The organism is Nocardia sp. NPDC055053, assembly GCF_053608285.1.
Genome location: NZ_JBSGVD010000025.1, coordinates 1 through 57,671 on the forward strand (window position 1 = coordinate 1; position 57,671 = coordinate 57,671).

A 57,671-nucleotide genomic window follows, 5' to 3' on the forward strand; every position below is an offset into this window, starting at 1 on the left:
GCCGTTGCGTAGGCGACGAAGGAGCAAGCAACGGTGCCTGACCGGCGGGACACAAGGGGCCGCGACTCGAGCGCGCCAGCGCTCCATAGACACTGTTTCCATGCGACGCAGGCAGCAGCCGCCGCTGCCCAAGCGGCACGGCCTAGATCCAGCCCGGCTCCGGCTCCCGGAGGACGGGCACTGGCCGACGGTGCGTGACCATCTCGTCGAGCGGCTGCCGCGGGTCGATCCGGCGCGCATCGACGAGATGTTGCGGGCGGGCGAGATCGTCGATCTGGTGGGGCCGCTGGCGCCGGACGCGCCGTTCGTGCCGGGCGGGGCGGTGTGGTTCCACCGGGACCTGCCGGTCGAGCAGGAGGTGCCGTTCGAGATCGGGATCGTCCATCGCGACGACGACATCCTGGTCGTCGACAAACCGCACTTCCTGGCGACGATCCCGCGTGGCCGGCACATTCTGCAGACGGCCCTGGTGCGCCTTCGCCGTGAACTCGACCTGCCGGATCTGATCCCGGCGCATCGACTGGACCGGGTGACCGCGGGGCTGGTGCTGTTCGTGGTGAACCCGGCCGCGCGCGGGGCCTATCAGACGATGTTCCATCGCCGGACCGTGCGCAAGGAGTACGAGGCCGTCGCGCCCTTCGATCCGGCGCTGGAGCTGCCGCGGACCGTGCGCAGCCGGATCATCAAGGAGAAGCAGGTGCTCGCCGCGCAGGAGGTGGACGGCGAGCCCAATGCCGAGACCGAGGTGGAACTCGTCGAGCACCGCGACGGACTCGGCCGCTACCGGCTGCGGCCGCACACCGGCCGGACCCATCAGCTGCGCCTGCATATGAACAGCCTCGGCGTGCCGATTCTCGGTGACGATTTCTATCCGGCGATTACCGACAAATCCGTCGACGATTACACCCGGCCGTTGCAACTGCTGGCCGCCTCGCTGGAATTCACCGACCCGATCAGCGGGCAGCCGCGGCGATTCGAGACGCGGCGCGGTCTGCAGGCGTGGACAGATCTGTCCGGATGGTCCGGATCGGCTGTCGAGTAGCTCACAGCGCGATGATCTTGATCGGTGTTCCGCGGGGCCGGTCGGCGTGGGTTTCCGGCGGAATCGGCCGTTGACCTGCACGCACCGGACCGTTTCCATTCCGTAATGCTTCCGTACACTCGGTCGGGTGCCCGAACCCACCACTGTCGCCGATCCCCGGCCCAAGCTGCACGCCTATGTCGATATCGCCGTGGTCGTTCTCGTGCTGGCCGGAACCAATCTGATCGCGCATTTCACCACCGCGTGGGCCAATATCGTCATCGTGCCGGTCGCGGCGTTCACGCTGCTGGCGCTCATGCGTAAGCGCGGCCTCGGCTGGGCCGAACTCGGGCTCTCCCCACGGCACTGGCGACGCGGAACGGTCTACGCGCTCGGCGCGGTCGGGATCGTGCTCACCGCCGTCGCGATCGGCGCGATCCTGCCGATCACCCGGCCCTTCTTCCTCGCCGACCGCTACGCCACGATCTCCGGCGCGCTGATCGCGTCGATGATCGTCATCCCGCTACAGACCGTGATCCCCGAAGAACTCGCCTTCCGTGGCGTCCTGCACGGCACCCTCGACCGGGTGCTCGGCGTCCGCGGGCTCTTCGCGGCCGGGTCCCTGCTGTTCGGTTTCTGGCACATCGCGTCCTCGCTCGGCCTGACCAGCGGCAACAAGGGCCTGTCCGGCATCGTCGGCGGCGGACTCGTCGGCCAGATCATCGGCATCACCCTCGCCGTCGCCGCGACCGCCGTCGCGGGCGTCGTCTTCACCTGGCTGCGCCGACGCAGCGGCAGCCTGCTCGCCCCGATCGCCCTGCACTGGTCGCTCAACGGCGCGGGCGCACTCGCCGCGGCCATCGTCTGGCACACGGCGCTGCGCTGAGTCAGCGGTCGTCCGCCAGGGCCGGGTCGGTGGCGCGAACGGCGGCGAAGACGCCGGCGCAGACCGAGACCAGGTCGTCGGGGTGGGTGGTGCGGCCGTCCATCAGCCAGTCGACGAGTAGGTGGTTGACGCCGCCGACGATGGTGACGCAGGTCAGGCGGCTGCGTTCGGGGAGCGGCTCGGCGCGGGCGGTGGCCCACAGGCCCGCCACCAGTTCGGCGTAGTCGCGGAGCTCGCCGTGTCTACGCTGCTCCATGCGTGCGGAGACGCCGACCACCTCGATCAGCACCACCCGGGCGCGGCGCGGGTCTTCGGTGAGATAGGCGATGAACGCGGCCAGGCCCGCGGTGATCACGTCGTCGAGGTCGGAGCCCGCCGTGCGCAGTGCGGCCAGGGTGCGGTCGCGCAGACCCGCGGTCGTCTCGTCGTAGAGAGCGGCCAGGCACGCCTCACGGTCGCGGAACGATTCGTAGAAATAGCGTTCGGTGAGGCCGGCGATACCGCACAGCTGTTTCACCGAGCCCGCAGCGTAGCCCTGGGTGCCGAACAGTTCGAGCGCCGCGTCCAGCAGGGCGGTACGGCGGTGGTGGATTCGCTCAGCGGGGGTACGTCCCGAGTACCGCCGACCCGCCGGGCGATCGGCGGACTGATCTGTCATCGAAGTCTGTCCTTCTGTGTGACTGCGTGGAATACTAGGCCACGATTTCTGACATGACGACATGTCAGAAGATGCATTCTCGCTGGACCGAAAGGCTTTGCCGATGAAACGCACCCATGCCGGACTGGTCGTCGCGGTGACCGGCGGCGCCGCGGGCATCGGGCGCGAGATCGCCCGGCAGTTCGCCGTCGCGGGTGCTCGCGTCTGCATCGGCGATCTGTCCGGCACGACGGCGCGCACGACGGCGATGGAGCTGCCCGGCACCGTGCACGGCTGCGAACTCGATGTCACCGACGAGCGGTCGTTCCACGATTTCCTCGCCACGACCGAGGCATTACTCGGGCCGATCGATGTGCTCGTCAACAATGCGGGCGTGATGTGGGTCGGCGCGTTCGACACCGAACCCGATACCGCGACGGCCCGGATGATCGCGGTGAATCTGCACGGGGTGATCCGTGGGGTGCGGCTGACCGCGCCGGGGATGCGCACGCGTGGGCGCGGGCATATCGTCACCATCGCGTCCGCGGCGTCGCGGCTCTCCCCTCCCGGTGAATCCACCTATGCGGCAACCAAACACGGCGTGCTCGGTTATCTGACCGGTGTGCGGGAAGAACTTCGGGGCACCGGTGTCGAACTCTCGGTGATCATGCCTGGTGTTGTCGATACCGAGCTAGCTGCCGGAACGGCTACGGGCGCTGCGAAACTCCTGCAACCCGCCGATGTCGCGCGGGCGGTGCTCGCCGTGGTCGAACGGCCGCGCTTCGAGGTGTCCATTCCCGGCTATGTCGGCCCGCTGACTCATCTCGCCGGGCTGCTGCCGCAACGGCTCCGCGATATCGTGCTGCGCCGCGCCGTACCCGACCAGGTCGCCGCGGTCGCCGGATCCTCCGTGCGCGGGAAGTACGAGAAGCGCACCCTGTCCTGATTCCACCCCGAAGGCCCGCTTGTCGTTGACCGCGGCGCGGACGGCGTTTACGCTCTCTGGCAATCACACATATGTTCGATAGTCCATATGTTCGAGTGACCGGAAGGCGCCAGATGTCCGACGATCGGTCGATGGAGGATGCCGTCAGCTCGCCGAACACCGAGATCACGGCACTCGCACAGCAGGTCGCGACCGCGCGCGGCAAGCTCCCGCTCCAGCACGATACGGCGCTCTACGACGCACTCTCCGACTCCGAGATCCGGGCCGAACGGGAATTGGCCGAATGGATTCGCGCGCAACGGCGCAAACAGCGGCGCCGCGCCGTCGCCGACGAACTCGCCGCCGAACAGCGTGACCGGCGCACCGGCAGGCTGATCCGCCGGACCGACGAAGCCGACGCGCGCTGGCATCGCAAGGCATTGGCCGCGCGGCGGCGGGTGTCGAGCGCCGATGCGCGGCTCGCCCAGCTGTACCGGCGGGCGGAATGGTCCTCGCGGGCGCTGATCGGTGTTGTCGTCCTCGGCATGGTGTGGGCCGGTGTCAATGTGCAGCACAATCTCGTGCCCAGTGGTGACATGAGTGATCCGCTGTACTGGCTCAGCTTCGGCATCGAGGCGATGATCTCGATCCCGATCATCACCATCATGGTCGCCGCCACCACCGCCGCGCGGTGGGGACGCGAGCTCGAGCGTGGCAAGGTCCTGGTGTTCGAGCTGGCCTTGCTCGGTACCACCGTGGCGTTGAACGCAGGCCCGCACCTGGCCGCCGGGTCCTTCGGTCGCGCGGCCGAATACTCGATCGCGCCGGTGATGGTGGGTGTGGTGATCTGGCTGCATGCGTGGGTGTCGGCGCGGTATGCGCTGTTGATCGAGAGTGCTTCGGTGGAATTGCCGGGGGACACGAGCTACTCGCCTGTCGAGCGGGTTGTGTCGGAGGCGCGGGCTTCGGTCACGGGGCTTGCCGGAGCCGAGATCGAAGCTGTTCGGCGTGTCAGCACTGACAGCATTGCGGGAGTGGGCGGATCGTCGGCCGTGCCGCCGTCCGCCGCGACTCTGGGGACCACCGCCACGCAGGCCGCAGCCCCGGAGCAGTCTGTGGTGCCGACCGCCGACCTCGAACAGCCTATGGCGGTGCCGACGCACGTGCTGGCACCTTCGGCTACCGACTCCGAGTCGCGGACCGTTTCCCCAGAACCCCTTGCAGCGCAGGTCAGCTCACCGTCCTCCCAGCCGGAGACCGCGACCGGACGGAGCCAGCCCACCCACGGCAGCCGCCGCCCGTCCGCCGACAAGCCGACCGCGCCCGGCACCCTGGAGCTGATCCACAAGGCCGCCGCCGATCACCGTCGCAATGGTTTCGACCATTCGCGCACCAACGGTGCCACCTCGACCTTGCGGCGAATACCGGTCACCGCCGCCGCGCAGACCACTGCCGGCGACCCCACCGGTACCGACCCGGTTCCCGAGGCGACGGCGCACGCCGGCACCGTCGCCCGTGACCGCAACGGCGACACCGCGGCACCCACCGATTCGGTAGTGGTGCACAACGATCCACACCCCCCGGCCGACGAGCCCGAACAGCTCACCCTCACCGCCGAACTCGAGCCCGCCCCCGAGCAGTTGCCGCCCGCCGGTGCGGCACCGGCCCCGAAACAGCAGCTCCTGGACCTCGAGCCGATACCTGCCGCGAAGCAGCACCTCCCGAACCTCCGGTCGGCACCTGCCGAGAAGCAGCGGGACCCGGGCCCTGAGCCGACACCCGCGGAGAAGCAGCAGCTCACCAACCCCGAGTCTGCGTCCGTCGCGAAGCAGCAGCTCACAATCCCTGAGTCGGTGTCCGCTCCGAAACAGCAGCTCACTCAGCCCGAGCCGACGGCTAACCCGAAGAAGCAGCTCACGAAGGTCGGGGCGGCCAGCGCCGAGGACATGGGTCCCGCGAGCGAGCAGGTGCCGGTGGAGTCCCCCGAACCGATCGAACCGGACCTCGACGACGAAGACGACCTCGCCGACGACACCTACGATTTCGACGACGACACCGAGGTCCGCGCATTGGCCCGCCAGATCGCCCACCGCAGTCCCCTGCGCCTGACCCTCGATCAGATCGAGGAAATCCTCGAACTCACCGACCAGTCCTGGTCGGCCCGCAGCATCGGCGCCGAGGTCGGCGTGTCCGGCAGCACCGTCACCAACATCGTCGAATTCGCCCGCAAGATCCGCCAGCCGTACGCGTTCACCGGCTGACCACCGACCGCGCCCCGGCCCCGGCTCGATCGGGGCCGGGGACGCCTCAACCCACCGACGGATCGGCGACCGCTTTCCTCGTCGACCGCATGCCCACCAGGACAGCGAGCCCGACGCCCGCCGCGATACCGAAGACACCAGCGACTCCGAAACCAGCTCGCGCACCACCGATCTCGATCATCGATCCGCCCAGCACACTGCCGAAGGCGCCGCCCAGTGTCATCGACGCGCCATGCCAGCCGATCGCCTCGCCGCGACCGCCCTCGGGAACGATCCGGCTCAGCTGGTCGATTGCCGCGGTCAACGCGGGAGCACAGAGCAATCCGGCGACGAATCCGGTGATGCCGAGCGTCAACGGCCCACCGGCGATCGCCATCGGCACCGTCACCACGCCGAGCGCGACCAGCAAGACATCGGCCGGAATCGGGCGTCGCAGCGCACCGTAGACCAGACCGCCGAGCAGCGAGCCCAGCCCCCACACCGCCAGGATCACGCCGAGCCAGCGTTCGGCGCCGAAACCGCGCACCGCCGACACGAAGGTGAGTTCAGAGGCCGACACCACGCACACCGCCGCCGCCGCGATCCCGCACAGGGCAACGAAATCGACGCGGAACCAGGTGCGCCGGGCCACCGGTCCGGCGCCGCCCGCTGCCTCCCCGGAGCGCAGCTCGGGGTTCCACACCCACAGCACAATCCCGGCCAGCACCATGCACATCTGATTGCCGAACAGCGCCGCCGTCGTCGACCAGTGCAGCGCGGCGGCCACCCCGAGCACCGGCCCGATCATGAACGCCGCTTCGACCGATACCGCTTCCAACGCGAGCGCGGGCTGCCGCTGCTTGTCCGTCGTCGCGGCGATGATCGCCAGCCGCACCACACTGAACACCGGAACGTCGTAGAGCCCCGCGATTGCCGCGAGCACCAGCAGCGGCAGATACCTGACGAACGGCGCCACCGACCAGCACACGACCCCGAGCACGATCGCGGGCGCGATGGTCGCCCGCAACCCGAACCGATCCACCAGCCGCCCCCGCCACGGCCCACTCGCCGCGACACACACGGTCACCACCATCGCGAGCATCCCCGCCTGCAGGAACGACCCGTGCAACGTCTCCACGACATGCACCGCGAGCAGCACCGCCCCGGCGAAGTGCGGAATCCGCACCAACGCCCCGAGCAACACGATATTGCGCACCGCCCCGATCGACAGCACGTCTCGATAGGCCCGCATCGTCGAAGCGTGACAGCCCACCGACGCAGCCCGCCACCGAATTTCCCTCGCACGATGTGCCCGGCGCTATCACTATGAACAGATACGACGAAGGCCCGCTTCCCAACGGGAAACGGGCCTTCGTGCAACGATCTCGATGGATCGAGGAGGGACCTTACTTGGCCTTCTCCAGGACCTCGACCAGACGCCAGCGCTTGGTGGCCGACAGCGGACGGGTCTCCATCAGCTGAACGCGGTCGCCGACGCCGGCGATCTCGTTCTCGTCATGCGCCTTCACCTTGGAGGTGGTGCGAATGATCTTGCCGTAGAGCTTGTGCCGGTGACGGTCTTCCAGCTCGACGACGATCGTCTTGTTCATCTTGTCCGAGACGACGTAGCCGCTGCGTACCTTGCGGCTGTTGCGCTCTTCCTGGTTCTCGCTCATGCCGCATCTCCCTTGCCAGCGGGTGCCGTGGCCAGGCCGAGCTCGCGCTCACGCATGACCGTGTAGATCCGCGCGATCTCATGACGGACGACGCGCAGACGTCGGTTGTTGTCGAGCTGACCCGTCGCCATCTGGAAGCGCAGGTTGAAGAGCTCTTCCTTGCTCTCGCGCAGTTTGGCCACGAGCTCTTCTTCGTTGAGCTCGCGGAGCTCTGCGGCCGGTGTTCCGGTAGCCATCAGAACTGCTCCTCCCTGGTCACGATCCTGCACTTCATCGGGAGCTTGTGCATCGCGCGGCGCAGGGCCTCGCGAGCGATCTCCTCGTTCGGGTAAGACATCTCGAACATGACCCGACCGGGCTTCACGTTCGCGACCCACCACTCCGGCGAACCCTTACCGGAACCCATGCGGGTCTCGGCAGGCTTCTTGGTGAGCGGGCGGTCGGGGTAGATGTTGATCCAGATCTTGCCGCCACGCTTGATGTGGCGGGTCATCGCGATACGCGCCGACTCGATCTGACGGTTGGTGACGTAGGCGGGCTCGAGAGCCTGGATGCCGTACTCACCGAACGCCACCGCGGTGCCGCCCTTGGACATGCCGGAGCGACTCGGGTGGTGCTGCTTGCGGTGCTTGACCCTACGGGGCATCAGCATGCGTCAGCCCTCCTGACTCTCTGCCGGAGCCTCCGCCACTGCAGTGGCGGCACGCCCGACCTCGGTGCTGGTCGCGGTGGTGCCGGTGGCGCCGGACCGACGAGGGCGGCTCGGACGCTCGCGACGCGGGCGCTCCGGAGCAGCAGCGGCAGCGGTCAGCTCACGACGACCACCGACGATGTCACCCTTGTAGATCCAGACCTTCACGCCGATGCGACCGAAGGTGGTCTTGGCCTCGTAGAGGCCGTAGTCGATGTCCGCGCGCAGCGTGTGCAGCGGGACGCGACCCTCACGGTAGAACTCCGAGCGCGACATTTCGGCGCCACCGAGGCGGCCCGAGCACTGCACGCGGATGCCCTTGACGTTCGGCGAACGCATGGCCGACTGGATGGCCTTACGCATCGCGCGACGGAACGCCACACGGTTGGACAGCTGCTCGGCGACACCCTGAGCAACCAGCTGCGCATCCGACTCGGGGTTCTTGACCTCGAGGATGTTCAGCTGAACCTGCTTCTTGGTGAGCTTCTCCAGCTCGGCGCGGATGCGGTCGGCCTCCGCGCCACGGCGACCGATCACGATGCCGGGACGCGCGGTGTGGATATCCACACGGACGCGATCACGGGTGCGCTCGATCTCGACCTTCGAGATGCCTGCCCGCTCCATGCCGGTGGCGAGGAGCTTGCGGATCTGAACGTCTTCCTTCACGTATTCCGCGTACTGCTTGTCCGCGTACCAACGCGACTTCCAGTCGGTGGTGATACCGAGGCGGAAGCCATGGGGGTTGATTTTCTGTCCCATTTACTTTGCCCCTCCCTTCCGGCGGCTACGAGTGGCGCCGGCGGTGGGCACGCTCTCGACCTCGATGGTGATGTGGCTCGTGCGCTTGCGAATCCGGAACGCGCGGCCCTGGGCCCGCGGCTGGAAACGCTTCATGGTGGCACCCTCGTCGACGAAAGCCGTCGAGATGACCAGGGTGGCCGGGTTGAGGCCGAGGTTGTTCTCGGCGTTCGCCGCGGCGCTGGCCACGACCTTGGCAACCGGCTCGCTCGCGGCCTGCGGCGCGAACTTCAGGATCGCCAGGGCGTCCTCGACACGCTTGCCGCGGACCAGGTCCACGACGCGACGCGCCTTCATCGGGGTGACCCGCACGTGCTTAGCGGTAGCGCGGGCAGTCGGGTTCTGAACCGTTTCGGTGTTGGTTTCAGTCATCGCCGCTTGCTCTTCCGGTCGTCCTTGACGTGGCTCTTGAACGTCCTGGTCGGCGCGAACTCACCGAGCTTGTGGCCGACCATGTTGTCCGACACGAACACCGGGACATGCTTGCGACCGTCGTGGACGGCGAAAGTGTGGCCGATGAAATCGGGGATGATGGTCGAGCGACGCGACCAGGTCTTGATGACCTGCTTCGTGCCCTTTTCGTTCTGCACGTCCACCTTCGCGAGGAGGTGGTCGTCGACGAACGGGCCCTTCTTGAGGCTGCGTGGCATTTCTTACCTCCTCCTTAGCGCTTCTTGCCGGTCTTGCGGCGGCGAACGATGAGCTTGTCACTCGGGCGGTTGGGCTTGCGGGTGCGGCCCTCAGGCTGACCCCACGGGGAGACCGGGTGGCGACCACCGGAGGTCTTACCCTCACCACCACCGTGCGGGTGGTCGACCGGGTTCATGACGACACCACGGACGGTAGGACGACGGCCCTTCCAGCGCATACGGCCGGCCTTGCCCCAGTTGATGTTCGACTGCTCGGCGTTGCCGACCTCGCCGACGGTGGCGCGGCAGCGCACGTCGACACGGCGGATTTCACCGGAGGGCATACGCAGGGTCGCGTACGGCCCTTCCTTGCCGAGCAGCTGGATGCTCATGCCTGCGGCACGGGCCATCTTGGCGCCGCCGCCCGGACGCAGCTCCACGTTGTGGATCGTGGTACCGGTCGGGATGTTGCGCAGCGGCAGGTTGTTGCCCGGCTTGATGTCGGCCGTGGGGCCGGACTCGATCGGGCTGCCCTGCTGGATGCCCTTCGGCGCGATGATGTAGCGCTTCTCGCCGTCGGCGAAGTGCAGCAGTGCGATGTTGGCGGTGCGGTTGGGGTCGTACTCGATGTGCGCGACCTTGGCCGGGATGCCGTCCTTGTCCAGGCGACGGAAGTCGATGACACGGTAGGCACGCTTGTGACCGCCACCGCGGTGACGCGTGGTGATGCGACCGTGCGCGTTACGACCACCGGACTTGGTGAGCGGGCGCAGCAGCGACTTCTCCGGCGTCGACCGGGTGATCTCGGCGAAGTCCGAGACGCTGGAGCCACGACGGCCCGGCGTTGTCGGCTTGTACTTACGGATTGCCATGAGTTCTTCTCTACTTTCTGGATGACCAGCCGCTTACGCGACCGGGCCTCCGAAGATCTCGATGGGCTTGCTGTCGGCCGAGATGGTCACGAGCGCGCGCTTGGTGTCCTTGCGCTTGCCGTAACCGAAGCGGGTCCGCTTGCGCTTGCCCTGACGGTTGGCGGTGTTGACGCTGGTGACCTTGACGCCGAAAACCTTCTCGACGGCAATCTTGATCTGCGTCTTGTTCGAATCCGGGTGCACCAGGAAGGTGTAGGTGCCTTCCTCGATCAGTCCGTAGGACTTCTCCGAGATGACCGGTGCGAGCAGGATGTCGCGGGGGTCGGCGATGGTGCTCACTTGCTCTCCTCCTGGGCCGCCTCGGCGGGACCGTGAACGAACGCGTTCAGGGCCTCGACGCTGAACACCAGTTCGTCGCTGTTGAGGACGTCGTAGGTGTTGAGCTGATCCGGGGCGATCGGCAGCACGTTCTGCAGGTTCGCCACGCTCTTCCACGCGGCGACGTCCTCGCGACCGACGACGACCAGGAACTTCTTGCGGTCCGACAGCTCGGACAGGAAGCTCTTGGCGGCCTTGGTCGACGGGGTCTGACCCGCGACCAGCTCGGTGATCACGTGGATGCGCTCGTTGCGGGCCCGGTCGGACAGGGCGCCACGCAGGGCGGCGGCCTTCATCTTCTTGGGGGTCCGCTGGCTGTAGTCACGCGGCTGCGGGCCGTGGACGGTGCCACCGCCGGCGAACTGCGGCGCACGGGTCGAACCCTGGCGGGCGCGGCCGGTGCCCTTCTGGCGGTACGGCTTCTTGCCACCACCGGAGACCTGACCACGAGTCTTCGTGGCGTGGGTGCCCTGGCGAGCGGCGGCCAGCTGCGCGATGACGACCTGGTGCATCAGCGCGACGTTGGCGGTCACGTCGAAGATCTCCGCGGGGAGCTCGACGGTGCCTTCGGTCTTGCCGCCTGCGGCCTTAACGGTCAGCGTCAGGTTGGCCTTCTTGTCGAGGCTGGTCATGCGTGCGCACCACCCTTCACGGCGCTCTTGACGATCACGACGTTGCCCTTGCGGCCAGGGATGGCACCCTTGACCAGGAGCAGGCCGTTCTCGGCGTCGACCTTGTGAACCGAGAGGTTCTGCGTGGTGACGCGGTCGTTACCCATACGGCCCGACATGCGCATGCCCTTGAACACGCGGCCGGGAGTGGCGCAGCCACCGATCGAGCCCGGGCGACGGTGCACAGCCTGCGCACCGTGCGAGGCGCCCTGGCCCTTGAAGCCGTGACGCTTCATGGTGCCTGCGAAGCCCTTGCCCTTGCTGATGCCGGTCACGTCGACGTAGGTGCCCTCTTCGAAGACGTCGGCGGAGAGCTCCTGGCCGACCTCGAAGGTGGAGGCATCCGCGACGCGGATCTCGGTGACGTGGCGGCGCGGGGTGACACCGGCCTTGGCGAACTGGCCGGAAGTCGGCTTGTTCACCTTGCGCGGGTCGATGGCGCCGAAAGCGATCTGCACGGCCGAGTAGCCGTCGCGCTCCACGGTGCGGATCTGGGTGACCACGTTCGGGCCCGCCTTGATGACGGTGACCGGGACGACGCGGTTCTTCTCGTCGAAGACCTGGGTCATGCCGAGCTTGGTGCCCAGGATGCCGGCTGCGGGCCGGTTCTTGTTGTCAGTCATATCTCGAGTCCCCGTCACTGAATGTTGACGTCGACGCTGGCCGGCAGGTCGATGCGCATGAGCGCGTCGACCGTCTTCGGCGTCGGGTCGAGGATGTCGATGAGGCGCTTGTGCGTACGCATCTCGAAGTGTTCGCGCGAGTCCTTGTACTTGTGCGGCGAACGGATGACGCAGTACACGTTCTTCTCGGTGGGCAACGGCACAGGCCCGACCACACGGGCGCCAGTGCGGGTCACCGTCTCCACGATCTTGCGCGCAGACGCGTCGATCGCCTCGTGGTCATAGGCCTTGAGCCTGATGCGGATCTTTTGTCCCGCCACGCTAAGTGTCCTTTTCTCCGCTTTCCTTCGTGGTCACAGGAGCTGGCTCCTGCACCACCCTCATTTGCACAGCCCGAACACACGAAAGACGCCAGAACGCCACCGGGCACCGCCCAGTCCTCGCCGCTGTTCATCTGTCATGGTTCTCCGGTCCACGCGGTCGGGCGTGTCGCCTTTTCGCTCATTCTTCAGCCCTGGTCACTTACTCACCGCTGGCCTGGAACGTGGTCCCGGACGTATCCACACCGGCGAACCAGCGGGATACAAACTACTGCTCGCCTCGCTCGACCTCACTTCTCCGGAGAGAAGACATGATCCTGTGCAAGGCAACCCGAACAGTATGCACCATGCCGACGACGCTCTTCAAATCGGGGGTCATGAGGTATCGATCACGCCCCCATAGGGGCGTCTACCTGGACCGCATCGCCGGCTGGGCTGTGCCGGACCATGGTAGCTGGCGCGACGCTCGCCCTGGTCGGCGGAGGGTTACGCACTATCTTACTTTTGAGTAAGATAAGGGAATGACACAGGAAACCGCCACATACCGCGGCTGGAAGAAACTGCCCGACAACCGCATCGGGCACGCGCTGTTCTCGCTCGGCATGGTCGCGCGGGTCCCCTACTTCGGCACGGTGCTGCCGCAGGTGGTGCGGCTCGAGCCCGGCATCTGCGAGGTGACCTCGCCGAAGTGGTTCGGCATCCACAACCATCTGGGCACCTTCCACGCGATCGCGGCCTGCAATCTGGCCGAGGTCGCGATGGGCATGCTCAGCGAGGCCACCGTCCCCACCACCCACCGCTGGATTCCCAAGGCGATGAATGTGCAGTACCTGGCCAAGGCCGAGTCCGGGCTGCGCGCGGTGGCGAAACTGGACGAGCTCCCCGACTTCGCGGCGATCACCGAAGGCCAGGAACTCACGGTGCCGGTGTCGATCTACGACAAGGACGGCATCGAGGTCGTCCACGCCGACATCACCACCTGGGTCACGCCGCGCTGACCTGACCTCGCCGAAGTCGCCGCACCGGTACCGTTGTTGGCGAGACGACAGACGGGGAGGGGGAGTTCCGATGTTGGAAGTCGCGCACTTGGTCCGCCGGTTCGGCGACAACGTAGCGGTCGACGATGTGTCGTTCACGGTGGCGCCCGGGGTGCTGACGGGGTTCGTCGGGGGAAACGGGGCGGGCAAGACCACCACGATGCGAATGATCATGGGGGTCTTGGCCGTTCATTCCGGCGAGGTCAGGTGGGACGGCAGGGCGGTGACCGCGCAGGATCGGCGCTCGTTCGGGTACATGCCAGAGGAGCGCGGGTTGTATCCGAAGCAGCCGGTGGCCGATCAGCTCGTGTATCTGGCCCGGTTGCGTGGGATCGCGGCGAGCGAGGCCAAGGCGCGCACCAGGGAACTACTCGACCGGTTCGGGTTGGCCGATCGGGGCAAGGACAAGCTCGAGTCGCTGTCGCTGGGTAATCAGCAGCGCGTGCAGATCGCGGCGGCGGTGATCGCACAGCCGTCGGCGCTGATTCTCGACGAACCGTTCTCCGGGCTCGATCCCGTCGCGGTGGATTCGATGGCGGAGTTGTTGCGCGAGTACGCCGAGCTGGGCGTGCCGGTGCTGTTCTCCTCGCATCAGCTGGATCTGGTGGAGCGATTGTGCGATCGGCTGGTGATTCTCGCGGCGGGGCGAGTTGTCGGGCAGGGGTCGGTCGACGAGCTGCGCTCGGCAGGCGGATCGCGGTATCGGCTGGTGGTCGAGGGTGATCCCGGGTGGTTGCGGGAGTACCCCGGGGCGCGGGCGGTCGAGATCGACGGGGCGCGGGCGCTGTTCGGATTCGACGGTGCCGACACCGATGGGGTGTTGAAGGAGGCGCTGTCGCGTGGGTCGGTGCGGGAGTTCGCCGAGGTGCGGCCGACGGTCGCCGAGATCTACCGGGAGGTGACGGCATGAGAGGTCAGCGCCTGGAGGCGGTAGCTTGCGTGACCACGGAAGGCGCCCGATCATGCCGAGAGGTCGCAGTATGAGCGGCGTGTGGCGCATTGTCGCTGCCAGGGAGATCGTGGTGAAGCTGCGTGATCGCAACTTCGTCATCTCCACGGTGGTGACGGTCGTGGCGATCATCGCGTCGCTGGCGGTGAGCGGGTTTCTCAGCAGCAGGGCCGACAAGGTCGACGTCGCGATCGCGGGGCCGGAGGCCGCGGTGGTGGTCGAGACGGCGAACAGCCTGGCCTCGACCGCCGACACCGACACCATCTTCACCGGACACGCCGTCGCCGACCGCGCCGCTGTCGAACAGCTGGTGCGCGACGACGCGGTCGAGGTCGGCCTCGTTCCCGCCCAGCCCACCGGCTGGCAGCTCATCGGGAAAACCTCGGAGAACGATGACGCCACCACCTTTATCACCGCCGCCGCGCAGCAGATCGCGTTGCAGCGCAATGCCGCCGAAGCCGGGGTCTCGCTCGAGGAGCTGGCCCGTGGCGCTGCGGTGAGTTATGAGCTGCTGGAACGGGGCGCTGTCGACCCCGGGTTGAGCAAGATCGTCGCGTTCGTTTTCGCGTTCCTGTTCTACCTGGCGTCGGTGCTGTTCGGCATGTCCATCGCGCAGAGTGTGGTGGAGGAGAAGCAGAATCGCATCGTCGAGATCCTGGCCAGTGCGATGCCGCTGCGGCAGTTGCTGATCGGCAAGGTCGCGGGCAATACGGTGCTGGCGTTCATGCAGCTGGCGCTGTTCGTCGGGGCCGGACTGGCCGGCTTGGCGGTCACCGGAAGGGGCGCTCAGCTGGGCCAGATCGCCGGGGCCGCGGGCTGGTTCATCGTCTTCTTCCTCGTGGGGTTCCTCGCGCTGGCCAGCCTCTGGGCCGTCGCCGGTTCACTGTCCACCCGCAGCGAAGACCTCCAGTCCACCGCCACTCCCCTGTCGATGCTCATCATGATCGTGCTGTTCGCCGGCATCTTCCTCGACGGCACCGGCCGCGTGATCGCCTCCTACATCCCGATCACCTCCATCGTCGCCATGCCCGGCCGCCTCGCCGAAGGCACCGCCGCCTGGTGGGAACCCTTCCTGGCCCTGGCCCTGATGGCCGTGGCCACCTACGGCATCGTGATCGTCGCCGAGAAGATCTATCGCCGCTCCCTCATGCAAACCCAGGGCCGCCTGACGATGCGCCAGGCCCTGGCGCTGGAGGAATAGCAGACCGCGCCGGAGACGTCACACCTCCGGTTGGTTGCGCGGGGGTGCGGGCAGCGGATTGAATGCGGACGTGAGCGTTGCGCGGGAATTCGATATCTGCGTGGTCGGGTTGGGGCCGACCGGGCGGGGGTTGGCGCATCGCGCTGCGGTGGCGGGGTTGCGGGTGGCCGCGGTGGATCCGCGGCCGGAGCGGTTGTTCCCGCCGACGTTCTCGTGCTGGGTGGACGAGCTGCCCGCGTGGTTGCCGGAGAGTGCGATCGCGCAGCGGATCGCGGCGCCGACAGTGTGGACGAAGACCGAGCATCGGATCGAGCGGCCGTACTGCGTGCTGTCCAAGACGGGGCTGCACGCGGCGCTGGCGCTCGACGACGCGACCGTGTTCGCCGATCGGGCGGTTCGGGTCGAGCAGCATGAGGTGGAGCTCGCGGCCGGGACGGTGATCTCGGCGGCGACGGTGTTCGATACGCGGGGTCTGCCGACGCTGGGCAAGCGCAGGGCGGCATCGGCGCACGGGATTTTCGTCGACGCCGAGACCGCGGCGCCCATGGTCCCCGACGGCGAGGGTCTGCTGCTGGACTGGCGGCCGGAGAACGGCGCGGGACCGGACGAACCGCCGTCGTTCCTGTACGCGGTGCCGCTCGGCGACGGGACGGTGATCTTCGAGGAGACCAGCCTCGGCCTGCGCGGCGGAATGCCGCAGCACGAACTACGCAAGCGGACCCTGAGCAGGCTCGCGGCGCACGGCATCCGGCTCACCGGGGACGAGCCGCACGAGGCAGCGCACTACCCTCTCGACCAACCGCCACCGAAGAAGGGCACCGCGGTGGCCGTCCCGTTCGGATCACGTGGCGGGATGATGCACCCGTGCACCGGCTACTCGGTGGCCGACTCGCTCGCCCTGATCGACACCGCTGTCAGCGCGGTACAGCAAGGCCATGACCCGATCGCGGCACTGTGGCCGTGGCAGGCGCGCGCGGTGTACTGGATGCGAATGCGCGGGCTCTGGGGACTGGGCAGGCTCACCACCGACCAGTCGATCGCGATGTTCGAGGCGTTCTTCACCGAGTCCGAACGCGGTCAGCGGGCGCTGCTGTCGGCGCACGACGACTACACCGCGCTCGGCGCCGTCCTGTTCAACACGGTCGCCCACACCTGGCCGTTCCGCTGGCGCTACGACCTCGTCGGCTGGACCAACCGCGATCGCTGGCTCGACTACCCGTTCGCGCCCGCGGACGCAGAACGGCACGTGGGCTGACCCACGTGCCGTTCGAAGCGCGACGGACCTACGCCGACTCGGCCGCCTTCTTGTAGCCGACGATCGCCGGGTAGGCGAAGACCACCACCATGCCGACCGTCCACGCGACCGTCTTCAGCAGCGGTTCGGCGACCGGGCCGCCGTAGGACAGACCCTTCATCGCGTCGATCGCGCAGCTCATCGGCTGATTCGCGACGACCGACTGCAGCCAGGTCGGGTAGGCGAAGACCGGCACGAACCCGGAGTTGAAGAACATCAGCAGCGTGTTGACGATGCCGATCAGGCTGACCAGCATCACGCCCTCGGTGATGGTCGCCAACGCCGTCACCATGACGGCGAAGCCGAGACCGAACAGCACCGGGATGCAGATCAGCGCGATGTTCGCCAGCGGGTCCTCCATGAACAGGAACCCGAGCGGCACCGCGACCAGCAGCACGATGACCGTGGTGGTCAGGATGCGCAGCGCTTCGGCCAGCAGCCTGCCGGTGAGCAGCGACGCCCGGTTCAGCGGCATCGTGTAGAAGCGGCTGAGCAGCCCGCTGGCCTTGTCGCGTTTGAAGCCGAGCGCACTGACCACCGCGCCGGTCATCGCGGCGATCAGGGTGAGCAGCGCGGCCTGGCCGTAGATGCTCGGTATGCCGGTGGCATCGGTGATCGAGTCACCGAGCACGACCTGGAACATCAGCAGGGTCACCGCGGGATACACGACGGTCTGGATGGTGGTCGACGGGTCGCGCAGCCACACCATGAGCAGCCGTTTGCACTGGAGCAGGCTGTGGACGAACCACACCGACACCGAGGTCACCGGCTTGGCGTCGACCACGGGCAGCTCGGCCGCGGTCTTGGCCGCGGCCATCGGCTGGTCGATCCGCTCGGTCGTATCCACTGTCGTCATGATCGCCTCACACTCGCCCACACCGCCAGTGGGAGGAAGAAAATGCTGACCGCACCGAGCCACACCAGCGACACCCACACGCCGTCCCAGCTGGCTCCGCCCGCGGCCATATCGCTCAGCGACTGGGAGAACTGCGAGATCGGCTGATTGCGGGCGAACCCACGAATCCAGGACGGGAAACTCTGCTCCGGCACGAAGCCGGTGGAGAGCATGCCGAAGATCAGGATCGGCAGCGTGAGCGCCTGGCTCAACGCCTCCGGGTTCTTGGTGAGGCTGCCCAGCGCGTCGGCGCCGAAGGTGAGCACCAGCCCGACCAGCAGCGCGAAGCCACAGAACAGCATGGCCTGACCGAACCCGGCGTCGAACCGGAAGCCGATCAGGTAGCCGTAGCCGATGGTCGCGACCAGCGAGACCACCGAGCGGACCAGACCCGCGCTGATCCGTGACGCCAGCGGCACGATGGTGCCGATCGGCATCGTCTGCAGCCGGGTACTCAAGCCGGTGAGCGCTTCGAACGCGGCCAGCTGGGCGTTCGACATCATCGTCATCGCCATCGTCTGCAGCACGACGATCGGCATCACGTACTGGGCGTAGTCGATGCCCTGGAACTTCATCACGTACCGCAGCGGCAGGTAGAAGCCCAGCGTCACCACCAGCGGGAAGATCAGCGCGACGATCAGTTCGCCCTTGGTGACCATGGTCCATACGACGCGGCCGGTCAGCGCCCGCCACTGGGCGAAGCTGCTCGGGTGCGCCGCGGGGACCGTGGCGAACAGCTCGTCCGCCCGGAGAGTCGGCACGCTCACTGGTGCCCGCCCGAATGCCCGGTGATCGACAGGAACACGTCGTCGAGCGACGGCCTGCGCAGCGCGATGTCGGCCAGGTCGATACCCGCGTTGTCGAGCCTGCGCAGTGCCTCGGCCAGGGTGGCCGCGCCGTCGGGGGCCGGGATGGAGAGCTTGTCGGCGCCGTCGACCTCGGCGGCGACGGCGGCCGGGACCAGGTCACCGAGGGCCTGCACGGTGGCCGGGATGCGGCTGATGTCGAGCGGGACGATCTCGCAGAAGCTGCCGCCGGTGCGCGCCTTGAGCTGGTCGGCGGTGCCTTCGGCGATGACGGTGCCCCGGTCGATGACGATGATGTTGTCGCTGAGCACGTCGGCCTCTTCGAGGTACTGCGTGGTCAGCAGCACCGTGATGCCCTGGTTCTTGAGCGCGGTGACCAGGTCCCACACGCCCTGACGGCTGCGCGGGTCCAGACCGGTGGTCGGCTCGTCGAGGAAGACGACCTCGGGCCGCACGACCAGCCCGCAGGCGATGTCGACGCGGCGGCGCATACCGCCGGAGTAGTTGCGCACGGCACGCTTGCCCGCACTGACCAGGTCGAACTCCTCGAGCAGGGTGTCTGCGCGTTTGCGGGCGGCCGATTTGGCCAGGCCCATCAGCCTGCCGAACAGCTCGAGGTTCTCCCGGCCGGAGAGGTTCTCGTCGAGGGCGGCGTACTGGCCGGTCATCATGATCGACCGGCGCACGGCCGCGCTGTCGGTGAGCACGTCGTGTCCGGCGACGACCGCGGTGCCGGAGTCGGGGCGCAGCAGCGTCGACAGGATCTTGACCGTGGTGGTCTTCCCGGCGCCGTTGGGTCCCAGGATGCCGAGCACGCTGGCCTTTTCCGCCTGGAAACTGATGCCCTGCAACGCGTGCACATCGCCGAAGGACTTGCGCACGTCGGACACCAGCACCGCGGGCTCACCGCCGCGCGACGCGACGCCACCTGCGGGCGAATCCACTGAGATCGAACTCGGCATCAACTCTCCACCATCGGCCGGGTGCGGCGCCCATGCTCGGGCGAGCGCACACGGAATTTGCTTCCCGGTAAGTGATCCATACCGTTCGGCGCGATGTTACCGGTCCGCCGGTTCTCCCGGTCCGGTCTGCGTGGACCCGGCCGGTGACGTGGCTGCTGTGGTTTTGCTCACGGGGGCAGTGGAAGGGCAGTGCGATGACCTTGTCGGCGCGGCCTCCGCGCCCATACGCTGACGTCGGGGAAACACTCGTCTCACCGGCCCGCGCGCGGGCGTGTTCGATCTCGTGAGAGGTGACAATGGGCGACTCGGCACCGGCAGGCACAGCCGCGCCGGCGGGGCGGTCCGGCGTGCTGACGTCGTTCGACCCGCGCACCGGCGAAAAGCTCGCGCAGTATCCGGTCCACGGGCAGGCCGAGGTCACCCGCGCGGTGCGCACGGCCCGCGCGACCCAGAACTGGTGGGGTGAACTGGGATTCGGCGCCCGCAAGCGTCTGCTGCTGGATTGGCGCGGCTATATCGCCAGGCATACCGGCGAATTGGTGGAAGTGCTGCGCGGCGAAACGGGCAAGCCGGAGGCCGACGCCACGCTGGAAGTGATGCTGGCGGTGGAGAATCTGGACTGGGCCGCCCGCAACGCGCAGAGCACGCTCGGCCGTAAACGATTGGCCACGGGGTGGTTCACCCGCAATCAGCATGCCTCGGTGGGTTATCTGCCGCTGGGCGTCGTCGGCGTGCTCGGAGCCTGGAACAACCCGGTCTTCACGCCGATGAGCTCGATCGCCTACGCCATGGCGGCGGGCAACGCGGTGGTGTTCAACCCGCACGAACTGACCACCGGCGTCGGCACCTGGCTGGCCGAGAGCTGGGCCGCGGTGGCGCCCGATCAGCCGGTGCTGCAAGCGGTCACCGGCGACGCGCGCACCGCGACCGCGCTGTGCAGGGCCAAGGTCGACAAGATCGCCTACGCCGGTCCGGAAGCGGGCGGGCGGGACGTGATCGCACTGTGCGCGCAGACGCTGACGCCGGTCGTGGTCGAGCACAGCGGCAAGGGCAGCATGATCGTGCACGTCGACGCCGTTCTCGACGCGGCGGCCGAGGCCGCGGTCTTCGGCGCGATGGCCAACGCGGGCCAGAACGCCTCGGGCATCCAGCGCTGTTATGTCGCCGACTCGGTGTTCGACGACTTCCTTGCCAGGGTGGCCGACCGGGCCGCGAAACTGCGGCCGGGCGCCGACAATCGCGCCGCCTACGGCCCGATGATCAACGCCACCCAGGTCGACGTGGTGCGCAAGCAGGTCCGCGATGCCATCGCCCGCGGCGGGCACGCGGTCCTCGGCGGCCTCGATTCCTTCCGCGACCCCTATGTGGAGCCGATCGTGCTGGCGGAGGTGCCGGAGGAGAGCATCGCGATCACCGGCGAGGGCATCGGCCCGGTACTGGTGGTGAACCGCGTCGCCGACCTCGCCGACGCGGTGACCAGGGTGAACGCGGCGGGCAACGGCATCGCGGTCACCGTGTTCACCCGCGATATCCCCAGCGCCGAGTTCATCGCCGAACAGCTGAGAGTCGGTGTGGTGACAGTGAATTCGTCGACCGCGTTCACCGGCATCCCCGCCCTGCCGTTCGGCGGCGTCGGCGAGTACGGGCAGGGCCACAGCCACGGCAGGCAGGGTCTGCGCGAATTCAGCCGCACGATGTCGATCGCCCGCAGGCGCTACCGTGCCCCGATTCGACTATCGACCTTCGACCGTCACCCCGGCCATCTGCACGCGGCGAAAGCCCTCTTCCGGCTCCGTCACGGCCGCTAGCGGTCGTTCAGTTCCGGCCGGGCCGCGCCGCCGAGGAGGACGGCGCCGGTCAGTGCGCCGAGGCGGGCGAGTTGTTCGGGGCGGGAGTCGAAGCGCAGCAGCCTGCCGACGTCGATGATCTGGCCGATCGCGGCGTGCACGCGGAAGCGCGCTTCGATCGGGTCGTCGTCGAGCAGGTTGGCCCACTCGAGGATGTTCTGGCGCTGGATGGCGCGCAGCCGATGCTGTTCGGCCTGCGGGAGATTGCTGAACTCCGCGTAGTAGACCGGCATGATCTCCGGGGTCGCGAAGGTCAGGCGGGCATAGCGGTCGGCGATGCGGCGCGCGGCGTCGGCGCGGCTCTCGGCCTCGGCCAGCGCCTCCCCGATGGCGACGGCCAGGCGGTCGCCGGTGCGGTGGAAGGCGGCGGCGAGCAGGTCGGCCTTGCTGTCGAAGTGCCGGTAGACGCTGGAGGCGTTGATGCCGACGGCTGCCCCGATCTCCTCGATGCCCGATTCGTGGTAGCCGTTGCGGCCGAAGATCCGGATCGCCTCGGTGAGCAGCTGTTCGCGTTTCGAGGTCACCGGCAGGCCACGGTTCTGTTTGTCCGGTTCGGCCTCGGCCGGTGCGGGCGGCAGCTCGGCACGCACGATCGCCCAGGCCATATCGCGCAGCACGGCGAGCATCCGCGTGTGCGAGAGCGTGGTGCGATGCGCGGCGATGCTGGCCAGCGAACTCAGCGCGCCGACCGCGAGCAGGGTGACATTCTCGGCGCTCGCCTCGGGTCGCAGTTCGGCGATCGGCGCGGCGACCATCGCTTCCAGCTCGCGGTAGAACGCACGGATGCGCACCCGGTCCTCGCGCTCGAGATAGCGGCGTTCCCAGCGGTAGAGGCCCGCCTCGCGGCGGATGTCGATATTGTGCTCGGCGACGGCGGTGAGCAGCGCGTCGAGTCTGGCCTCTGCGCTCAGCGCCGGATCGTCGGCGGCTTTCGCGACGTCACGCAGCCCACGCGCGCCTTCCTCGGCAGCGGCGACAAGCAGGGCGTATTTGTTGGCGAAGTGGCGGTAGAGGGCGGGACCGGAGATGCCGACCTCGGCCGCGATCTCGTCCACACCCACCGGGTAGTAGCCGCGCGCGCTGAACGCACGGGCGGCGGCCCGCATGATCTGGATCTTGCGATCCTTGGGCCTGCGGCGCACGACCCGCGCCGGTGCGGTGGTCGGCTCGCAGGCGCGTTCGGCCTCACTGCGATCGGCGACCATGCACTCACTTCCGTTCCGCGAACCAGGGCTGTAGACGGCTGTCGGCAGCGCCGGACCAGTCAACCTAAGTTAACCACAATTCGCAAACGTCGAGAGGCAGTCCGGCAAACGAAAAACGCCCCGGCGATACCGGGGCGGCTTCGTCGAACGCGAAGAACCTTACAGGCCGAGGCCGCGAGCCAGGACCGGCCACGACAGCTTCAGCTCGTCCTGCCAGTAGCCCCACGAGTGGGTGCCGTTGGGACGGAAGTTGAAGGTCGCCGGGATGCCGAGCTCCTGGAGGCGGTTCGCCAGGTTGTGCGTGCAGAAGTTGGTACCCGCCTCGATGACGCCACCGATGATGATCTGGTTGGCCAGGCCGTAGGGGCCGGGCAGCGCGTGCGGACCGTTGAGGGTGTCGTACGGGCCGGGCAGGCCGTTGCCGGTGGAGACGTAGAGATCGACACCACGCAAGCCCTCGGCGTTGACGTACGGGTCGTTCGCGACCCACTCCTCCGAGCCCTGCGGACCCCACATGTTCATGGTGTCGCCGCCGCCCCAGGTCTCGACCGTGAGCTTGACGAACTCGGAACCGACCGGGTCGCTGGTCTGCGCGCACCCGCTGTAGGCGGCGGCCGCCTTGTAGAGGCCGGGCTTGGCGATCGGCAGCGCGAGCACGGTGGTGCCCGAGGTGGACAGGCCCGCGATGGCGTTCACGCCGTTGGTGCCGAGCGCGCCGTCGATCAGCGGGGGAAGTTCCTCGGTGAAGAAGGTCTTCCACTTGTTGCGGCCGACGACCGGGTCGTCCTTGATCCAGTCGGTGTAGTAGCTCCAGGAGCCGCCGATCGGCTGGATGACGTTGACGTTCTTGTCGCCGAGGAACGCCAGCGCGTCGGTCTTGGCGACCCAGGACGCGGCGTCCTCGCCGCCACCGGCACCGTTGAGCAGGTACAGGGTGGGGCGCGGGACGGAGGCGTCGGCCGGGCGCTGCACGTCGACGATGATGTTCTGGTCCATGGCCGCGGAGTACACGTGTAGCCGCAGGCTGCGTGAATCCTTGACCTCGGCCTTGACGATCTTGGAGCCGTCCTCGGAAACGGGATTGGCGAGCAGGGTTTTGGAATCGATGATCGGGTCAGCCGAGGCCGGGCTCGCTCCGATGCCGGACATCAGTCCGGCGGCCACTGCGGTTGCCGCGATCATCGCCGCGGCGCGGGAGCCACGACGCCGGGAGTGCCGACGAATCAATTTCGCACCTTCGCTTCGTTTCGAATGGGTTGCACCACGCCAGAACCCTACGGGTTACCAGGCCGCTACAACAGTAGGAATCGTTACAACAGCGCGGTCACATCATGCCTCACCAGCCACACCGATTTCATCGGGCCCCGGACTCCCGGTCACCCGCATCGAGCAGCTCCGCCAGGCGCGGTCCGATCTCGGCCAGCGCTTGCGGTGAGGTCATCTGATCATGCACTACCGCGACCGGCCGGTCGCGCACTTCGCCGTCGACATACGGCGACCAATTCCGCGCCGCCGTCTCGTGCCCGAGCGCGCTGAAATACTCCAGCCTGCCCCGGAACACCGCGGGCCGGTGCTCGGCGATCAGCTCGGCCGAGCGCACGGCGCTGCGGTAGATCCGGCGCACCCGTTCCGGGGTGAGCACGGCCATGTTGGCCGGGATGATCGCGTGCAGCGCGGCCAGCCCGTCCTCGCTGAGGTCGCGCACGCCCGCGGCGGGCAGTGCCGCGCCGAGGTCGACGCCGAGTTCGGCGAGCGCGTCGCGGACCGCGGTGTGGAAATCGGGGACGTCGATGTCGGGGTGCGAGTCGAGCATCGCCAGCAGCGAGACCCGCTCCCCCGCCGCCTGCAGTTCGGTGGCGACGGCGTGCGCGAGCACACCGCCCAGCGACCAGCCCATCAGCCGGTACGGGCCGTGCGGCTGCTCGGCCTTGATCTCGGCGACATAGCGCCGGGCCATCTCGGCGAGCGTGCCGGGCAGGTAGCCCGCCTCGCTCAGCGCGGGCGACTGCAGGCCGAAGATCGGCCGCCGGGCTGGAATGTACTGTGCCAGACCGGCATAGCACCAGGACAGGCCGTACATCGGGTGCACGCAGAACAGCGGGCCGCCCGCTTCGGTGCCGTGCGGCACCCGGTTGCGGATGGGCAGCAGCACGCCGAGGGCGTCGTCGGATTCGAGGTCGTAGTCACCGGTCCCGGACTGGGTGGCATCGATGCGGTCGGCCAGCGCGGCGACCGTGGCGTCGGTGAAGAACCACTGCACCCGCACCTCGGCGCCGACCCTGGTGCGTAGCCTGCTGATCGCCTTGGTGGCGACCAGCGAGTTACCGCCGAGCTCGAAGAAGTCGTCGTCGAGGCCGACCTTGCCCGCCCCGAGCACCTCCGCGTACACCTCGGCGACAGCGCGCTGCAGCGGGGTCGTCGGCGGCCGGTAGGGCCGGGTGGTGACCGCGGGCACCGGCAGCGCCTTGCGGTCGAGCTTGCCGCTCGCGTTGAGCGGCAACGACTTCAGTGTCACCAGGGTCGATGGCACCATGTACGACGGCAGCGCCGCGCGAGCATGGGCGAGCAGTGCCGTCTCGTCGAGTCCGTTGCCGCTCTCGATCGAGTAGCCGGCGGCGGGAGTCGCCGTCTCGGGCTTTTCGTTCTCGGCGGGCACCACATAGCCGACCAACCGGTCACCGGTCGGGCCGTGAACGAGGGCGACGGCGGCGTGCCGGATGTCCGGGTGGTCGCGCAGCACGGCCTCGACCTCACCGAGCTCGATCCGCTGACCACGCAATTTCACCTGGAAGTCGCTGCGCCCCAGGTACTCCAGCTCCTGCTCGGCGGTCCAGCGGACCACGTCGCCGGTGCGGTAGAGCCTGCCACCGCCGGGCTGGGCGACGAACCGCTCGGCGGTCAGCGCTGGCGCGCCGAGGTAGCCCCGCGCCAGCTGCACACCTTCGAGGTACAGCTCGCCCGCGGTGCCGGGCGGTACCGGCAGCAGCTGCCGATCGAGCACATGCACGCGGGTGTTGGCGACGGGCGCGCCGATCGGAATGCTCACGGCGGCACCGGCTTCGGCCTGCGCGGCGGTGACGACGGTCGCCTCGGCCGGGCCGTACCAGTTGATCAGCTCGACACCGGGCAGCGCCTGCGCGAACCGTCGTGCGGTCGACGCCGACAGCGCCTCACCGGCGGCGAAAACCCGGCGCAGCGCGGGGAACTCGGCGTCGCGCCCATCGGAGAGGAAGGCGTCGAGCATGGACGGCACGAAATGCACCGTGGTGACGGCACGTTCGGCTAGCACCCGGGCCAGGTAGACCGGATCGCGGTGGCCATCGGGTTCGGCGATCACCACGGTCGCGCCGGTCTGCAACGGCCACAGCAGTTCCCAGGTGGAAATGTCGAAGGTGACCGGCGTCTTGTGCAGCACCACGTCGCCGGGACCGTGCGGGTAGGTGCGCTGCGCCCAGCGGAACTGGGCGACCAGCTGGCGGTGGGTGAGCATGACGCCCTTGGGCGTACCGGTGGAGCCGGACGTGTGGATGACGTAGGCCAGGTTGTCCGGCTGCGGCGCGGCCATCGGCACCGGCGCGGCCGTACCCAGGTTGTCGATCTCGACGACGGGAACCGCCGCGGCAGTGTCGAATCCGGTACCGCCGGTGGTGAGCACGCAGACGGGAGCGGCCGCGGCCAGTACCCGCTCGGTGCGCTCGGCCGGATGATCCGGGTCGACCGGCACATAGGCGGCACCGGTGCGCAGCACCGCGTAGATCGCGGTCACCAGATCGATGCCGCGTCGCATCGCGACCGCGACCAGCGACTCGGGGCCGGCACCCTCGGCGCGCAAAGCGGCGGCGAGGGCGCGCACCCTGGCGTCGAATTCGCCGTAGGAGAGCGAGGTTTCGCCGTCGACGAGCGCGACGGCGTCGGGCGACTTCGTGACCTGCGCGTCGAACAGCGACAGCAGGGTCGACTCGTCGAGCAGTTCCGGCGCGTCGGTGGCGTTGACCGCGGACAGGGTCGCGCGTTCCTCCGCCAGCAGCACGTCGATCTCGGCGATCCGCGCGTGCGGCGCCCTGGTGAAGCGGGCGAGCAGCATCGAGAAGCGTTGCGCCAGCGCGGTCGCGGTGTCCTCGCCGAACACATCGCGCAGGTATTTCACCGAGACGCGCAGCTGTCCGTCGGCGACGACCTGCACGGTCAGCGGGTAGTGCGTGCCGTTGGTGGCGTCCATTCCGGTCACGGCGGCCGATCCGCTGGCGGCCTGGGCCAGCCCCTCCCGGTCGACCGGGAACGATTCGAACACGACCAGCGAGTCGAACAGGGCCTCGATACCCGCGATCTCCTGGATCTCGCCGAGCCCGAGGTAGTGGTGATCGAGCAGCGCGGCCTGATCGTCCTGCAGTCTGCGCAGCAGTTCGGCGACGGTGTCGCCGGGCCGCACCCGCACCCGGACCGGGATGGCGTTGAGGAACAGGCCGACCATGCGTTCCACCCCGTCGAGCGCGGCGGGCCTGCCGGAGACGGTCGCGCCGAACACGACGTCGTCGCGGTCGACCAGGCGCGCGATGAGCACGCCCCACGCGGCCTGGACCACGGTGTTCACCGTGACGCCGAGGCCGGCGGCGAGTTCGCTCAGCGCGGCGGTGTCGGCCTGCGACAGCGCGAAGCCGGTTTCGCCTGTCCCCGTGGCGATCTCGCGCCCCTGGTCGACCGGGGCCAGCGGGGTCGGCTCGGCGAGACCGGTGAGCGCGGCGCGCCAGGCCTGGCGCGCGGCCTCGGGGTCCTGATCGACGAGCCAGGCCAGGTAGTCGCGGTAGGGCGCCGGTTTCGGCAGGCGCCGCGTGCGAGCGCCGACCGCGTAGGCGGTGAGCAGTTCCTGCAGCAGCAGCGGGGTCGACCAGCCGTCGATCAGGATGTGGTGGCTGGTGACCAGCAGGTGCGCGGTGTCCGGCGTGCGCACCAGGGTGAAGCGCAGCAGGGGCGCGACGGCCATGTCGAAGTGCGCGGCGACGTCGGCCGCTCTGATCCGCTGGTAGGACGCGGCGTCGGCGTCGATGACCTGCCACGGCACGTCGATGTCGTCGAGCACCACCTGCAGCGGGGTGCCCGCGGCGTCGGTGGCGAAGGCGACGCGCAGGTTGTCGTGCCGGTCGAGCACGGTCTGCGCGGCGCGGTGCAGTCGCTCGGCGTCGACGGCCGGGTCGAGGTCGAGGACGAACTGGGTGATGTAGGGGTCGACCGAGTTCTCCGCGAGCAGGGCGTGGAACAGCATGCCCGATTGCAGCGGCGTCACCGGCCACACGTCGCTGAGCAGCGGGTAGCGGCGGGCGAGCCTGCCGAGTTCGGTCTGGCCGAGGCGAACCAGCGGGAAGTCCGACGGGGTGAATCCGCCTGCGCCGGGACGCAATCCATGTTCGGCGAGGCCGCCGAGCGCGCGGATCCAGTGTTCGGCGAAGGCCTTGACCGCGTCGGCGGTGAGCACCGCGGTGGCGTAGTCGAAGCGGGCGACCATGCCGTCGGCGGTGGCGTCGACTGTCAGGGCCAGCGCCAGGTCGTCGGCGGTGACGTCGGTGTGCACCTTGGCCGGGCGCAGATCGCGGAAGCGCACCGCGAACCGGCCGCGGTCGAGCGCGCGCACGCTGTCGGCGGCCTCGACGTCGAGGTAGCGCAGCAGGCCGAAGCCGGCACCGTGCGCGGGCACCGTCCGGCGCAGTTCCTTGATCTGGGCCAGCGCGATACCGGCGGCCGGACCGCCGACGAGCGCGTCGGCGATGTCGACGCCCTCCAGGCGCAGCGCCAGCGGATAGTCGGTGGTGAACCCGCCGACGACGTTCTCCGCGTCGGTCCTGCCGAGCACGCGCTGGTCGGCGCGCAGCCGGACCACGGTGCCGATCGCCCGCGCGACGGCGGAGTCGGCCGCGGTGGACAGGGCGAGCGCGGCGGCGGTGAGCAGCACCTCGTCGACGGTGGCGCGGTAGGCCTCGGCGACCGTGCTGACGGCGGCGGTACCTTCGCCGGTGATGCTCAGCGAGACCCGGTTGCGCTGGCTCAGATCGGCGGATTCGGCTGCCCTGGAACGGATCGCGCGATGCCAGTATTCGCGTTCGGTGCGGGCGCGGGCCGAGGACGGGTAGTCGGCGAGCCTGCGCACGAGGTCGCCGAGCCCGGCATCGGGTGCGGCAGGCGCCGCGTGGCGGCCGCGGCTCCACGCCGTGGTCAGCTGGTCGACGACCGAACGCAACGACGCCTCGTCCAGGACGAGGGCATTGGCGACAACGACCAGGGTGGAGCCACGCTCGGCGTTGCCGGTGAGCACGAAGTGGATATTGCGGCCCTCGTCCGGATCGAGCGCGGCGGCGGCCGCGGCGACGATGTCGTCGACCGGCAGCGAGGACTCACCGTCGGTGGCGTCGAGTTTGCGGAAGGCGTCGCCGGTCCGCTCCTCGTGCGACGGAATCACCAGAGCCGGTGTGGCACCGGAGCGGTCGAGTACCGCCCACAGCATCGGATGCTGGTTCATCACGGCGTGGGCGACATCGGCGACCGCCTCGTCGGAACAGTCCGCTGGCACGTCGAGCAGCACCGCGCGCGGTTCGACCGCGCTCTCCCCCGCCTCGATCAGCTGGGCCGCGGTGGCGGTCAGCGGCAGGGCGGCGGGCCGCGTGCCCGCGTCCAGCGTGACCTCGGCGCGCTCGGCGAGCGCACCGACGGTGCGCGCGTCGAACAGGTCACGCGGGCGCAGCACCACGCCTGCCGCCGCGGCGCGGGAGACCACCTGGATGGCGGTGATGCTGTCGCCGCCGAGGGCGAAGAAGTCGTCGTCGAGGCCGACCCGGTCGTGGCCGAGCACCTCGCCGATCACCCGGGCGACGGCGCGTTCGGCCGCGGTGCGCGGCGGCCGGTGCTCGCTGCGCACGGTGACCGGGTCCGGTAGTGCGCGCCGGTCCAGCTTGCCGACCGGCGTCAGCGGGAGTTCGTCGAGGACGACGATCGCGGCGGGCACCATGTAGTCGGGCAGTACCCGCGCGGCCAGGGCGGTGAGTTCGGCCGGGTCGAGCCGCTCCCCCGGTTCGGCCAGGACGTAGGACACCAGCATGGTCGCGCCTGCGCCGTTGTCGCGGCCGAGGGTGGTGACCCAGGAGACGCCGGGCGCCGCGGCCAGGACGGCGTCGATCTCGCCGAGTTCGATCCGCAGGCCGCGGATCTTCACCTGGAAGTCGTTGCGGCCGACGAACTCCAGGACGTCACCGTGGCGGCGGACGAGGTCGCCGGTGCGGTAGAGGCGGGATCCTTCGGGTCCATACGGGTCGGCGACGAAGCGTGCCGCGGTCAGGCTGAAGCGGCGGTGGTAGCCGCGGGCCAGCTGGATGCCGCCCAGGTACAGCTCACCGGTGACGCCCTCGGGGACCGGGCGCAGGCGCTCGTCGAGGACAAGCGCGCGGATGCCGCGGATCGGACCGCCCATGTGCACCGCCGCGCCCGGCTCGAGCGGGTCGCTGATGCACGTCATGATTGTGGTCTCGGTGGGCCCATAGCCGTTGTGGAACTTGCGCTGCGGCAGGGTGTTCCAGCGTGCGACGAGGTCGTCCGGCACGTGCTCACCGCCGACGACCAGCGCGCGCAGGCCCGGCACACCGGCCGGGTCGAGCGTCGCGACGACCGCGGGCGTGAGAAAGGCGTGCGTCACGCCTTCGGACCGGATGAGCTCGGCGAGCTCGGTACCGCCGACCGAGCCCGCCGGTGCCACCACCAGCGTGCCCGCGCCGCCGAGCGCGAGCAGCAGCTCGAGCATGGACGCGTCGAACGACGGCGAGGCGAAAGCCAGTGCGCGCGTGTCGGAATCGAGGCCGTAGCGCTGCTTCTGCTCGGCACAGAAGTTGGCGAGCCCGGCGTGGGTGACGACAACGCCCTTGGGCAGACCCGTCGAGCCGGAGGTGTAGATCATGTACGCGCCGTTGCCGGTTCGCGGCTGGGAGCGCAGCTCGATCTCGCGCAGGCCGACCGAGGCGTAGCCCGCGGCCTCGCCCATGAATTGCCGATCGTCGAGCGCGACCCAGCCGCCGTCGCCGGGCAGGGCGGGCAGCCCGGCGAGTTCGGCGGTGAGGGTGATGCCGAAGACCGCGTCCGAGTCGGCGGCCATGTGACTGATCCGCTCGGCCGGGTAACCGGGATCGATCGGCACGATCAGCGCGCCGGTGCGAGCGATCGCCCACACCGCGAGTACCGATTCGACGGACCGTCGGATCGCCACGGCGACAGCGACTTCCGGACCCGCACCGCGGGCGATGAGACCGCGGGCCAGCTGGTTGGCCGCCGCGTCGAGCTGGGTGTAGGTGAACCCGCGGCCGCCACCGCGCACGGCGACACCCGTCGGGTTGGCGCGCACGGCGGCGTCCATCAGCTGCGACAGCGTGCGTTCGGGTTCGGCGGGCGGGCCTGCGAAGGTGGTCTGCGCGGTGAACTCGGCGTCGTCGAGCAGGTCGACGTCACCCACCGCGATCTCCGGATCGGCGACCAGCTCGGCGAGCACGCGGGTGAACCGCGCACCGAAGGCCCGCACCGTCGATTCGTCGAACAGATCTGTGGCGTAGGTGAATTCGGCGTGCATGCCGCCGTGGTCGGGCCGTTCGCGCACGGTGAGCAGCAGGTCGAACTTGGCTTCGGCGGTGCGGGCGTCCAGCGCGCTCACCCCGATGCCGGGCAGTTCGAACGCGACCGGGGCGAGGTTCTCGAACGACAGCGCCACCTGGAACAGCGGATGCCTGCCCGCCGACCTGGCCGGCTGCACCGCCTCGACGACCCGCTCGAACGGGACGTCGGCGTGTGCGAAGGCCCGCAGGTCGGTGTCGCGGGTCTGCCGCAGCAGCGCGGTGAACGGCTCGGCCTCGGCGATCCGGCTGCGCAGCACCAGGGTGTTGACGAACATGCCGACGAGATCGTCGAGCTCACGGGCACCGCGGCCCGCGATCGGGGTGCCGATCGCGACGTCGTCGGTGCCGCTGGTGCGGGCCAGCAGCACCGCGAGCGCGGCCTGCACGACCATGAACACGGTGACACCTTCGGCGCGGGCCAGCCCGGCCAGGTCCGCGTGCAGCGTGGCGTCGATCTCGACGGTGCTGACGGCGCCTGCGAAGGACTGCACCGGCGGGCGCGGCCGGTCGGCGGGCAGCGCGATCTCCTCGGGCAGCGCCTCGAGTTCCCCGGTCCAGTAGGCCAGCTGCGCGGCGGCCGTCGATCCCGGATCGGCTTCGTCGCCGAGCGATTCCCGTTGCCACACCGCGTAATCCGCGTACTGGAGCGGCAGCGGCGACCAAGCGGGCGCCGCGCTCTCGGTGCGCGCGGTGTAGGCCAGCACCAGGTCACGGGTGAGCGGACCCATCGAGAAACCGTCGGCGGCGATGTGATGGGCGACGAACACCAGCACGTGGTCGTCGGCACCGAGTCGCAGCAGCCGCAGCCGCACCGGTGGCGCGGTGGTGACGTCGAACCCGGTGGCGACCGTGCGGCGCACCTCGTCCTCGAGCTGGTCAGCGGTGACCGGCACCGGCGTCAGGTCGATGTGCACCGATCCGGGCGCGAGGATCTCCTGCACCGGCTCGCCGCTCTGTATACCTCGATCGGCAGAGCGACCGGCGGGCGCGGAGCGCGACCAGGCGGAGCCGGCGGGAGCGGCGCCACCCGGCACCGGGTAGCGGGTGCGCAGGACCTCGTGCCGGGCGAACAGGTCGCCCACGGCGACGCCGAGGGCGGCGAGGTCGAGGGCGCCGGTGAGGCGGATCGCGGCGGGGATGTTGTAGACGGTGGCGTCGGGGTCGAGCTGGTTGAGCAGCCACATCCGCTGCTGGGCCAGTGACAGCGGCAGCCGTTCCGGGCGCGGTCCGGCGACCAGCGGCAGCGCGGCGAGTTCGTCGGACCTGTGCACGCGCAGGGCGAGGTCGGCCACGGTCGGTGCCTCGAACAGCAGGCGAACGCCGACCGCCCGATCCAGTGCGGCGCCGATGCGGGCGGCCGCCCTGGTGGCGAGCAGGGAGTTGCCGCCGAGCGCGAAGAAGTCGTCGTCGGCGCCGACCGCGTCGACACCGAGGATCTCGGCGTAGACCCCGGCGACGAGCTGTTCGGTCGGTGTCGCGGGCGCACGGAACGCGGCGGCCTCGAACACCGGCGCGGGCAGCGCGGCCCGGTCCAGCTTGCCGTTGACCGTGCGCGGCAGTTCGTCGAGCACGACGAACGCGTCCGGCACCAGGTAAGCGGGCAGCTTGTCACGCAGCGCCGACTTCACCTGCGCTACATCGGGTTCCGTGCCGGCGATGTAGGCGACAAGTCGATCCCCGAAGTGCGGATCGGTGCGAGCCAGCACCGCGGCTTGCGTGACCTCGGGCAGCCCGAGCAAGGCCGTTTCGACTTCACCCGGCTCGACGCGGAACCCACGGATTTTCACCTGGAAGTCGGTGCGGCCCACGTAGTTCAGGGTGCAGTCACCGTTGCGGGCGACCAGGTCGCCGGTGCGGTACATGCGGGCGCCCGGTTCGAAGGGGTCGGCGATGAACCGTTCGGCGGTGAGTGCGGCCTTGCGCAGGTAGCCGCGGGCCAGCTGGATGCCCGCGAGATACAGCTCGCCCCTGACGCCAGGGGCGACCGGGCGCAGGCGCTCGTCGAGGACGTAGACGCGGCAGTTCCATTCGGGGGTGCCGATGGGCACGGTCAGCACATCGGCCGTGGTCACCCGGTGGTCGGTGATCGAGACGGCGGCCTCGGTGGGGCCGTACAGGTTGTCGATCCTGGTGTCGGGCAGCGCGGTCAGCAGGCGCTGGGCGAGCGGGGCCTGCAGTGCCTCGCCGATGGCGAGAATGCGCCTCAGCGGCTGCTCGGCCGTGTGCGACGCCTGCTGGTGGCCTGCCTCCCAGTAGCCGGACAGCGCGTCCAGCAGCGAGGGGACCGCGGTCAGTGTGGTGACCCCGGCGTCGGTGATGAGCGCGTCCAGGTAGGCGGGGTCGCGGTGTCCGTCGGGGGCGGCGATCACCAGGCGGCCGCCGCAGACCGCGGCGGACCAGAATTCCCAGACCGACAGGTCGAAGGTGGCTGGGGTCTTCAGCAGGAAGGCGTCGGTGGCGTCGGTGCCGAATTCGCCTCGCAGCCAGTGCAACTGGTTGACCACGGCGGCGTGCGGCACCGCGACACCCTTGGGGCGGCCGGTGGAGCCGGAGGTGAAGATGACGTAGGCCGTGTTCTCCGGGCGCAGCGGCGCGCGGCGGTCCGCATCGGTGACCGGCGACGGGTCGATGGACTGGAGCACCGGATGATCGACCCGGACCACGGGTGCGGCATCGGTGCGGAAACCATTGCTGAGCACGCAGATCGGTGCGGCCGTGCCGAGGATGTAGTCGGTGCGGTCGGCGGGCTGGTCCGGATCGATCGGCACGTACGCGCCGCCGGATCGGGTCACCGCGAACATGGCGACGACGAGTTCGATCGAGCGCGGCAGAGCGAGCGCGACGAGGGACTCCGGACCGACGCCCAGCGAGATCAGGTGGCGGGCAAGGCGGTTCACCCGCGCCTCGAACTCGGCGTAGGTGAGTTCGAGGCGTCCCTCGGGCAGGTCGGCGACCAGCGCGACGGCCTCGGGGCGGGCCAGCGACGGCAGGTCGGCCAGTGTGCCACCGGCTACAGCGAGATCGGCGGCGCCGGTGGTGATCTCGTCGGCACGTTCGGATGCGGTACGCAGGTCGACATCACCGACGACCACACCGGGCTCGCGCACCACCGCGTCCAGCAGCAGGGTGAGCCGATCGGCGAACGCTGCCACGGTGGCCGCGTCGAACAGGTCGGTGGCGTAGGTGAAGAAGCCCTCGATGCCGGTCGGCGCACCGTCGGCGTCGTAGCCGTCACCCACGATCAGATGCAGATCGAACTGCGAGACAGCCAGTTCCGCCGACACGGGCGCGATCCGCAGGCCGGGCAGTTCCAGTGCGGCGCGGTCCACGTTCTGGAAGGACAGACCCACCTGGAACAGCGGATGCCGGGCCGTGGAGCGCGGCGGATCGAGCACCTCGACGAGCCGCTCGAACGGAACGTCGGCGGCGGCGAACGCGGCCAGGTCGCTCGCGCGCTGGGCGGCGAGGAGCTCGGTGAAGGCGGCATTGCCGTCGTAACGGGTCCGCAGCACGACGGTGTTGACGAACATACCGATCAGGTCGTCGAGTTCACGTTCACCACGACCGGCGACCGGGGTGCCGACAGCCACATCGGCAGCCGAGGCCAACCGGGCCAGCAACACGGCGAAGGCGGTGTGCAGCACCATGAACACGGTGGCACCACTGTCCTGCGCGATCCGGGCGAGCCCGGCGTGGGTGGCCGCGTCGACCCGAACGGGCACCCGGCTGCCGGACAGCGAGGCAACGGCGGGACGCGGGCGATCGGCGGGCAGCTCCAAAAGATCCGGCAGGCCGGACAATTCGTCGCGCCAGAACGAGATCTGCTTGGCAGCGGCGGAATCGGTGTCCGTCTCGTCGCCGAGCCGGTCCAGCTGCCACAGCGCGTAGTCGGCGTACTGCACCGGCAGGGTGGCCCAGCCGGGCGCATGGCCCGCGGTCCGAGCCAGGTACGCGGTGGTCACGTCACGCACCAGCGGCACCATCGACGATGCGTCCGCGGCGATGTGGTGCACCACGACAGCGAGCACATACTCGGTGGGCGCGTCGGGCTCAGCCCCGGTGACGTCGAACAGCCGGACCCGAAGCGGGACCTCGGTGGTCACATCGAACGCGGTCGCGGCGAGCGCGGTGACCTGCTCGACGAGATCAGCCGCTGTGCGGTGTACCGACACATCCAAGTCGACCTGTTCGACCGGGAGCACCTGCTGGATCGGGCCGTCACCGGTGTCGGGGTAGATCGTGCGCAGCACTTCATGCCTGGCCAGCACGTCGCGCAGTGCGGTGGCGAGGGCAGCTACGTCCAGGCTGCCGGTGAGGCGCAGCGCGAACGGGAGGTTGTAGGCGGCGGCGCCGTCGCCACCCGCTCCCTGGTCGAACCGGTTGAGGAACCACATGCGCCGCTGGGCGGGCGAGAGCGGCAGCTCGGCTGGGCGGTCCAGTGTGCCGAGCCCACTGGTTGATTCCAAACCCGCGTCGGGGTCGAGCGCGGCGGCGAGGCCCGCGACGGTCGGGGTTTCGAACAGGGTGCGCACGGCGACCCGGCCGCCGGTGGCCGCGCCGAGGCGGGCGACCAGCTTCGTGGCGATCAGCGAGTTGCCGCCGAGGGCGAAGAAGTCGTCGTCGGCGCCGATATCGGTGCGGCCCAGCACTTCTCCGAACAGTGCCGCGACCAATCGCTCCTGCTCGGTGCCCGGAGCACGGAAGGCGCGCGCGGTGAAGTGCGGCGCGGGCAGCGCCTTGCGATCGAGCTTGCCGCTGGCGTTCAGCGGCAACGCGTCGAGCACGGTGACGGCGGCCGGAACCATATAGGCGGGCAGGGTTTTCGAGGCGAACGCCTGGAGCCGGTCGGGCTCCGCCGCGTGACCGGGGCTCGGCACGACATAGGCGACGAGCTGGTCACCCAGTTCGGTCGAGGCGACCAAAGCCACTGCCTGGCTCACGGATTCGTGCGCCAACAGTGCGGTCTCGATCTCCCCGAGCTCGATCCGCTGACCACGGAACTTCACCTGGAAGTCGATGCGGCCCAGGTAGTCCAGGCGATGCGGCGCGGTCGTGGTGGGGCGGCGCCACACCACGAGATCGCCGGTGCGGTACATGCGCTTGCCCGCGTCGAACGGGTCGGCGACGAAGCGGTCTGCGGTCAGACCCGGCCGCGCGACATAGCCACGCGCGAGCTGATCACCCGCGAGATAGAGCTCACCCGCGATACCGGGCGGCACGGGTCGAAGCCGCGAATCCAGCACGTAGACACGGGTATTCCACTGCGGCAGGCCGATCGGCACGCTGCGCTCGCCCGCACGGGCGGGCCAGTAGGTCACCGAGACAGCGGCCTCGGTGGGGCCGTACAGATTGTGCAGCCGAGCCGCGCTGACCGCAGCCATCGCGTCGACCGTCTCCGGCGGCAACGCCTCACCGATGACGAACACCTCGCGCAGCGACGGCATCGAGCCCGGCACCGCATCGCGACCAGCGGGCACCAAGTCGCGACCGCCGAGCACGACGCCGCGAGCGTCCTCGGGCGCGGCGCCAGTCGACGCGGCCTGGGCGGCGAACACCGTGAGCATCGACGGCACGAAATCGGTGACGGTCACCCTGTGCCGATCGATCAGGTCGATCAGATACGCCGGATCACGATGCCCGTCCGGGGTGGCGAGCACCAGCGTCGCACCGACCCGCAGCGGCATGAAATAGCCCCACAGCGACACATCGAAGGTCGTCGCGGTCTTCTGCAGATACACATCACCCAGGGCCAGCGGGTATTTCGCCAGCATCCACACCAGCTGGTTGTGGATGGCCGCGTGCGAGACCGCGACGCCCTTGGGCTTACCGGTGGAACCGGAAGTGAAGATGACGTAGGCCGGGTGATCGGCGCGCAGGGGCGCGCGCAGCTCCGACGGACGCACCGGGTCGACGGGCACACCACGGGTGTCGAGCTCGTCGAGCAGCAGCAGTTCGGTCCCCGCGGGCACCGCCATCACATCGGCGCTCAGAACGGCGGCCGGGCGGGCGGTGTCCAGGATGTAGGCGATGCGCTCGGCCGGATGATCCGGGTCGAGCGGCACGTACGCGCCACCGGCGGTGAGCACCGCGTACATGGCGACGACGAGTTCCGGCGAACGCCGAATCGCCAGGCCGACAAGCCCTTCCGGACCGACGCCCGCCTGGATCAGCAGCCTGGCCAGCGCGTTGACCCGCTCGTCGAACTGCCGATAGGTCAGCTCGGTGCCCTCGTAGACGAGCGCGGTGGCATCCGGATGTGACTGCACCGCACGGCGATACGCGTCCAGCATCGGTTCCGGCGCCACCGGGTGCCCGGTCCCGTTCCAGGCGACCAGTGTCTGCTCGCGCTCGGCCGGGGTGAGCAGGTCGATGTCGGCGATCGCCACATCGGCGTCGGCGGCGACCGCGTCGAGCAGGTGGGTGAAGCGACCGGCCAGCGTCTCGATCGACTCGGCGTCGAACAGATCGGTGGCGTAGTTGAAGGACGCGGCCATCGGCTCGGTCGGATCGGCGCCGGGCACGATCGTCAGCTGGAGGTCGAAACGCGCTACTACACCGTCGAATTCGACAGGTGTCGCGTCGAGACCGGGCAGCCGCAGGTTCGGCAGATCCAGGTTCTGGAAGAACAGCGCGACCTGGAACAGCGGGTGGTGGGCCTGCGAACGGACCGGGTCGAGCAGTTCGACGAGACGCTCGAACGGCAGGTCGGCGTTGCCGAAGGCGGCCAGGTCGGCGCGCTTGGTCTCGCGCAGCAGTTCGGCGAAGCTCGCTCGCTGGTCGAGGCGCGAGCGCAGCACCAGGGTGTTGACGAACATGCCGATCAGGTCGTCGAGTTCGCGTGCGCCGCGCCCGGCGACCGGGGTGCCGATGGCGATGTCGTCGGTGTGCGCGAGCCTGCCGAGCAGCACCGCGAAGGCGGCGTGCACGACCATGAACTCCGAGGCGCCGCTGCGCTGGGCCAGCGCGGCGATCGCGGCGTGTACCGACGCCGGGATCTGGAAGCCGAATTCGGCGCCACGACCGGTGAATACCGGCGGGCGCGGGCGATCGGTGGGCAGGTCGAGGCGATCGGGCAGCCCGGCCAGCGCCTCGCGCCAGTGCGTGATCTGGGCGGCGGCGAGCGAATTCGGGTCGTCCTCGCTGCCGAGCAGTGCCCGGTGCCACAGCGTGTAGTCGGTGTACTGCACCGGCAGCGGCTGCCAGCTCGGCCGCGACCGGTTACGGCGCGCGAGGTAGGCGCCGAGCAGGTCACGCAGCAGCGGCGCGACGGAGGCGCCGTCGGCGGTGATGTGGTGCAGCGCCACCGCGAGCACGTGGTCACGCGGGCCGAGTTCGGCCAGCGCCACCCGCAGCGGCACGCCGGCGGCGACGTCGAAGCCGGTGGCGGCGAATTCGCCCAGCCACAGCGGCAATTCGTCCTCGGTGAGCGCGTCGACCAGCACATCGGGCACCGCGTCGGCGATCGGCAGCACCACCTGGTGGCCGACACCGTCGGCTACCAGGCCATCGGGCGCAGCGCCGTCGTAGACCGGGTAGTAGGTGCGCAGGGATTCGTGCCGGTGCACCAGGTCGGTCAGCGCGGCGTGCAGGGCCCGCGCGTCGAACGGACCGGCCAGCCGCAGCGCGAACGGGATGGTCTCGGCGGTGGAGTTCGGATCGAACTGGTTGAGGAACCACATCCGCCGCTGCGCTGCCGAGAGCGGGATCAGCTCGGGACGCTCGCGGCGTGTCAGCGGGGCGTGGCCGCCCGCGCCCTTGAGCGGTTCGAGCAGCAGGGCCAGGCCGGCGACCGTCGGGCTCTCGAAGACATGACCCGCGGGCACCCGCGCCGACAGCTCGGCGCCGAGCCGGGCCGCGGCCTGGGTGGCCAGCAGCGAGTTGCCGCCGAGGGCGAAGAAGTCGTCGTCGGCACCGATCGGGCGCTCCGGCGCGAGCAGCTCGGTGAAGATGTAGGCGACCAGTTCCTCCATCGCCCCAGACGGCGCGCGGAACTCCTTGGCGCGCAAGGTCGGTGCGGGCAGCGCGGCGCGGTCGAGCTTGCCGACGGGCGTCAGCGGGATGGTGTCGAGCACGGTCAGCGCGGTCGGCACCATGTGCGCGGGCAGCCCCGCCTTGGCGTGCGCGAGCAGCTGGTCGAGGTCGATCGTCGCGCCCGGCGTCGCGTGCACGTAGGCGGCGAGAATCGTGGTGCCGTTGTCGAGTTCGTGGCCGACGGTCACGGCGAAGTCGACACTGTCGTGCGCGGTGAGCACGGTGTCGATCTCGCCGAGCTCGATCCGGAAACCACGGACCTTCACCTGGAAGTCGTTGCGGCCGACGAACTCGACCGCGCCGTCGGGGCGCCTGCGCACCAGGTCGCCCGTGCGGTACATGCGTCCACCGGCGGGATCGAACGGGTCGGTGACGAAACGGGATGCCGTCAGCGCCGGTCGCCCGTGATAGCCGCGGGCCAGCTCGTTGCCCGCGATGTACAGCTCGCCGATCATCCCGTCCGGCACCCGGACCAGGCGTTCGTCGAGCACGTATTCGGTGACCCCGCGCAGCGGCGGGCCGAAGTTCACGGCCGCGCCCGGCGCCAGCGCGGCGCTGATGTTGGTCATGATGGTGGTCTCGGTCGGCCCATAGCCGTTGTGGAAATGCCGTGTGCCCGAGGGCAATTCGGTGGCCCAGCGGCGGACCATGGCGGGCGGGACGTCCTCGCCGCCGCTGGCGATCACGACCAGGTCGTCCAGCCCGGCCGGGTCCACCGAGGCGAGCGCGGCGGCGGTGATGAACATGTGCGTCACCGACTCGCGGCGCAGCACCTCGGCGAGCTCGGGCCCGCCGAAGATCCCGGCGGGCGCGATCACCATGGTCGCCGCGGCGCCGACCGCCATCAGCAGTTCGAGCACGGCGCCGTCGAAGGAGGGCGAGGCGAAGTGCAAGGTCCGCGAGGTGTGCTCGACGCCGTAGAGCGCGCGCTGTTCGGCGCAGAATCCGGCCAGGCCCGTGTGGGTCACCACGACGCCCTTGGGCAGGCCGGTGGAGCCCGAGGTGTAGGTGATGTAGGCCGGGTGGGTCAGCCGCAGCGGGCGCACCCGGTCGGCGAAGGTCACCGGGTCGCCGGGCTGCTCCTCGGCGGCGCGGCGCACGGCCGGATCGTCGAGGCACAGCCAGTCGACGGTGCCGGGCAGCCGATCCAGCGCGGCGCCGACCGCGAGACCGAGCACCGCGCCGGAATCGGCGAGCATGTGCGTGACGCGGGCGGGCGGATAGTTCGGGTCGACCGGCAGGAACGCGGCACCGGTCTTGGTGATCGCCCACATCGCGAGCACCGACTCCGGCGAGCGCGGGATACCGACGGCGACGATGTCCTCGGGACCGACACCGCGCGCGATCAGCAGCCGGGCCAGCCGGTTGGCGCGTTCGTCGAGCTCGGCGTAGGTCCAGCTCACCGGTGCGGACACGCCGTCGTCCCAGGACAGCGCGAGGCCGCCCGGGTTGGATTCCACGGCGACGGACAACAGTTGCGGCAGCGACTTTCCGCGCTGCCGGGCCCGGGCGCCGGACGCCCTGCTGGCCCGGGTCACGCCCGTTCCCTCCGATCGACGGAGTCGACTAGCCGTTGCCCGGTCATGCGCACCTGCACCTATCCATCCATCCCGACCGCCGCGCGCCGCTGCTGCGGCTGCCCGGCGTTGCCGATCATCTCACTCAGGGCGACGATCGTCGCACCGGCGCCGTCGCCGGGCGCTGCCATCGCCACCGCCGACTCGGTGAACACATGGCTCACCTCGTCCTCGCCGCCGTCGTCCGGCGCCATCACCAGCGTCGCGCCGGCAATTCCGGTCGCGACGATCTCCAGCACACCGGCCACCGAATCCGGCCGACCCGCTGCCCTCGTCCGTGATTCGAAGCTGAGCCCGGTCCGCTGGGCCACCCGCTCGGCGGCCCCGGCCAGCTCGTCGTAGCTCAACGTGCGGCCACCGCCGATGAAGGCGACATCGTCACCGCGCAGGGCGCGGGTCCGGTGCGCGTAGCCGATCGGGCGCGGGGACTCCGCGGCCAGCTCCGCCTTCAGCGCGGGGTCGGCCAGGTCGTACCAGTCCAGGCCGTCGGGCGCGTCGAGGATATCGATCGTCAGGCCCAGCTTCACCTCGAGCCGGTCGGGCAGCTCGGCGTCCATCGCCACCAGCGGCACCACCGCGGCACCGGCCTTGAGCACCGCCCAGGTGGCGATCGCCGCGTTCACCCCGCGATCGAGCCGCACCGCCACACCGGTGCCGGGTCCGGCACCGCGGGCGATCAGCGAGCGCGCCAATTGGGAAGAGCGGGCATCGAATTGGTGGTAGGCGAGCTCGGCGTCGCCCAGATCGATGGCGGGGGCCTCCGGGTCCTCCTCCACCGCGGAGGCCAGTTCCTGCGCCAGCGCGGCGCCGTTGGCCGACGGTGCGGGGGCGTAGGCGGCCGCGGTCAGTTCGCGTTCGCGTTCCCCGGCGTCGCGCAGATCGATGTCACCGATGCGGACCCTTGGGTCGGCGGCGACCGCGGTGACGATCTCGGTGAGGCCGCGCGCGAACGCCGCGACGGTGTGCTCGTCGAACAGGTCGGTGGCGTAGGTGAAGACGATGCCGAGCTCGTCGGGTTCGCCCGTCTCGGTCAGCCGCGGCTCCACATTGACCTGGAGGTCGAACTTCGCGGGCCGGGCGGCGAGGTCGAGCGCCTCGATGGTGAGCCCGGGCAGCCGCAGCACCGGTGCCTCGGTGTTGTGGAAGGACAGCACCACCTGGAACAGCGGGTTGTGCGAGACGGTGCCGGTGGGCGCCACCTCCTCGACGATCCGCTCGAACGGCAGGTCGGCGTTGGCGAACGCGGCCAGGTCGACCTCGCGGGCCGTGCTGACCAGCTCGTCGAAGCCGCGCAGCGGCGAGACCTGGGTGCGCAGGGTCAGCGTGTTGACGAACATGCCGACCAGATCGTCGAGCTCGGGTTCGCCGCGGCCCGCGATCGGAGTACCGATCGCGATGTCGGTGCTGCCGGAGACACGGGACAGCAGCACGGCCAGCGCCGCGTGCACGACCATGAACAGCGACGCGTTGTGGCCGCGCGCGATCTCGGCCAGCCGGGCGTGCACGTCGGCGGGCAGCGTGGTGACCACATCGGCGCCGCGCAGCGAGGCGTGCGGGGGGCGCGGGTGGTCGTGCGGCAGTTCGACGGTGCCCGACTGCCCGGCGAGCGTGTGCCGCCAGAAATCGAGTTGCCTTGCGGCGGTGGAGTTCTCGTCGGCCTCCTCGCCCAGCACCTCGCGCTGCCAGAGCGCGTAGTCGGCGTATTGCACCGGCAGCGGCGCCCAGCTCGGCGAGCGGCCTTCGACCCTGGCCCGGTAGGCGATCACCAGGTCGCGGGCCAGCGGCGCCAGCGAGGCGCCGTCGGCGATGATGTGCTGCACCACCACGGCGAGCACATGCTCTTCCTCAGCCAGCGGATCGTCGGTCGGCACCGTGAACAGCCCGGCCCGCAACGGAATCCGCTCGGTCACGTCGAAACCGCCTGCGAGCAGCCACATCACGCGATCGCGCGGGTCGTCGCACTCCTCGATCGGCAGGCCGGTCGGCAGGACCGCGCTGACCGGCAGGATCTCCTGGTACGGCGCCCCGTCGGGCCCGGCGGGGAACCGGGTACGCAGTGCCTCGTGCCGTTCCAGCACGTCGGCGACCGCGTAGCGCAGCGCCGAGGTGTCCAGCGCACCGCGCAGGCGCAGCGCCAGCGGGATGTTGTAGGCCGGGGAATCCGGGTCGATCCGGTTGAGCAGCCACATCCGCTGCTGGGCCGGTGAGAGGGGGATGACACCGCGATCCAGCGCCGGGGTCAGCGGCGGGCGCGGTGCGGCGACCGCGCCGGGCCGCACCCGGGCGGCCAGCGTGGCGACGGTCGGCGCCTCGAACAGGTCGCGAACCACCAGATCGGTGCCGAGCGCCTGGTCGATGCGGGCGATGGCCCTGGTGGCCAGCAGCGAGTTGCCGCCGCGGTCGAAGAAGTCGTCGTCGAGGCCGACCTCGGGCACCCCGAGCAGCGTCGCGAAGACCTCGGCGACGCTCAGTTCGATCGGGGTGGTCGGCGCGCGGAAGGCGGTGGCCGCGGTGAACTCGGGCGCGGGCAGCGCGGCCCGGTCGAGCTTGCCGTTGGCGGTCAGCGGCAGGCTCGCGATCGTAACGACCGCGTCGGGAACCATGTAGCCGGTGAGGAATTCGGCGACCTCGGCGCGCACGGCGACCGGGTCGAGTACCGCGCCGTCGACCGGGACGACATAGCCGATCAGCCGGTCGCCCGCGTGCTCGTCGGCGCGGACGACGACGGCGGCTTGGCCGACGCCGGGTACACCGAGCAGCGCGGCCTCGATCTCGCCCGGCTCGATCCGGAACCCGCGCAGCTGCACCTGCTGGTCACCGCGACCGCCGTATTCCAGGGCGGGCGTGCCGCGGAAACCGATCCAGCGGCCGAGGTCACCGGAGCGGTACCGGCGGGAGCCGGGCGGACCGAACGGGTCGGCGACGAAACGGGTCGCGGTGAGTCCCGGCTTGCCGAGATAACCGCGGGAGAGCTGGCCGCCCGCGATGTAGAGCTCACCCGCGACGCCGAACGGCACCGGCCGCAGCCGGTCGTCGAGCACGGCCACCGAAAGGCCGGGCAGCGCGCGGCCGATCAGGCTGCTCGGCAGTTCGGCGGCGCCGGCGTCCATCGTCAGATGCGAGACGTGCACCGTGGTCTCGGTGATGCCGTACATGTTCACCAATTGCGGTGCGGTGGCATCGGTTCCGTAACGCGCGTACCAGCGGGTGAGCTTGCGCGGATCGAGCGCCTCGCCGCCGAAGACGACGTAGCGCAGCGGCAGCGGCGCAGCGCCCGCGGCCTGGGCGGCCCGGTCGGCCTCGTCGAGCTGGGCGAACGCGGTGGGGGTCTGGCTCAGCACGGTCACCTGTTCGCGGGCGAGCAGCTCCCTGAACTGGATCGGCGAGCGCGAGGTGACATGGTCGACCACGACCACCGACGCGCCGCCCGCGAGCGCGCACCACAGTTCCCAGATGGAGAAGTCGAAGGCGAAGGAGTGGAACACCGTCCACACGTCGTCGGGGTCGAAGTGGAACAGCAGCTGGGTGTTGGCGAACAGCTCGAGCACATTGCGGTGACTGACGCCGACGCCCTTGGGCAGGCCGGTGGACCCGGAGGTGTAGATGACGTAGGCCAGGTGGTCAGGGCGCAGCGTCGCGCGCCGCTCGGCCGGGCGCAGCGGATCGTTCGAGTAGCCGAGATCCTCGTCGAGCAGCACCACCGGCAGGTCGGCGGGCACCAGCGCGCGCTCATACGACGTCGTCAGCAGCACAGTGGGTTTCGCGTCGGCGAGGACGTATTCCAGTCGCTGCGCGGGATATCCGGAGTCGATCGGCAGGTAGCCCGCGCCGGAAAGCAGCACGGCCAGCAGCGCGACCGGCAGTTCCTCGGTGCGCGGAACGGCAACGGCCACCAGGGTTTCCGGGCCAGCGCCGTAGGCGATCAGCGTGCGGGCCAGCGCCGAGGCGCGACCGAGCAGGTCGGCGAAGGTGAGCGAGCGCTCACCCGCCCGCACGGCGATCGCGTCCGGCCGCTGCTGCGCCTGCGCGCAGATCAGGTCGGCCAGGGTGACCTCAGGGACCGCGATGCCCGGCGAATCACCTTCGCGCAGAACCAGTTCCCGCTCACCGGGGGCGAACACATCGATATCGCCGACGGGCACCGACGGATCGGCGACCACCGCGGCAAGCACCCGGGTCCACCGGTCGGCGAAATCGGCGACGGTGGCGTGCTCGAACAGGTCGGTGGCGTAGACGAACGAGGCGGCCATGCCCTGTGGGGCACCGTCGGCGCCGATCTGCTCGGCCAGCTCCACCTGCAGGTCGAACTTCGCCAGCGGCACCGCGAAATCGGCGCCGGACACGGCGAGACCGGGCAGCGCCAGGTCGGTACGGGCCAGGTTCTGGAAGGTCAGCATCACCTGGAACAGCGGATGTCGCGCGGTCGAGCGCACCGGCTCCAGCAGTTCGACGAGGCGCTCGAACGGCACGTCGGCGTGGCCGAAGGCCGCGAGGTCACCCGCCCTGACATCGCGGAGCAGGTCGACGAAGTTCGCCGCCGGGTCGACCTCGGTGCGTAGCACGAGGGTGTTGACGAACATGCCGACCAGCTCGTCGAGCGCCTGCTCGCCGCGACCGGCGACCGGGGTGCCGACCGCGATGTCGCGGGTGCCCGACAGCCTGGCCAGCAGCAGCGCCAGCGCGGTGTGCACGACCATGAACAGCGTCCCGTTGTGCTCGCGGGCCAGCGCGGCCAGCCCGCCGTGCACCGAGGCGGGCACCTGGATGCTCAGCGTGCCGCCCGCCCGGCTGGCGACGGCGGGGCGCGGCCGGTCGGTGGGCAGTTCCAGCTGTTCGGGCAGGCCGGACAGGTTCCGGCGCCAGAACGCGACCTGCGCCGCGAGCAGCGACTGCGGGTCGTTCTCGTCGCCGAGCAGCTCGCGCTGCCACAGCGTGTAGTCGACGTACTGCACCGGCAGCGGCGGCCATTGCGGCGCGTCGCCGCCACGGCGTTCGGCGTAGGCGGTCAGCAGGTCCCTGGTCAGCGGCGCGAAGGAGAAACCGTCGGCGGCGATGTGGTGCACCACGCACACCACGACGTGCTCGACCTCCGACAGTTCGAGCACCCGCACGCGCACCGGCGGGGCCGCGGTCACGTCGAAGCCGGTCAGCGCCGCGGCGGCGATGGCCTCGCCCAGCTCGGCCTCGGTCACCTCGACGACGTCGAACTCCGGCGCCGCGGCCGGATCGCCGGGGGCGAGCACCACCTGGTGGCCTTCACCGTCGAGCACAAGGCCGGACTGCTCGACGCCATCCGACACCGGGTAGACGGTGCGCAGCACCTCGTGCCGGGTGACCAGGTCGGCGACGGCCGCGCGCAGGGCCGGCAGGTCGAGCCTGCCGGACAGGCGCACCGCGACGGGGATGTTGTCGACCGCCGAGGCGGGATCGAAGCGGTTGAGGAACCACATCCGCTGCTGGGCGTACGACAGCGGGACCAGCGCGGGTCGCGGCCGCGGGGTCAGGGCGAGCGAATGTGCCGAAACGCGCTGCTGCTCGGCCTTGTTCGCCAGGGCGGCGACGGTCGGCGCCTCGAAGACGGCCTGGACCGGGACCCGCACGTCGAGCGCGGCGCCGATCCGGGCGACGGCCTGCGCGGCGAGCAGCGAGTCGCCACCCAGTTCGAAGAAGTCGTCGTCGGCGCCGACGCGGCCGGAACCGTCGCGCAGCAACAGCGCGGCGAACACGTCGGCGACGATCTGTTCGGCCGGGGTGGCCGGGGCGCGGAACCCGCGCGCGGTGAACACCGGCGTCGGCAGCGCGGCCCGGTCGAGCTTGCCCACCGAAGTCAGCGGCAGTGCGTCGAGCACCATGATGACGGCCGGAATCATGTACGCGGGGAGCGATCCGGACAGGAATTCCGCCAGCGCTCCGGTGTCGACCGTGCGCCCGACCCTGGGCAGCACATAGGACACCAGCGCGGTCGCGCCCGAGGGCATCGTCTTGCCGAGGGTGACCGCGTAGTCGAGGTCGGGATGCGCGGTGAGCGCGTTGTCGATCTCGCCGAGCTCGATCCGGAAGCCGCGCACCTTGACCTGGAAGTCGGTGCGGCCCAGGTATTCCAGCGACCCGTCGGTCTCGAGCCTGCGCACCAGGTCACCGGTGCGGTAGAGCCTGCCTGCACCGAACGGCGAGGCGACGAAGCGTTCCGCGGTGAGTCCCGGCCTGCCCAGATACCCCTGTGCCAGCGCGGGCCCGGACAGGTAGAGCTCGCCGACGACGCCGGCGGGCACCGGCCGCAACCGGGCATCGAGGACGTACAGGCCCATACCGGGCACCGCGCTGCCGATGGTGATCGGCGCGCGCACGTGCAGCGGGCCCGTGCTGGTGGCGAGGATGGTCGCCTCGGTCGGTCCGTAGCCGTTGTAGAAGGCGCGGCCGTTGGTGGCCCAGCGGCCGACCAGTTCCGGACCGAACCGGTCACCGGCGACGACGACCGTGCGCAGATCGGGCAGGCCCGCCGGGTCGACCGACTCGAGCGCGCCCGGCGTGATCAGCAGATGCGTGATGCGTTCGCGGCGCAGCAGATCCGAGAGTTCGAAACCGCCGAAGATCCGCGGCGGCGAGATGACCAGGGTCGCGCCGGTCGCGAAGGCCAGCAGCAGTTCCAGTACCGACACGTCGAAGTTCGGCGAGCAAACGTGCAGCACCCGCGAATCCGGTTCGACGCCATAGTGTTCGCGCTCGGCGGCGACCAGTGCGGCGAGTCCGGCGTTGGTGACGACGACGCCCTTGGGCTTGCCGGTGGAGCCGGAGGTGTAGATGACATAGGCGGGATGGTGTTCGTCGATCGGCCTGACCCGGTCGGCGTAGCTCACCGCGTGCGCCGGCCGCACGGCGATGCGTTCGGCGACCACCGGATCGTCGAGTTCGATCCAGTAGAGGCCGGTGCCGAGGGCGGCCCGATGCGTCGCGGTGGTCAGGCCGAGCGCCGCGCCGGAGTCGGCGGCGATGTGGGCGATCCGGTCGCGCGGATAGGCCGGGTCGACCGGCACATAGGCGGCGCCCGCCTTGGCGACGGCCCAGACCGCGAGAACGGACTCGATGGACCGCGCGATCGCGATCGCGACGACATCGCCCGCGCCGACGCCACGGTCGATGAGTTCACGGGCCAGGCGTGAGGATTCCTCGTCGAGTTGCCGGTAGGTGAGCTCGCGTTCCCCGCCCGGCATCCCGGTCGGGTTGTAGCGGACAGCTATCGACTCGGCCGCGGATTCGACCGCGGCCGTGAGCAACTGTCCGAATAGCGGTGTGCCGGTAGTACGTCGACGACCGACACGGCCCGTGCGGCGGGGGGTTTCCACAGACCAATACACCTCTCGCGTCCGGCAGCCGAGTCGGACACAGCATAGTCACACCTAACCACTGTCGCCGACCCTCGCCGAGGTGTGCGCCACGACACACCGAACTCTCAGCAACAGAATCGTAAACTGCCGCGAGCCTGTTACGTGGAGCTATCGATTTAACGGCCCGAAACGGCGGTGACCTGCGCTGTTACCGGACCGACTGTGGCCACGGCCACCGGGCCGAGCATCTGTTGATGACTCGCGTCGACCGGATGATCGGCGATGACCCCGCTGATGTACGGCCGCCACCGGGACGCGCCACCCTGGACATTACCGGTCGTCCGCAGCGCGGTGAAGTAGGTGAGATCACCCACGAATCGGGCCGGCGTCAGCTGGGTAACCAATCCGATCGTGTGCAACGCGCCGCGATACATGCCGACGAATCGCGGCAGCGAGATCGGTGTCGACCCGGCCAGCGCCGCGTGCAGTGCGGCCAGGGCGTCGTCGCCCAGTGCGGACAGCCGGTCGGCGGCGGGCAGCTGCTGATCGGGGATGCCGAGTTCACGGAAGGCGTCGCGCAACTCGGCGCCGAAATGAGCAAGGTCGGCGCCGGGCAGGCTGTCCAGCATGGTCAGCGAGGCCACGGTCTCCCCCGCCGCCTGGAGCCTGGTGGCCACGGCCTGCGCGAGGACGCCGCCCAGGGACCAGCCGAGCAGGTGATACGGCCCCTGCGGCTGGGCGGCCCTGATCTCGGCGAGGTAGCGGTCGATCAGGTCGTCCACGGTGGCGGGCCGGAAATCCGGATCGGTCAACGCGGGCGACTGGATGCCGATGATCGGGCGGTCCTCGGGCAGGTGCGGGGCGAGGCCCGCGTAGGCCCAGGCCAGACCGGCGACCGGGTGGAGGCAGAACAGGGGTTCCCCGCTGCCGCCGCGGCGCAGGGGCAGGGTCACCGCGAGTGCCGCGTCGAGGTCGCCGCCGAGACCCGCCGGACCGGCCGCGAGCCGGTCGGCCAGCCCCGCCACGGTCGGGTCGGCGAAGAAGGCGGCCACGGTGAGCTCGGTGCCGGTGCGCTCGCGCAGCCGGTGCACCACCCGGGTGGCCAGCAGCGAGTTGCCGCCGAGGGAGAAGAAGTCGTCGTCGAGGCCGGGGCGTTCGACACCGAGCACCTCGGTGAACACCTCAGCCACGGCGATCGCGTTCTCGCCCACCGGTTCCCGATACCGGCGCGGTTCGAGTACCGGTTCCGGGAGCGCGGCGCGGTCGAGTTTGCCGTTCGCGTTCAGCGGCAGCCGGTCGAGGACGACGAATGCCGCGGGCACCATGTACGACGGAAGCACCTGTGCCACCACGGCTTTCGCTGCCGCCGCGGTCAGCTCGGAATCCGGTGCGGGCACCACGTAGGCGACCAGCCGGTCACCGAGCTGCGGATCGGACTTGGCGAGCACCGCGGCCTGCGCGACCTGCGGTGCGGCCAGCAGCGCGGCCTCGATCTCGCCGAGCTCGATGCGGAAGCCACGGATCTTCACCTGGAAGTCGGTACGGCCACGGTATTCCAGCTCGCCGCCGGCGGTCCACGCGACCAGGTCGCCGGTGCGGTACATGCGGGCACCGTCATCGGCGAACGGGTCGGCCACGAACCGGTCGGCGGTCAGGTCAGGGCGGCCGTGGTAGCCCCGGGCCAGTTGTGCACCTGCGAGGTACAGCTCGCCCGACACGCCAACCGGGACCGGGCGCAGGCGTGCGTCGAGGACGTAGACCTGGCTGTTCCACTCGGGAGCGCCGATCGGCACTGTCGTGCGGTCGTCCGTGGTCACGCGATAGTCGGTGATCGAGACGGCGGCTTCGGTGGGGCCGTAGAGGTTGTGCAGTGCGGCGGAATTCGCGGCGAGGAAGCGTTGCGCGGTGGCGGCGGGCAGTGCCTCGCCGATCGCCAGCACCCGGCGCAGCGCCGGCGGCAGCGTGCCGCCGGATTCGGTGAGCAGGGCGTCGAGCATCGAGGGGACGACGTGCAGGGTCGTCACCGAGCGTTCGGCCATGACATCGAGCAGGTACGCCGGATCACGATGCCCGTCGGGCGCGGCGATCACCAACGTGCCGCCACACACCGCGGCAGACCAGAACTCCCAGACCGACAGGTCGAAGGTGGCTGCCGTCTTGAGCAGCACCGAATCGTCCCGGCCGAGCCCGAAAGCAGCTGTCTTCCACAGCAACTGGTTGACGATCGCGCCGTGCGAGACGGCGACACCCTTCGGCTTACCCGTCGATCCCGACGTGAAGATCACATACGCCGTGTTCTCCGGCCGCAACACGCCACGCCGCTCGTTCGCCGCGATCGGCGCGTCCGACAGTGCGGACAGGTCGAGTGTGTCGAGGACGATCACAGGCGCCGAACCTGGTGCGGATTCCGCACGCGCGATGGCTGGTTCGCCGACCGGGGCCGCATCGGATGTGAATCCCGCACGCGCGGTAACGGGTTCGCTGGCGTGGATGGCGTCCAAGCCCGCGATCGAGGATGCGGACTGGATGAATCCCGATCCCGCCGTGGTCAATACACAGACAGGAGCCGCGGTGTCGAGCACGTGCCCGATCCGGTCGGCGGGTTGTGCGGGGTCGATCGGGACGTAGGCGGCGCCGGTCTGGGCTACCGCGTACATGGCGACGACCAGATCGGTGGATCGGTGGATCGCCAGTGCGACACGGTCTTCCACGCCGACGCCCTGGGTGATCAGGTGGCGGGCGAGACGGTGCACCCGCGTGGCGAAGTCGCGGTAGGTCAGCTGGGTGCCGTCGGGGTCGACCAGTGCGGCACCGTCGGGGTGCGCGGCGGCGGTCTCGGCGAACAGCGAGGCGAGGGTGGCGGGCGGGCAGGGATGGCCGGTGGCGTTCCAGCCGTGCAGGATTCGGTCGCGCTCGGCGTCGGAGAGCAGTTCCAGCTCGTCGACGGGACGCTGCGGGGCTGCGGCGATCGCGGCCAGTACGCGAGCGAAACGGTCCGCGTAGTCGCGGGCTGTCGACTCGTCGAAAAGGTCGGTGGCGTAGGTGAACACGCCACTGATGCCCTGGGCGACGCCGTCGGCGTCGTAGGTGTCGGCGACGACCGCGTGCAGGTCGAACTGCGAGACCGCCAGGTCGACGTCGACGCCATCGACCGCGAGTTCACCGAGCTCGAGACCGGTTCGGGTGAGGTTCTGGAAGGACAGGCCGACCTGGAACAGGGGATGCCGTGCGGTCGAGCGGGCCGGGTTGATCGCCTCGACGAGGCGTTCGAACGGCAGGTCGGCGTTGGCGAAAACCTGGAGGTCGGTGTCGCGCTGGCGGGCGAGCAGGTCGGTGAACGGTTCGCCCGGCCGCAGGGTGGTGCGGAAGACCAGGGTGTTGACGAACATGCCGATCAGGTCGTCGAGGGCGGCCTCACCGCGGCCAGCGATGGGGGTGCCGATCGCGAGGTCGCCGGTGCCTGCCAGCCGGGCCAGCGTCACCGCCAGCGCGGTGTGCACCACCATGAACAAGGTGGCGCCCTTGGCGCGGGCCAGTGCCAGCAGCGCGCGGTGGGTGTCGGCGTCGATCTCGATCGGCACCCGGCCGCCCGCGAAGGACTGCACGACGGGGCGCGGGCGGTCGGCGGGCAGGTCGAGCTGGTCTGGCAGGCCAGCCAGCGCCGCACGCCAGTAGGCCAGCTGGGCCGAGGCCAGCGAGGCAGGGTCGTCCTCGCTGCCGAGCAGCGCCCGCTGCCACAGCGCGTAGTCGGCGTACTGCACGGCCAGCGGCGCCCAGACCGGCGCGGAGCCCGCCGAGCGCGCCGCGTAGGCGAGCATGAGATCCCTGGTCAGCGGGGTCAGCGAGGAACCGTCACCGGCGATGTGGTGCACGACGACGGCGAGCACCGACTCGTCGGGGCCGAGTTCGAACAGCGCGACCCGCAGCGGCACCTGGCCGCGCACATCGAACCCGGACGAACCGAGCGCGTGCATGGCCGCGCCCAGTTCCCCGGCGGCGATCCGCCGCACCTCGAGCTGGGGCGTCGCCGCCGATTCGGGCAGGACCTGCTGGATCGGCCCGTCGTCGGTCTCGGGGTAGATGGTGCGCAGGGTCTCGTGCCGGGCGACGAGGTCGCCCACGGCCGCCCGCAGCGCCTCCACGTCGATCGCGCCGCTCAGCCGCACCGCCATCGGGATGTTGTAGGCGACCGAGTCCGGATCGAACTGGTTGAGGAACCACATCCGCTGCTGAGCCAGCGACAGCGGAATGCGCTCCGGCCGCTCCCCCGCGACCAGCGCGGGACGCGCACCGGCGCCCGCGGATTCGGCGAGTCGCCGCGCCAGCGCCTCCACCGTCGGCGCCTCGAACAGCAGGCGGACCGGGAAATCGGTGTCGAGCGCGGCGCCGAGGCGGGCGGCGATCTGGGTGGCCAGCAGCGAGTTGCCGCCGAGGGCGAAGAAGTCGTCGTCGAGACCGAGCTGGGTGTCCGCGTCGAGGTCGAGGACCTGGGCGAAGGTGCCCGCCACGATCTGTTCCACCGGCGTCGCGGGCGCACGGAATTCGGCGTGCTCGAGCACCGGCGCGGGCAGCGCCCGCCGGTCCAGCTTGCCGACCGGGGTCAGCGGGATGGTGTCGAGCTCCATCAGCACCGTCGGCACCATGTGCGCGGGCAGGCTGCGCTCGGCGAACGCGGTGAGTGCGGCGGTGTCGACCCTCGCGGCGGGCGCTGCGTGCACGTAGGACACCAGAATCGTCGCGCCGTTGTCGAGTTCGTGCCCGACGGTGGCGGCGAAGTCCAGGCTTTCGTGTGCCGAGAGCACCGCGTCGATCTCGCCGAGTTCGATCCGGAAGCCGCGGATCTTCACCTGGAAGTCGTTGCGGCCCACGTATTCCAGCGCGCCGTCGGCGGTCCAGCGGACCAGGTCGCCGGTGCGGTAGAGCCGGGAACCGGCCGGGTCGAACGGATTCGGGACGAACCGGGACGCCGTGAGGCCGGGTCGCGCGTGATAGCCGCGGGTCAGCTGGGCGCCGGTGATGTAGAGCTCGCCGGTGACACCGGGCGGGACGGGGCCGAGCCGGTCGTCGAGGACGTACTCGGCGACACCGCGCAGCGGCCCGCCGATGGTCAGCGGGTCGCCTGGCTTCAGCGGCACACTGATATTGGTGACAATGGTGGTCTCGGTGGGCCCGTAGACATTGTGGAACTCGCGCAAGGTTCCATCTGCCAGCGGAATCGCCCAGCGCCGCAACAGGTCCGGCGGGCACGCCTCGCCGCCGACGGCCACCACCCGGAAGTCGTCGAGTCCGGCCGGGTCGATCGAGGCCAGCGCGGCAGGGGTGATGAAGGCGTGGGTCACTCGTTCCCGGCGCAGCAGCGCGGTCAGATCGTCGCCACCGTAGACGCTCGGATCGACGATCACCATGGTCGCGCCCGCGCCGACCGCGAGCAGCAGCTCCAGCAGCGACGCGTCGAACGACGGCGAGGCGAAATGAAGCGTGCGCGAGGTGGATTCGACGCCGTAGTGCCGCCGCTGCTCCTCGCAGAACCCGGCAAGCCCGGCCTGTGTCACCGCGACGCCCTTGGGCAGACCGGTGGAGCCGGAGGTGTAGATGACGTAGGCCAGGTCCTCGGCACGGATCTGCCGCACCCGGTCGGCATTGGTGACGGGGTCGCCGGCGACCTCGTCGAGCCGGGGCACGATCGCGTCGCCGTCGAGGGCGAGCCAATCCACCCGCGCGGGCAACCGGTCGGCGACGGCGGCGACGGTCAGCCCGAACACCGCACCGGAGTCGGTGACCATGTGCGCCACCCGATCCGGCGGATAGTTCGGGTCGACCGGCACGAAACCGGCGCCGGTCTTGGCGACCGCCCACACCGCGAGCACCGACTCGATCGACCGCGGGATCCCGATGGCGACCAGGTCGCCCGCCCCGATACCGCGGTCGATCAGCAGCCGCGCGATCCGGCTGGAACGCTCGTCGAGCTCGGCGTAGCTCAGACCGCCGAGGGTCTGCCCGGCGTCGGCGAGCACCACGGCGACACCGTCGGGATTGGTCTCCACCGCGGTGGCCAGCAGCTGCGGCAGCGCGGTCACCCTGGCACGCCGGGTCCGCACCGGCCGTTCCCGTACAGGTCTAGTCATCGCGATTCCACCTCACCAAACTCGTTGCCCCGCTGCGCCGATACCGGATCAGGCTACGGGGGTACGCAGGTCCCCCAGCACCAGCACGACCTCGGCCGGGCCGGTGTTGCCCGGCGCGGCGTCGTCGGCGACCAGCGCCCGCAGATCGTCGAGACCGGCGGTGTCGACCGCTTCGATCCCGGCGCGATCGCCGAACAGGTGGCTCACCCATTCCTCGGCGAGCACCGTCGACAAGCCGTCCTCGGCGTCGGGCACCAGCACCATCGACGCGCCGGCCACACCGGCGGCCACCGGCTCGACCAGCGCGGCGAAGCTGTCCGCCGCGCCGCTGCCGAAGGTCCGCGACTCGAAGGTCAGCTCGGTGCCGGTGCGCACCTGGGCACCCGCCGTGGCGAGTTCGTCGTAGCTGCGGACGCCGTCGGTGCCGGCGAACGCCGGGTCGCCGCCGCGCAGGGCCCTGGTGCGGTCGGCGTAGGTCACCGGGCGGGCCGACTGCGTCGACAGTTCCGTCCGGATCGCCGGATCGTCGAGGACGACCCAGTCGAAGTCGCCCTCGGGCGCCATGCCCGCGGTGATGCCGATCTTGGCCGCCGGTTCGACGGGCAGCGCGCCCGACACGGGCAGCACCGCGGCGCCTGCCTTGAGCACCGCCCAGACCGCAACCGCCCAGTCGATCCCGCGCGGAAGAGCAACGGCCACACCGGCTCCCGGGCCGAAGCCGCGGCCGATCAGCAGCCGGGCCAGCCGCGAGGAGCGGTGGTCGAGCTGTTCGTAGGTCAGCGAGTCATCGCCCCAGACCAGCGCGGGGCCGTCCGGATCGTCCTCGGCCGCCGCGGTGAAGGCCTGCGCCAGCGTGGTGCCGCCCGACGGGCTGGTCGGCGCGGGCGCCTGCGCGGCGCCGGCGAGCAGCCGGGCGCGTTCCCGCTCGTCCAGGATGTCGATGTCGCCGACGCGGATCTGCGGGTCGGCGGCGACCGCGGCCAGGATGCGGGCGAAGCGCTCGCCGATGGTGCGCACGGTCGACTCGTCGAACAGGTCGGTGGCGTAGTTGAACAGGGCGACCAGCTCGTCCGGCGCGCCCTCGGCGGTGAACCGGGGTTCGACGTCGACCTGCAGGTCGAACTTCGCCGCCACCGCGGTCTCGAGCGCGGTCACGGTGAGGCCGGGCAGTTCGAGCGCGGCCGCCTCGTTGTTGCTGAAGGTCAGCGCCACCTGGAACAGCGGGTTGTGCGCGCTGCCCTTGCCGGGGGCGACCACCTCGACGACCCGCTCGAACGGCAGGTCGGCGTTCGCGAAGGCGCCGAGATCGGTCTCGCGCGCCAGATCGACGGCCTCGTCGAAGGACCCGGCCGGGTCGAGGGCGGTGCGCAAGGTCAGCGTGTTGACGAACATGCCGACCAGCTCGTCGAGCGCCCGCTCGCCACGACCGGCGACGGCGGTGCCGATGGCGATGTCGGTGGCGCCCGACAGCCGGGCCAGCAGCACGGCCAGCGCCGCGTGCACGACCATGAACAGCGACGACTTGTGCTCGCGCGCGATGTGGTTCAGTTGCGCGTGTACCTCGGCGGGCAGCCGCAGTTCGGTGGTCGCACCGCGCAGAGTCGGCACCGCGGGACGCGGCCGGTCCTGCGGCAGCTCGAGCAGCGGCGGGACGCCTGCCAGCTGGGTCTGCCAGTAGTCGAGCTGTTCGGCGGCGACCGAGCCGGGCTCGTCGTCCGCGCCGACGACCGCGCGCTGCCACAGCGCGAAGTCGGCGTACTGCACCGCGAGCGGCGTCCAGGCCGGGGGCAGCTGCCCGGCGCGCGAGACGTAGGCGGTCATCAGGTCACGGGCCAGCGGGGCCAGCGACGCGCCGTCGGCGGAGATGTGGTGCACGACGAAGACCAACAGCCAGTCGGCGGTCGACCCGTCGGCGAGCAGCCGCGCCCGCACCGGCACCTCGCGAGTCACGTCGAAACCGGCGGCAGCCAGCTCGGCGGCCCTGCCCAGCACATCGGTGGTGGTCTCGACCTCGAGACCGTTCGGCAGCACATCGGCCACCGCCACAATCTCCTGGACCGGTGCGCCCTCGATCGCCCCGCCCCCGACAACGCGGCCGTCGGGTACGCCGTCCTTCGACAACGCCTCAGCATCGGCGGCGCGAGCAGGCGCGGTGGTGCCGACCGATACCGGGAAGCGGGTTCGCAGCGATTCGTGCCTGCCGAGCACATCGGTCACCGCGGCATCGAGCGCGGCCACATCGAGCGCGCCGGTCAGCCGGATGGCGAACGGGATGTTGTAGGAGCCAGACGCCGGGTCCAGCTGGTTGAGCACCCACATGCGCTGCTGAGCCAGCGACAGCGGAATCCGTTGTGGCCGTTTGGTGGCGACCAGTGCGGGCCGCGCTGACGCACCGCCCGCGGCACCGATCCGGGCGGCCAGCGCGGTCACGGTGGGCGCCTCGAACAGGTCGCGGATGGTGACCTCGGCGTCGAGCGCCTCGTTGATCCTGGCGATCGCGCGCGTGGCCATCAGCGAGTTGCCGCCGAGGGCGAAGTAGTCGTCGTCGGCGCCGACGCGGGCCATCCCGAGCAGCTCGGCGTAGACGCCTGCCACGATCTCCTCGGTCGGGGTGGCCGGCGCGCGGAACTCGCCCGCGGTGAAGGTCGGCGCGGGCAGCGCCTTGCGGTCGAGCTTGCCGCTGGGGTTGAGCGGGAACGCGTCCAGCGCGACCAGCGCGGCCGGAATCATGTACGCGGGCAACGACTCACCGATGGCGGCGAGCAACGGCGCCTGCTCGATCCGCTCGCCCGGCCTGGGCACCACGTAGGCGACCAGCTGCTCACCGGCGGGCGAATCGGCCACGATCGCGACGGCCTGGCTCACGGCGGACTGGGCGAGCAGCGCGGTCTCGATCTCGCCGAGCTCGATGCGTTGGCCACGGAACTTCACCTGGAAGTCGGTGCGGCCCAGGTATTCCAGGACGTGGGTGTCGGCGGTGGGCGTGCGCCACACGACCAGGTCACCGGTGCGGTACATCCGAGTACCCGGCGCGAAGGGGTTGGCCACGAAGCGATCCGAGGTCAGGTCGGGCCGGGCGACATACCCGCGCGCGAGCTGATCGCCCGCCAGGTACAGCTCGCCGACGACACCGGACGGCACCGGACGCAACCGCGAATCCAGCACGTACACCTGGGTGTTCCACTGCGGCACGCCGATCGGCACCGAGCCACGGTCGGTCTCGCCGGCGGGCCAGTAGGTCACCGACACGGCGGCCTCGGTCGGGCCGTAGAGGTTGTGCACCTGCGCCGGCGAGACCGCGCGCAGCGCTTCGACCGTCTCCGGCGGCAGCGCCTCACCGATGGCGAACACGTCGCGCAGGGTGGGGATGGCGCCGGGGGTGGTGTGCGCGGCGAACACGGTCAGCATCGA

31 protein-coding genes (1 of these 31 running past the window's edge) are annotated in these 57,671 nt (G+C 70.1%); 9 read left to right on the top strand and 22 right to left on the bottom strand.

Annotation, left to right across the window (positions count from 1 at the left end; all coding sequences use genetic code 11):
- Positions 1-100 precede the first annotated feature (100 nt).
- On the top strand, positions 101-1,042 hold the full coding sequence (locus ACWF82_RS23810) for an RluA family pseudouridine synthase (RefSeq protein WP_452504456.1): 942 nt from the start codon (positions 101-103) through the stop codon (positions 1,040-1,042).
- A 127-nt stretch (positions 1,043-1,169) separates the two neighbouring features.
- Entirely contained in the window at positions 1,170-1,907 is a 738-nt protein-coding gene (locus ACWF82_RS23815) for a CPBP family glutamic-type intramembrane protease (protein ID WP_452504458.1), read from the top strand.
- A gap of 1 nt (position 1,908) precedes the next feature.
- On the opposite strand, the gene ACWF82_RS23820 is transcribed toward ACWF82_RS23815, so the two are convergent.
- Positions 1,909-2,565: a TetR/AcrR family transcriptional regulator gene (locus ACWF82_RS23820; RefSeq protein WP_452504460.1), complete on the bottom strand. Its 657-nt coding sequence runs from the start codon at positions 2,563-2,565 to the stop codon at positions 1,909-1,911.
- Positions 2,566-2,668: 103 nt separating this feature from the next.
- On the opposite strand from ACWF82_RS23820, the gene ACWF82_RS23825 reads away from it, so the two are divergent.
- Positions 2,669-3,490 (top strand): SDR family oxidoreductase, encoded by an 822-nt coding sequence (locus ACWF82_RS23825; protein ID WP_452504462.1) that lies wholly within the window; start codon positions 2,669-2,671, stop codon positions 3,488-3,490.
- A 113-nt stretch (positions 3,491-3,603) separates the two neighbouring features.
- Positions 3,604-5,730 carry a hypothetical protein gene (locus tag ACWF82_RS23830; protein WP_452504464.1) on the top strand — a complete coding sequence of 709 codons (2,127 nt, stop codon included), beginning with the start codon at positions 3,604-3,606 and terminating at the stop codon, positions 5,728-5,730.
- A 46-nt stretch (positions 5,731-5,776) separates the two neighbouring features.
- Here the strand turns inward: ACWF82_RS23830 and ACWF82_RS23835 are convergent, their stop codons facing one another.
- From ACWF82_RS23835 to rpsJ, 12 genes are all read right to left on the bottom strand, one after another.
- Positions 5,777-6,961: an MFS transporter gene (locus ACWF82_RS23835; RefSeq protein ID WP_452504466.1), complete on the bottom strand. Its 1,185-nt coding sequence runs from the start codon at positions 6,959-6,961 to the stop codon at positions 5,777-5,779.
- Between the two features lie 154 nt (positions 6,962-7,115).
- Positions 7,116-7,385, bottom strand: coding sequence for a 30S ribosomal protein S17 (rpsQ, locus tag ACWF82_RS23840; protein ID WP_189030375.1), 270 nt, complete (start codon positions 7,383-7,385; stop codon positions 7,116-7,118).
- A complete protein-coding gene (rpmC, locus tag ACWF82_RS23845) occupies positions 7,382-7,621 on the bottom strand; it encodes a 50S ribosomal protein L29 (RefSeq protein ID WP_019045024.1) in 240 nt (79 codons plus the stop codon). The genes rpsQ and rpmC overlap by 4 nt, the downstream gene beginning before the upstream one ends.
- On the bottom strand, positions 7,621-8,037 hold the full coding sequence (gene rplP, locus ACWF82_RS23850) for a 50S ribosomal protein L16 (RefSeq protein WP_019045023.1): 417 nt from the start codon (positions 8,035-8,037) through the stop codon (positions 7,621-7,623). The genes rpmC and rplP overlap by 1 nt, the downstream gene beginning before the upstream one ends.
- Before the next feature lie 3 nt (positions 8,038-8,040).
- Entirely contained in the window at positions 8,041-8,835 is a 795-nt protein-coding gene (rpsC, locus tag ACWF82_RS23855; protein WP_067982377.1) for a 30S ribosomal protein S3, read from the bottom strand.
- Positions 8,836-9,246, bottom strand: a complete 411-nt coding sequence (gene rplV, locus ACWF82_RS23860) for a 50S ribosomal protein L22 (protein WP_189030373.1) — start codon at positions 9,244-9,246, stop codon at positions 8,836-8,838.
- Positions 9,243-9,524: a 30S ribosomal protein S19 gene (rpsS, locus tag ACWF82_RS23865; protein WP_019045020.1), complete on the bottom strand. Its 282-nt coding sequence runs from the start codon at positions 9,522-9,524 to the stop codon at positions 9,243-9,245. Before rpsS ends, rplV begins: the two co-directional genes overlap by 4 nt.
- A 14-nt stretch (positions 9,525-9,538) precedes the next feature.
- The gene (gene rplB / locus ACWF82_RS23870) at positions 9,539-10,375 is read right to left on the bottom strand and encodes a 50S ribosomal protein L2 (RefSeq protein ID WP_019045019.1); all 837 of its coding nucleotides are present in this window, start codon (positions 10,373-10,375) and stop codon (positions 9,539-9,541) included.
- A 33-nt stretch (positions 10,376-10,408) separates the two neighbouring features.
- Entirely contained in the window at positions 10,409-10,714 is a 306-nt protein-coding gene (gene rplW / locus ACWF82_RS23875; RefSeq protein ID WP_019045018.1) for a 50S ribosomal protein L23, read from the bottom strand.
- Positions 10,711-11,385 carry a 50S ribosomal protein L4 gene (rplD, locus tag ACWF82_RS23880; RefSeq protein ID WP_019045017.1) on the bottom strand — a complete coding sequence of 225 codons (675 nt, stop codon included), beginning with the start codon at positions 11,383-11,385 and terminating at the stop codon, positions 10,711-10,713. Before rplD ends, rplW begins: the two co-directional genes overlap by 4 nt.
- Positions 11,382-12,047, bottom strand: coding sequence for a 50S ribosomal protein L3 (rplC, locus tag ACWF82_RS23885; protein ID WP_019045016.1), 666 nt, complete (start codon positions 12,045-12,047; stop codon positions 11,382-11,384). The genes rplD and rplC overlap by 4 nt, the downstream gene beginning before the upstream one ends.
- Before the next feature lie 14 nt (positions 12,048-12,061).
- Entirely contained in the window at positions 12,062-12,367 is a 306-nt protein-coding gene (gene rpsJ / locus ACWF82_RS23890) for a 30S ribosomal protein S10 (RefSeq protein ID WP_003938093.1), read from the bottom strand.
- Positions 12,368-12,888: 521 nt separating this feature from the next.
- Here rpsJ and ACWF82_RS23895 point away from each other — a divergent pair.
- From ACWF82_RS23895 to ACWF82_RS23910, 4 genes are all read left to right on the top strand, one after another.
- A complete protein-coding gene (locus ACWF82_RS23895; RefSeq protein WP_452504468.1) occupies positions 12,889-13,365 on the top strand; it encodes a hotdog fold domain-containing protein in 477 nt (158 codons plus the stop codon).
- Positions 13,366-13,435: 70 nt separating this feature from the next.
- Positions 13,436-14,314, top strand: coding sequence for an ABC transporter ATP-binding protein (locus ACWF82_RS23900; protein ID WP_452504470.1), 879 nt, complete (start codon positions 13,436-13,438; stop codon positions 14,312-14,314).
- A gap of 70 nt (positions 14,315-14,384) precedes the next feature.
- The gene (locus ACWF82_RS23905; protein WP_452504472.1) at positions 14,385-15,554 is read left to right on the top strand and encodes an ABC transporter permease; all 1,170 of its coding nucleotides are present in this window, start codon (positions 14,385-14,387) and stop codon (positions 15,552-15,554) included.
- Between the two features lie 70 nt (positions 15,555-15,624).
- The gene (locus tag ACWF82_RS23910; RefSeq protein ID WP_452504474.1) at positions 15,625-16,809 is read left to right on the top strand and encodes a lycopene cyclase family protein; all 1,185 of its coding nucleotides are present in this window, start codon (positions 15,625-15,627) and stop codon (positions 16,807-16,809) included.
- Between the two features lie 28 nt (positions 16,810-16,837).
- Here ACWF82_RS23910 and ACWF82_RS23915 read toward each other — a convergent pair whose 3' ends face one another.
- From ACWF82_RS23915 to ACWF82_RS23925, 3 genes are read right to left on the bottom strand one after another with little or no spacing between them, the layout of a single operon-like run.
- The gene (locus ACWF82_RS23915) at positions 16,838-17,704 is read right to left on the bottom strand and encodes an ABC transporter permease (protein ID WP_452504476.1); all 867 of its coding nucleotides are present in this window, start codon (positions 17,702-17,704) and stop codon (positions 16,838-16,840) included.
- Positions 17,701-18,510 (bottom strand): ABC transporter permease, encoded by an 810-nt coding sequence (locus ACWF82_RS23920; protein WP_379036330.1) that lies wholly within the window; start codon positions 18,508-18,510, stop codon positions 17,701-17,703. Before ACWF82_RS23920 ends, ACWF82_RS23915 begins: the two co-directional genes overlap by 4 nt.
- On the bottom strand, positions 18,507-19,511 hold the full coding sequence (locus tag ACWF82_RS23925; RefSeq protein ID WP_452504478.1) for an ATP-binding cassette domain-containing protein: 1,005 nt from the start codon (positions 19,509-19,511) through the stop codon (positions 18,507-18,509). Before ACWF82_RS23925 ends, ACWF82_RS23920 begins: the two co-directional genes overlap by 4 nt.
- A 296-nt stretch (positions 19,512-19,807) precedes the next feature.
- On the opposite strand from ACWF82_RS23925, the gene ACWF82_RS23930 reads away from it, so the two are divergent.
- Positions 19,808-21,319, top strand: coding sequence for an aldehyde dehydrogenase family protein (locus ACWF82_RS23930; RefSeq protein WP_452504480.1), 1,512 nt, complete (start codon positions 19,808-19,810; stop codon positions 21,317-21,319).
- Here the strand turns inward: ACWF82_RS23930 and ACWF82_RS23935 are convergent.
- The 6 genes from ACWF82_RS23935 to ACWF82_RS23960 all read right to left on the bottom strand — a co-directional run.
- Entirely contained in the window at positions 21,316-22,563 is a 1,248-nt protein-coding gene (locus ACWF82_RS23935) for a TetR/AcrR family transcriptional regulator (protein ID WP_452504482.1), read from the bottom strand. The two genes, ACWF82_RS23930 and ACWF82_RS23935, sit on opposite strands and share 4 nt — an antisense overlap.
- Positions 22,564-22,722: 159 nt before the next feature.
- Positions 22,723-23,745, bottom strand: a complete 1,023-nt coding sequence (locus ACWF82_RS23940; protein WP_452504546.1) for an alpha/beta hydrolase — start codon at positions 23,743-23,745, stop codon at positions 22,723-22,725.
- 172 nt (positions 23,746-23,917) lie between these two features.
- Positions 23,918-40,771 carry an amino acid adenylation domain-containing protein gene (locus ACWF82_RS23945; RefSeq protein ID WP_452504484.1) on the bottom strand — a complete coding sequence of 5,618 codons (16,854 nt, stop codon included), beginning with the start codon at positions 40,769-40,771 and terminating at the stop codon, positions 23,918-23,920.
- A 59-nt stretch (positions 40,772-40,830) separates the two neighbouring features.
- Positions 40,831-48,084, bottom strand: a complete 7,254-nt coding sequence (locus ACWF82_RS23950) for an amino acid adenylation domain-containing protein (protein WP_452504486.1) — start codon at positions 48,082-48,084, stop codon at positions 40,831-40,833.
- 227 nt (positions 48,085-48,311) lie between these two features.
- A complete protein-coding gene (locus ACWF82_RS23955) occupies positions 48,312-54,233 on the bottom strand; it encodes an amino acid adenylation domain-containing protein (RefSeq protein ID WP_452504548.1) in 5,922 nt (1,973 codons plus the stop codon).
- A 75-nt stretch (positions 54,234-54,308) separates the two neighbouring features.
- A protein-coding gene (locus tag ACWF82_RS23960) for an amino acid adenylation domain-containing protein (RefSeq protein ID WP_452504488.1) crosses the window boundary here: on the bottom strand, positions 54,309-57,671 show its end. 4,008 nt of this gene lie beyond the right edge of the window; only the last 3,363 of its 7,371 coding nucleotides appear in the window; its start codon lies off the right edge, out of view; its stop codon occupies positions 54,309-54,311.

Excerpts from the sequence above, each read along its gene's own strand:
- ACWF82_RS23810 (WP_452504456.1), top strand. The coding sequence starts at position 101 with ATGCGACGCAGGCAGCAGCCGCCGCTGCCCAAGCGGCACGGCCTAGAT.
- ACWF82_RS23820 (WP_452504460.1), bottom strand. The coding sequence starts at position 2,565 with ATGACAGATCAGTCCGCCGATCGCCCGGCGGGTCGGCGGTACTCGGGA.
- ACWF82_RS23825 (WP_452504462.1), top strand. The coding sequence starts at position 2,669 with ATGAAACGCACCCATGCCGGACTGGTCGTCGCGGTGACCGGCGGCGCC.
- ACWF82_RS23830 (WP_452504464.1), top strand. The coding sequence starts at position 3,604 with ATGTCCGACGATCGGTCGATGGAGGATGCCGTCAGCTCGCCGAACACC.
- ACWF82_RS23835 (WP_452504466.1), bottom strand. The coding sequence starts at position 6,961 with ATGCGGGCCTATCGAGACGTGCTGTCGATCGGGGCGGTGCGCAATATC.
- rpsQ (WP_189030375.1), bottom strand. The coding sequence starts at position 7,385 with ATGAGCGAGAACCAGGAAGAGCGCAACAGCCGCAAGGTACGCAGCGGC.
- rpmC (WP_019045024.1), bottom strand. The coding sequence starts at position 7,621 with ATGGCTACCGGAACACCGGCCGCAGAGCTCCGCGAGCTCAACGAAGAA.
- rplP (WP_019045023.1), bottom strand. The coding sequence starts at position 8,037 with ATGCTGATGCCCCGTAGGGTCAAGCACCGCAAGCAGCACCACCCGAGT.
- rpsC (WP_067982377.1), bottom strand. The coding sequence starts at position 8,835 with ATGGGACAGAAAATCAACCCCCATGGCTTCCGCCTCGGTATCACCACC.
- rplV (WP_189030373.1), bottom strand. The coding sequence starts at position 9,246 with ATGACTGAAACCAACACCGAAACGGTTCAGAACCCGACTGCCCGCGCT.
- rpsS (WP_019045020.1), bottom strand. The coding sequence starts at position 9,524 with ATGCCACGCAGCCTCAAGAAGGGCCCGTTCGTCGACGACCACCTCCTC.
- rplB (WP_019045019.1), bottom strand. The coding sequence starts at position 10,375 with ATGGCAATCCGTAAGTACAAGCCGACAACGCCGGGCCGTCGTGGCTCC.
- rplD (WP_019045017.1), bottom strand. The coding sequence starts at position 11,385 with ATGACCAGCCTCGACAAGAAGGCCAACCTGACGCTGACCGTTAAGGCC.
- rplC (WP_019045016.1), bottom strand. The coding sequence starts at position 12,047 with ATGACTGACAACAAGAACCGGCCCGCAGCCGGCATCCTGGGCACCAAG.
- ACWF82_RS23895 (WP_452504468.1), top strand. The coding sequence starts at position 12,889 with ATGACACAGGAAACCGCCACATACCGCGGCTGGAAGAAACTGCCCGAC.
- ACWF82_RS23900 (WP_452504470.1), top strand. The coding sequence starts at position 13,436 with ATGTTGGAAGTCGCGCACTTGGTCCGCCGGTTCGGCGACAACGTAGCG.
- ACWF82_RS23905 (WP_452504472.1), top strand. The coding sequence starts at position 14,385 with ATGAGCGGCGTGTGGCGCATTGTCGCTGCCAGGGAGATCGTGGTGAAG.
- ACWF82_RS23915 (WP_452504476.1), bottom strand. The coding sequence starts at position 17,704 with ATGACGACAGTGGATACGACCGAGCGGATCGACCAGCCGATGGCCGCG.
- ACWF82_RS23925 (WP_452504478.1), bottom strand. The coding sequence starts at position 19,511 with ATGCCGAGTTCGATCTCAGTGGATTCGCCCGCAGGTGGCGTCGCGTCG.
- ACWF82_RS23930 (WP_452504480.1), top strand. The coding sequence starts at position 19,808 with ATGGGCGACTCGGCACCGGCAGGCACAGCCGCGCCGGCGGGGCGGTCC.
- ACWF82_RS23935 (WP_452504482.1), bottom strand. The coding sequence starts at position 22,563 with ATGGTCGCCGATCGCAGTGAGGCCGAACGCGCCTGCGAGCCGACCACC.
- ACWF82_RS23940 (WP_452504546.1), bottom strand. The coding sequence starts at position 23,745 with ATGATCGCGGCAACCGCAGTGGCCGCCGGACTGATGTCCGGCATCGGA.